At 39.4% G+C, this 57,671-nt stretch carries 51 protein-coding genes and 2 pseudogenes (1 of these 53 only partly in view); 11 read left to right on the top strand and 42 right to left on the bottom strand.

The window, feature by feature from the left end; all coding sequences use genetic code 11:
- The 27 genes from pseI to K1I43_RS08515 form a co-directional block, all read right to left on the bottom strand.
- Positions 1-1,012, bottom strand: partial view of a pseudaminic acid synthase gene (gene pseI, locus K1I43_RS08645; protein WP_035066158.1) — the 5' portion only. Its footprint begins 38 nt before the window's first position; 1,012 of the gene's 1,050 nt are visible here — the first part of the coding sequence; its start codon is at positions 1,010-1,012; the stop codon falls past the left edge of the window.
- 16 nt (positions 1,013-1,028) lie between these two features.
- Positions 1,029-1,979 carry an ATP-grasp domain-containing protein gene (locus K1I43_RS08640; RefSeq protein ID WP_049720904.1) on the bottom strand — a complete coding sequence of 317 codons (951 nt, stop codon included), beginning with the start codon at positions 1,977-1,979 and terminating at the stop codon, positions 1,029-1,031.
- Positions 1,980-1,998: 19 nt separating this feature from the next.
- Positions 1,999-2,712, bottom strand: a complete 714-nt coding sequence (locus tag K1I43_RS08635; protein ID WP_035066155.1) for a metallophosphoesterase family protein — start codon at positions 2,710-2,712, stop codon at positions 1,999-2,001.
- Positions 2,709-3,416, bottom strand: coding sequence for an SDR family NAD(P)-dependent oxidoreductase (locus tag K1I43_RS08630; protein WP_081957731.1), 708 nt, complete (start codon positions 3,414-3,416; stop codon positions 2,709-2,711). The genes K1I43_RS08635 and K1I43_RS08630 overlap by 4 nt, the downstream gene beginning before the upstream one ends.
- 123 nt (positions 3,417-3,539) lie before the next feature.
- A complete protein-coding gene (gene pseG / locus K1I43_RS08625; RefSeq protein WP_049720906.1) occupies positions 3,540-4,628 on the bottom strand; it encodes a UDP-2,4-diacetamido-2,4,6-trideoxy-beta-L-altropyranose hydrolase in 1,089 nt (362 codons plus the stop codon).
- A 39-nt stretch (positions 4,629-4,667) separates the two neighbouring features.
- The gene (locus tag K1I43_RS08620; protein ID WP_035066151.1) at positions 4,668-5,405 is read right to left on the bottom strand and encodes a cytidylyltransferase domain-containing protein; all 738 of its coding nucleotides are present in this window, start codon (positions 5,403-5,405) and stop codon (positions 4,668-4,670) included.
- Between the two features lie 12 nt (positions 5,406-5,417).
- Positions 5,418-6,602 carry a UDP-4-amino-4,6-dideoxy-N-acetyl-beta-L-altrosamine transaminase gene (gene pseC / locus K1I43_RS08615; RefSeq protein WP_035066148.1) on the bottom strand — a complete coding sequence of 395 codons (1,185 nt, stop codon included), beginning with the start codon at positions 6,600-6,602 and terminating at the stop codon, positions 5,418-5,420.
- A 34-nt stretch (positions 6,603-6,636) separates the two neighbouring features.
- A complete protein-coding gene (gene pseB, locus K1I43_RS08610) occupies positions 6,637-7,602 on the bottom strand; it encodes a UDP-N-acetylglucosamine 4,6-dehydratase (inverting) (protein WP_019417503.1) in 966 nt (321 codons plus the stop codon).
- Between the two features lie 27 nt (positions 7,603-7,629).
- Positions 7,630-8,001: a hypothetical protein gene (locus tag K1I43_RS08605; RefSeq protein ID WP_238148393.1), complete on the bottom strand. Its 372-nt coding sequence runs from the start codon at positions 7,999-8,001 to the stop codon at positions 7,630-7,632.
- Positions 7,998-9,749 (bottom strand): motility associated factor glycosyltransferase family protein, encoded by a 1,752-nt coding sequence (locus K1I43_RS08600; RefSeq protein ID WP_049720907.1) that lies wholly within the window; start codon positions 9,747-9,749, stop codon positions 7,998-8,000. The genes K1I43_RS08605 and K1I43_RS08600 overlap by 4 nt, the downstream gene beginning before the upstream one ends.
- 141 nt (positions 9,750-9,890) lie before the next feature.
- Positions 9,891-10,703, bottom strand: a complete 813-nt coding sequence (locus tag K1I43_RS08595; RefSeq protein WP_035066145.1) for a flagellin N-terminal helical domain-containing protein — start codon at positions 10,701-10,703, stop codon at positions 9,891-9,893.
- A gap of 130 nt (positions 10,704-10,833) precedes the next feature.
- Positions 10,834-11,052 (bottom strand): carbon storage regulator CsrA, encoded by a 219-nt coding sequence (csrA, locus tag K1I43_RS08590; protein ID WP_019417507.1) that lies wholly within the window; start codon positions 11,050-11,052, stop codon positions 10,834-10,836.
- Positions 11,052-11,495 carry a flagellar assembly protein FliW gene (gene fliW, locus K1I43_RS08585; RefSeq protein ID WP_019417508.1) on the bottom strand — a complete coding sequence of 148 codons (444 nt, stop codon included), beginning with the start codon at positions 11,493-11,495 and terminating at the stop codon, positions 11,052-11,054. Before fliW ends, csrA begins: the two co-directional genes overlap by 1 nt.
- A gap of 59 nt (positions 11,496-11,554) precedes the next feature.
- Positions 11,555-12,109 carry a DUF6470 family protein gene (locus K1I43_RS08580; protein ID WP_035066142.1) on the bottom strand — a complete coding sequence of 185 codons (555 nt, stop codon included), beginning with the start codon at positions 12,107-12,109 and terminating at the stop codon, positions 11,555-11,557.
- 9 nt (positions 12,110-12,118) lie between these two features.
- On the bottom strand, positions 12,119-13,018 hold the full coding sequence (gene flgL / locus K1I43_RS08575; RefSeq protein WP_035066139.1) for a flagellar hook-associated protein FlgL: 900 nt from the start codon (positions 13,016-13,018) through the stop codon (positions 12,119-12,121).
- Between the two features lie 15 nt (positions 13,019-13,033).
- Positions 13,034-14,578: a flagellar hook-associated protein FlgK gene (gene flgK / locus K1I43_RS08570; protein WP_136260172.1), complete on the bottom strand. Its 1,545-nt coding sequence runs from the start codon at positions 14,576-14,578 to the stop codon at positions 13,034-13,036.
- Positions 14,579-14,601: 23 nt separating this feature from the next.
- Positions 14,602-15,081, bottom strand: a complete 480-nt coding sequence (locus K1I43_RS08565; protein ID WP_019417512.1) for a flagellar protein FlgN — start codon at positions 15,079-15,081, stop codon at positions 14,602-14,604.
- A gap of 23 nt (positions 15,082-15,104) precedes the next feature.
- A complete protein-coding gene (gene flgM, locus K1I43_RS08560; protein WP_019417513.1) occupies positions 15,105-15,374 on the bottom strand; it encodes a flagellar biosynthesis anti-sigma factor FlgM in 270 nt (89 codons plus the stop codon).
- Between the two features lie 90 nt (positions 15,375-15,464).
- Positions 15,465-15,872 carry a TIGR03826 family flagellar region protein gene (locus tag K1I43_RS08555; RefSeq protein WP_019417514.1) on the bottom strand — a complete coding sequence of 136 codons (408 nt, stop codon included), beginning with the start codon at positions 15,870-15,872 and terminating at the stop codon, positions 15,465-15,467.
- Positions 15,873-15,894: 22 nt separating this feature from the next.
- A complete protein-coding gene (locus K1I43_RS08550) occupies positions 15,895-16,332 on the bottom strand; it encodes a YaaR family protein (protein WP_019417515.1) in 438 nt (145 codons plus the stop codon).
- Positions 16,333-16,343: 11 nt separating this feature from the next.
- Positions 16,344-16,568, bottom strand: coding sequence for a flagellar biosynthesis protein FlhB (locus K1I43_RS08545; RefSeq protein WP_128713021.1), 225 nt, complete (start codon positions 16,566-16,568; stop codon positions 16,344-16,346).
- Positions 16,565-18,289, bottom strand: a complete 1,725-nt coding sequence (locus tag K1I43_RS08540) for a hypothetical protein (RefSeq protein ID WP_220382645.1) — start codon at positions 18,287-18,289, stop codon at positions 16,565-16,567. Before K1I43_RS08540 ends, K1I43_RS08545 begins: the two co-directional genes overlap by 4 nt.
- A 54-nt stretch (positions 18,290-18,343) precedes the next feature.
- Positions 18,344-19,012, bottom strand: a complete 669-nt coding sequence (locus K1I43_RS08535) for a ComF family protein (RefSeq protein ID WP_019417518.1) — start codon at positions 19,010-19,012, stop codon at positions 18,344-18,346.
- Positions 19,009-20,349, bottom strand: a complete 1,341-nt coding sequence (locus K1I43_RS08530; protein ID WP_019417519.1) for an ATP-dependent helicase ComFA — start codon at positions 20,347-20,349, stop codon at positions 19,009-19,011. Before K1I43_RS08530 ends, K1I43_RS08535 begins: the two co-directional genes overlap by 4 nt.
- Before the next feature lie 66 nt (positions 20,350-20,415).
- Entirely contained in the window at positions 20,416-21,258 is an 843-nt protein-coding gene (locus K1I43_RS08525; RefSeq protein ID WP_019417520.1) for a DegV family protein, read from the bottom strand.
- Positions 21,259-21,356: 98 nt separating this feature from the next.
- A complete protein-coding gene (locus K1I43_RS08520; RefSeq protein WP_019417521.1) occupies positions 21,357-22,037 on the bottom strand; it encodes a response regulator in 681 nt (226 codons plus the stop codon).
- Positions 22,034-23,197, bottom strand: a complete 1,164-nt coding sequence (locus K1I43_RS08515; RefSeq protein ID WP_026011638.1) for a sensor histidine kinase — start codon at positions 23,195-23,197, stop codon at positions 22,034-22,036. The genes K1I43_RS08520 and K1I43_RS08515 overlap by 4 nt, the downstream gene beginning before the upstream one ends.
- 193 nt (positions 23,198-23,390) lie before the next feature.
- On the opposite strand from K1I43_RS08515, the gene K1I43_RS08510 reads away from it, so the two are divergent.
- Positions 23,391-24,029, top strand: a complete 639-nt coding sequence (locus K1I43_RS08510; protein WP_019417523.1) for a YigZ family protein — start codon at positions 23,391-23,393, stop codon at positions 24,027-24,029.
- 94 nt (positions 24,030-24,123) lie between these two features.
- Positions 24,124-25,143, top strand: coding sequence for an LCP family protein (locus tag K1I43_RS08505; protein WP_019417524.1), 1,020 nt, complete (start codon positions 24,124-24,126; stop codon positions 25,141-25,143).
- Between the two features lie 40 nt (positions 25,144-25,183).
- Here the strand turns inward: K1I43_RS08505 and K1I43_RS08500 are convergent, their stop codons facing one another.
- On the bottom strand, positions 25,184-26,236 hold the full coding sequence (locus tag K1I43_RS08500) for a glycosyltransferase family 4 protein (RefSeq protein ID WP_019417525.1): 1,053 nt from the start codon (positions 26,234-26,236) through the stop codon (positions 25,184-25,186).
- A gap of 224 nt (positions 26,237-26,460) precedes the next feature.
- On the opposite strand from K1I43_RS08500, the gene K1I43_RS08495 reads away from it, so the two are divergent.
- A complete protein-coding gene (locus tag K1I43_RS08495; RefSeq protein WP_019417526.1) occupies positions 26,461-26,679 on the top strand; it encodes a hypothetical protein in 219 nt (72 codons plus the stop codon).
- Entirely contained in the window at positions 26,679-28,025 is a 1,347-nt protein-coding gene (locus K1I43_RS08490) for a SpoIID/LytB domain-containing protein (protein WP_019417527.1), read from the top strand. Before K1I43_RS08495 ends, K1I43_RS08490 begins: the two co-directional genes overlap by 1 nt.
- 18 nt (positions 28,026-28,043) lie before the next feature.
- Here K1I43_RS08490 and K1I43_RS08485 read toward each other — a convergent pair whose 3' ends face one another.
- From K1I43_RS08485 to K1I43_RS08475, 3 genes are all read right to left on the bottom strand, one after another.
- A complete protein-coding gene (locus K1I43_RS08485) occupies positions 28,044-28,793 on the bottom strand; it encodes an S-layer homology domain-containing protein (RefSeq protein WP_019417528.1) in 750 nt (249 codons plus the stop codon).
- A 10-nt stretch (positions 28,794-28,803) separates the two neighbouring features.
- A complete protein-coding gene (locus K1I43_RS08480; protein ID WP_019417529.1) occupies positions 28,804-30,246 on the bottom strand; it encodes an N-acetylmuramoyl-L-alanine amidase in 1,443 nt (480 codons plus the stop codon).
- Between the two features lie 261 nt (positions 30,247-30,507).
- On the bottom strand, positions 30,508-32,733 hold the full coding sequence (locus K1I43_RS08475) for a S8 family peptidase (protein WP_019417530.1): 2,226 nt from the start codon (positions 32,731-32,733) through the stop codon (positions 30,508-30,510).
- Positions 32,734-32,918: 185 nt separating this feature from the next.
- On the opposite strand from K1I43_RS08475, the gene K1I43_RS08470 reads away from it, so the two are divergent.
- Both K1I43_RS08470 and K1I43_RS08465 read left to right on the top strand, forming a co-directional pair.
- Complete coding sequence (locus tag K1I43_RS08470) at positions 32,919-34,841, top strand: 5'-nucleotidase C-terminal domain-containing protein (protein ID WP_012576097.1); 1,923 nt, start codon at positions 32,919-32,921, stop codon at positions 34,839-34,841.
- A gap of 87 nt (positions 34,842-34,928) precedes the next feature.
- Entirely contained in the window at positions 34,929-36,767 is a 1,839-nt protein-coding gene (locus tag K1I43_RS08465) for a stalk domain-containing protein (RefSeq protein WP_012576098.1), read from the top strand.
- 32 nt (positions 36,768-36,799) lie between these two features.
- Here K1I43_RS08465 and K1I43_RS08460 read toward each other — a convergent pair whose 3' ends face one another.
- The 8 genes from K1I43_RS08460 to K1I43_RS08425 all read right to left on the bottom strand — a co-directional run bounded on the left by K1I43_RS08460 (position 36,800) and on the right by K1I43_RS08425 (position 50,714).
- On the bottom strand, positions 36,800-42,772 hold the full coding sequence (locus K1I43_RS08460) for a pullulanase X25 domain-containing protein (RefSeq protein WP_220382644.1): 5,973 nt from the start codon (positions 42,770-42,772) through the stop codon (positions 36,800-36,802).
- A 314-nt stretch (positions 42,773-43,086) separates the two neighbouring features.
- Complete coding sequence (locus tag K1I43_RS08455; RefSeq protein ID WP_019417533.1) at positions 43,087-44,361, bottom strand: TolC family protein; 1,275 nt, start codon at positions 44,359-44,361, stop codon at positions 43,087-43,089.
- A gap of 10 nt (positions 44,362-44,371) precedes the next feature.
- On the bottom strand, positions 44,372-45,094 hold the full coding sequence (locus tag K1I43_RS08450) for a CPBP family intramembrane glutamic endopeptidase (RefSeq protein WP_012576101.1): 723 nt from the start codon (positions 45,092-45,094) through the stop codon (positions 44,372-44,374).
- A 10-nt stretch (positions 45,095-45,104) separates the two neighbouring features.
- Entirely contained in the window at positions 45,105-46,763 is a 1,659-nt protein-coding gene (locus tag K1I43_RS08445) for a beta-barrel domain-containing protein (RefSeq protein WP_019417534.1), read from the bottom strand.
- Positions 46,764-46,775: 12 nt separating this feature from the next.
- The gene (locus K1I43_RS08440) at positions 46,776-48,971 is read right to left on the bottom strand and encodes a peptidase domain-containing ABC transporter (RefSeq protein WP_019417535.1); all 2,196 of its coding nucleotides are present in this window, start codon (positions 48,969-48,971) and stop codon (positions 46,776-46,778) included.
- Between the two features lie 478 nt (positions 48,972-49,449).
- Positions 49,450-49,701 (bottom strand): class IIb bacteriocin, lactobin A/cerein 7B family, encoded by a 252-nt coding sequence (locus K1I43_RS08435; protein ID WP_035066086.1) that lies wholly within the window; start codon positions 49,699-49,701, stop codon positions 49,450-49,452.
- A gap of 68 nt (positions 49,702-49,769) precedes the next feature.
- Positions 49,770-50,003, bottom strand: a complete 234-nt coding sequence (locus tag K1I43_RS08430) for a Blp family class II bacteriocin (RefSeq protein ID WP_128713019.1) — start codon at positions 50,001-50,003, stop codon at positions 49,770-49,772.
- Between the two features lie 501 nt (positions 50,004-50,504).
- Complete coding sequence (locus tag K1I43_RS08425) at positions 50,505-50,714, bottom strand: Blp family class II bacteriocin (protein ID WP_012576108.1); 210 nt, start codon at positions 50,712-50,714, stop codon at positions 50,505-50,507.
- Positions 50,715-50,942: 228 nt separating this feature from the next.
- On the opposite strand from K1I43_RS08425, the gene K1I43_RS08420 reads away from it, so the two are divergent.
- The 5 genes from K1I43_RS08420 to K1I43_RS08400 all read left to right on the top strand — a co-directional run bounded on the left by K1I43_RS08420 (position 50,943) and on the right by K1I43_RS08400 (position 55,821).
- Complete coding sequence (locus tag K1I43_RS08420) at positions 50,943-51,920, top strand: alpha/beta hydrolase family protein (RefSeq protein ID WP_019417539.1); 978 nt, start codon at positions 50,943-50,945, stop codon at positions 51,918-51,920.
- Positions 51,917-53,254: a sensor histidine kinase gene (locus K1I43_RS08415; protein ID WP_012576110.1), complete on the top strand. Its 1,338-nt coding sequence runs from the start codon at positions 51,917-51,919 to the stop codon at positions 53,252-53,254. Before K1I43_RS08420 ends, K1I43_RS08415 begins: the two co-directional genes overlap by 4 nt.
- Before the next feature lie 13 nt (positions 53,255-53,267).
- Positions 53,268-53,909 carry a response regulator transcription factor gene (locus K1I43_RS08410; RefSeq protein WP_012576111.1) on the top strand — a complete coding sequence of 214 codons (642 nt, stop codon included), beginning with the start codon at positions 53,268-53,270 and terminating at the stop codon, positions 53,907-53,909.
- 852 nt (positions 53,910-54,761) lie between these two features.
- Positions 54,762-55,196 (top strand): hypothetical protein, encoded by a 435-nt coding sequence (locus K1I43_RS08405; RefSeq protein WP_012576112.1) that lies wholly within the window; start codon positions 54,762-54,764, stop codon positions 55,194-55,196.
- Between the two features lie 244 nt (positions 55,197-55,440).
- Positions 55,441-55,821 (top strand): PBECR3 domain-containing polyvalent protein, encoded by a 381-nt coding sequence (locus K1I43_RS08400; protein ID WP_012576113.1) that lies wholly within the window; start codon positions 55,441-55,443, stop codon positions 55,819-55,821.
- Positions 55,822-56,199: 378 nt separating this feature from the next.
- Here K1I43_RS08400 and K1I43_RS15685 read toward each other — a convergent pair whose 3' ends face one another.
- The 3 genes and pseudogenes from K1I43_RS15685 to K1I43_RS15675 all read right to left on the bottom strand — a co-directional run.
- Entirely contained in the window at positions 56,200-56,493 is a 294-nt protein-coding gene (locus tag K1I43_RS15685; protein WP_238148445.1) for a UPF0236 family transposase-like protein, read from the bottom strand.
- A gap of 18 nt (positions 56,494-56,511) precedes the next feature.
- A pseudogene (locus tag K1I43_RS15865) lies at positions 56,512-56,556 on the bottom strand (hypothetical protein); the annotation flags it as partial.
- A 97-nt stretch (positions 56,557-56,653) separates the two neighbouring features.
- Positions 56,654-56,860: pseudogene (locus K1I43_RS15675) on the bottom strand (UPF0236 family transposase-like protein); the annotation flags it as partial.
- Between the last annotated feature and the right edge of the window lie 811 nt (positions 56,861-57,671).

Here is a 57,671-nt window from a genome sequence, read left to right as displayed (position 1 = left end):
TTACATCCTTCTTAGCCGTTTTTCCGATGACTAAATCATAATATTTTGGGGGTAATCCATATCCGGGACGAATAATTTTAATGTTCTCTCTCGTAAACAATTCTCCTTCTTTTATGTCTTGCGCCACATAAATCGATCTTCTAAATTTCAATGATGCTTTCTCCTTCTCCATTGGACCATACTTTACTTCCCCTAATGCCTGCCATGCTCTTTCCGTCTCTACTACAAGAGCTTTCATTTCGTCAGGTTCCATTGAAAACGCAGAATCTACCCCACCATCTGCTCTTGATAATGTGAAATGCTTTTCAATGACCGTCGCTCCTAACGCAACACTGGCAACTGCAACCCCTACTCCCATCGTGTGATCGGATAAACCGACTTGACAGTCAAATAATTCCCTCATATGCGGAATGGTTAATATATTTGTATTTTCAGGAGAGGCTGGATAGGTGCTTGTACATTTCAAAAGAACTAGATCCTTACAACCTGCTTCTCTCGCTGCTCGAACAGTTTCATCCAATTCAGCTACGGTTGCCATTCCCGTTGAAATAATCATTGGTTTACCTGTTGAAGCAACTTTCTTAATAAGTGGAATATCATTATTTTCAAAAGATGCAATCTTATACATTGGTACATCTAATTCTTCTAAAAAGTCTACTGCTGTTTCATCGAAAGGGGTGCTAAAAGGAATCATTCCTAATTCTCGGGCACGATCAAAAATAGGTTTGTGCCATTCCCAAGGAGTATAGGCTTGTTGGTATAGCTGATATAACGTATTCCCCTTCCATAAACTATCGCTATCTTCAATTTTAAATTCAGGATTTTCCAAATTCAATGTCATTGTATCCGCTGTATATGTTTGAATCTTTAACGCGTGTGCTCCAGCCTTAGCAGCTGCTTCAACAATCGCTAAAGCACGTTCTAAGGATTGATTATGGTTCCCAGACATTTCCGCAATAATAAACGGCTTATGGTTTGGACCTATAAATTTATCCATCACTTTAAAATCCATTCCTAAGTTCTCCCCATTAAAATATTATTTCTTTATCTGCTCTAAAAATCTTCTTTCCTACGATATTATTTGGTATACGCAAATGTTCCTCTTTTAATTCATTAAATAAATCAAGAATAGCCCATTGTACATCTTTAAAGCCTAACTTATGTCTGAATACTACTGTACTTGAAAATCTTGGATTTATCTCAAAAATAATCGGACCCTTTTTAGTCATTCTTAACTGAAAATTAACACTTCCTTGAAAATTTATATTTTTTGATAAACTAATAAGTAATTTTTCAATTGTATCGTTTTTCACAACTTCCGCGTAACCTGTTCTCCCTCCAGCTAATACTCTTTTGAAAATAATTGTTCGACTAATACCTTTTTTTGTACGAAAAACACCACACGTATATTCTTCATCGTCTGGTAAGAGTAACTCTTGGAAAATAAAATTTTTATAATTATTATTATTTTTGTAAAAAGAGAGATTATCATCTCGAACGATATTAACTGTTTTACTACCAGATCCATCTCTACTTTTAATTATACATGGAATTTCCAGTGGGTTTCCCTCAGATACCTCCACAGTCCATGGAAAAGGATATCCATTTTCCCTTAAGTAATTTGCTGTATGAAGTTTATCAAAACCTATTTCCATGATATTAAAGCTAGGCATTAATAACGGGACACCATTAATTTTTTTTATATTGTTTATATAAAAAAATCTAAGTTCAGGCTCAGATACTGGAATAATTAATTCTACATTGTGTTTTTTTACCAAATCACTTATTACTTCTATATAGTCAGCTTGGGTTACTCTAGGTACTTTAAAAAATGTATCATAAAAATATTCTGCAGGAAATTGGTCATTTATATCGGTACCATATATTCTATTAATCCAAGGAATTTCTCTTAATATAGTTGATATCCCTAAGCCAATATCTCCTGCACAACCTGTAATAAGAACGGAGTTTAAATACATTAATACTCTATTTGCCTCCTTAAAAGTTGTCTAGTCTATTCCGTGTTAGAATAGATTTAAGATAATCATTTTCATAGTCATATCGTTCAATATCTTCTATTAATTTACTTATGTTATAAGGTGTTCTATGTGATATATACACACTATTATCTGTATTAAAGATTCCCCAACAAGCTAAACCACCAATGTCTCTGCTTTGTCCTACAGAACCAACATTCACTAATAATCTGCCATTATAACTATAGGTGAATGGATAATGTGAATGACCTATAAATACACAATCGTGATTTGAAGCTAGATATTGATTCAATTTTTCTTGAGAACAGTCAGGATATACATATTCATCCGGACTTAAGGGTGAACCATGACACAATTTAAAACTAATGCCATCAATGTTTACTTCTTCCTCATCAGGCAAACCTATCAACCAATCTATTTCTTCACTGCTTAGTTTTTCTAAAGCGAGTTCATGTCCATATCCATATTTCATTCTAACTGTATTAATATCAATCTCTTTATTAAGAATCTTTTTTAACATTCTCTCATGATTTCCTTTTATAATTGTACATGGTAATTTTCTAATATATCTGACAACCATTTCTGGCTGATAATAATATCCTATTAGATCACCTAGCACAAAAAAATATTCAATCCCAATCTTACTAGCATGTTTAAGCACGGTATCTAGTGCGTGATAATTTCCATGAATATCAGATAAAATACCTATTTTCATTTTAGATACCCTTTCAAAATATCAATCGCAACCTCATCTGGGGATTTTAATTGTCCTAATTTTTTGTAAGATTGGAATGTTTCGAGTAATGGAAAGTCTTCTTTATCACTTTTCCTAATTACCTCTTGCATACCTGTGTCCATTACTCCAGGGTCAATATGAAATACTGTTATCTGTTTATATTCATCTTTCAAAACATCTAAAAAAGTCTTAATTGCTTTTTTAGATGAACAATAGAGACTCCAACCAGGAATCGACCGTTCCGCAGCTCCAGATGTAATATTAAGAATTTTCATCGGCATATTCCTCGGCTTGTTTTTTAGAATTACGTTTAATATATATACAACTGAAGCATAGTTTATATTAATATGTTTAAAAATCATTTCATCATCTTCAATTCTTCCTAGTCTTTTTATGGGTTCAACAACTCCAGCATTATTAATAAAAACGATTTCGTTAAATTTCTCAAAAAATTCTTTGTTCAATGTATTTTCGAAAGGATTAGAAGACGGAGTATGTGAAAGATCATAAATTACTAATTTTATTTTATTTGGGTGAACTTTTGAAAGTTGTATTTGGTCTTCTGTAAACCGTCTACCTATTATGACAATAAATGCTTTATCTTGTAATAATAGTTTTTTAAACAAAGAATAACCCAAGCCGCGCGAAACTCCTGTTATAAAAAATAAACGCAATAATGACACCTACCTCTAGTAGACTTTCATTTTTCCAAAGCTTTTGTATTGTTTTCGCAATCTATCTTTTTTCATGATCATTTATCTTTATTTTTTAATATAATGTAACAATATATTTGGTTATCCGAGACTTTAAAATTTGAATAATTCGTTTATTACTCTATATTTGCCTAAACCGTCTACTATTTCTAAAGCCTTCATAGAAGCATGTGATAAATTTATATCTTTATTTTGGAATTTATATAAGGCACTTACAATATCTTTTTCATTAACTTCTTCTGATTTGCCTAGATAATAATCGATACCAAGGCTACTTAAAGCTTGACATATTTCAATTTGGTTATAGGCTACCGAAATCAAAATGGCTGGTAATCCCATACAATACCTTTCCCATGTAGTAGACCCACCAGCACAAATAGCTAAATTCGATTGTTTCATTAATTTTGCCATATAGTCTATACCACAATGAAAGTTTATATTAGGAAAACGACTACAATAATCTTTTATTCTATATTTATAGGGATTAGAAGCTCCTACAACTACATCAATATTGATTTTATTATTATCCAATAGATTTAAAGCATGTAAAGTTTTTAAGGTTTCGTTTGTAGGATCACTCCCACCAAAAAACACTAAAATATTTTTGATCTCATCATTTTTTTTATTATTTAAAATCTTTCTTAAGTCGATAAACTCATTCCTTAATAATGCATATTCGGGACCTAAAAGTAGTTTACAATTTGAGGGGACTAAACATTTATAACGATCCTCTAAATTTAAATAATAATTTTGATCTAATAGAATATCACATAAATGCTTTCTATCTGCTAAATCGTCAATAACCATGATATGTTTACTGTAATTTATTAATTGATTTTCCCATTTATGATCTAGTGCATAGTGGTCAATAATTAACCAGTCAACGTAATGAAAATTTTTTTCAATAATTTCAATTGTTTGATGAGCATCTATCTCCCAACTTGTCTCAAGCCATTGAGCATGTTTAGTGTCACAATTATTTATTATTTTGTTTTGAGATGGTAAACAATAGACCCGGTATCCTCTCTGATTGATTAAATCGCACAAATGCCCCTTTAGTTTTCTTGAAATAAATATAACCTCATGCCCACGGTCTTTTAATTCCTCAGCCAATGTTAAACAGCGCATAACATGGCCAGTTCCTATTTGAAAAGAAGCATCAACTCTAAAAACAGCTTTCATAGTCACCATATCTCCATTGATATCTATTAATAAATACTTTTATTCAAATAATTTTTTCTGCTCAACATGACTGTTAATATCAAACCATGCTGGATTTCTATCAATTAGCTTTAACACATCATCCATATTGAAATATGTGTTTTCTGGATAAAGTTTACTAATGATTTTTTCTATTAATTCAAAATCTTCCTCTGTGTCCACTGTCCAACGATGCTTACTTTCGTCCTCCTCGTTTGAAACATTACAAAGTCTGAATTGATCAGGATGATGATACATATAGGCCGTTACATGCTCTCGATATACCGACCCTTTTGCTTCTTCATGAGCTCTTTTTAACACTTCATACGACACTACTTCTGTATCCATCCCTCGCGGATATGTACGCGTTAATGTGTTTGACACATAATCGTATCGATCTCTATTATCCAAATATTGTTCAACCACTTTATCAATAACCATCGGATCAATAATTGGACAATCGGATGTTAAACGAACGATTACATCTACACCAAATGTTGTTGCTGCTTCATAATAGCGCGACAACACATCCTCCTCCGAACCACGATAGTAAGGAATCGAAAGTTGCTGACAAAGTTGAACGATTGGGTCATCACTTTCTTTCGTCGTTGTCGCAATAATTATTTCATCAATCGTTTTCGCTCTTTTTACCCTTTCAATTTGATATTCAAGTAACGTTTTATCAAGTACTTTTTTTAATACTTTCCCCGGAAGTCTAGTTGAGCCCATACGCGCTTGGATAATCGCAGCAACCTTCACTTTCTCACCTTCTTATTTTTTGTAATAGGCTATCGTCCTCTTTACAGCATGAATTACATCGTTAACATCTTCTTCACTCATCGCTGGGAATAAAGGCAACGTAATCACTTCTTCATACAATTTTTCAGCATTTGGACACATTCCTTTTTTGTAACCCAGTTGTTGATAATAAGGCTGTAAATGAATAGGGATGTAGTGAACGTTGACACCAATGTTTTGTTGTTGAAGTGCTTCAAAAATTTCGCGTCTTGACGCTGTTAGTTTATCCAATTTCAATCGAATCATATATAAGTGCCAACTTGAATCTCCATCTTTATGTTGGAATGGCGTAATAATTTCATTCACATCTTTGAACACTTCATTATACATTGCAACAAATTTTCGACGAAGTGCAATAAATTGATCAATCTTCTTCAGCTGGCTCGTCCCTAGCGCTGCTTGAATATCAGTCATTCGATAATTATAACCAAGGAATTGCATTTCATAATACCAAGGACCGTGATATTCTTTCAGTTTTTCCTTATCGCGCGTAATCCCATGAGAGCGGAATTGTAGTAATTTCTCATAATACTCTTCATTATTCGTCGTAATCACACCACCTTCACCCGATGTAATATGTTTTACTGGGTGAAAGCTGAACATCGTCATATCACTAATGGAGCCGATTTTTCTACCCTTATATGTCGCTCCTAACGCATGCGCTGCATCTTCAATGACGACAAGGCTATGCTTTCTGGCGATTTCTAAAATACGGTCTAGTTCAACCGGTTGACCTGTGAAATCAACAGGGATGATAGCCTTTGTCTTATTCGTTATCTTCTCTTCGATTTTATTTGGGTCAATATTGTACGTTTTCTCATCAATATCCGCAAAAACAGGTATCCCACCTTGATAAAGCACACAATTCGCACTTGCAGCAAAGGTCATCGGTGTTGTGATCACTTCATCTCCTTGACCAATCCCCGCCGCAAAACAAGCACCATGGAGCGCTGCTGTGCCATTCGAAAAAGCAACAGCATATTTTGCCCCGACATATTGTGCAACAGCTTGTTCAAATTTTGAAATATCCGGACCGGTTGTTAAGTAATCTCCTTTTAATACTTCTACAACTGCTTCAATGTCCTCCTCATCAATCCATTGCTTTCCATAGGGCAAATATGATTGACGAATCGGTTCCCAAGATGTTGACTTCCCCACCTTATCATCTCCTCGAAAAATGAAAACAACTACTTTACATTCCATCTACCAACTCTCGTAACTCTTCCACCGTTAACCATTGCGTGTTCGTATCGCTCGTATATTTAAATCCATCTGGAAGCGTTTTTCCTCCTTCTACATACGCTTCAGACCACCATGGAAACTCCGGTTGAATAACATAATAAGTGTCAAATTCCAAAGTACGGCGAGCATCATCTTCCGTAATCATCGCTTCATGAAGCTTCTCTCCCGGACGGATACCAACAATTTCAATTTCACATTCTGGTGCAATCGCCTTGGCTAAATCAACTACTCTCATACTTGGGATTTTCGGAACAAAAATTTCTCCCCCACGCATACGTTGTAAGTTATCTAACACAAATTGCACACCTTGATCAAGGGTGATCCAGAAACGTGTCATTCTCTCATCTGTAATCGGCAACTTGCCTGTATGGCGCATTTTCTTAAAGAACGGAACGACACTCCCTCGGCTGCCAACTACATTTCCGTAGCGAACTACTGAAAACTTCGTATCCTTAAATCCAACATATGAATTCGCAGCCACAAATAACTTGTCTGATGCAAGTTTTGTTGCACCATAGAGATTGATAGGAGCCGCTGCTTTGTCCGTACTTAAAGCAATCACTTTTTTGACTCCTCGATCGATCGCTGCTTCAATGACGTTTTGCGCTCCGTAAATATTCGTCTTAATCGCTTCGAACGGATTATACTCGCATGCTCCAACATGTTTCAGTGCTGCTGCATGTACAACAATATCTACCCCATCAAACGCTCGATACAAACGATCTTTGTCACGGACATCCCCAATAAAAAAACGGAGGCGAGGATCGTTATATTCTTGCGACATCTCATATTGTTTTAACTCATCCCGACTGAATATGATAACTTTTTTTACATCATAGGCCAATATAGTTTTTACAAATTTTTTCCCAAATGATCCTGTACCGCCAGTAACAAGGACGACTTGATTTTCAAACATTTCTATCACCTTTTTCTATATCTTACTTTAATTCCCCTCAACGTCGTTACATTGAACAAATTGTCCTTCGATCATATTGTCGATAAATGGCGCAATTTCGTATTCAAACAAATCCGCAACTAATACATAATCTTGTATTTCCAATCCCTCGTTAATCTCATATAAATATTCATTCAGCCCCTCCATTGATACGCTAAATGCAAAACCATTCTTTTGCATTAAATGTACAACTTGAAGAAGCCATGACGCCCCTTCTACAAATTGAGCAAGTAGCTGTAGCGCCTCTCCAACGTTATCTTTCCTTAGTTTTTCGGCAATCGTTACACAACCATCTTTTACACGAAATAAATATGAAAAAAAAGTTTCTTGGGTCTCTTGAATAAGCTGATTCATCATCATTCCCCTTTCATATTTGCTATTTTTTCTTTTATTCTTTTTCGCAACTCACTTAAATAAAACACCGTTTCGCTAGCTGCCTTTTCCACTCCTCCATATAAGGCTTTCGAGCGGTGATATACTCGATGGAACATTTCTTTTTTTGTTTCATTTTCACTCGGCAAAAATTCACATAAAATATGATATACAATAGGCATTAATAAATATTGCATAATCCCTGTTTTTAGTTGTTCATCTAGCTTTCGATCATATTTATTTAATTTTTTCAATATATGTTCATCAAAATACTGGTTTGAACGATTTTTACCTAGCAAACGAATCGCCTTTTTACAAATATCAGCAACCTCTTGATACTTTTCTATTTCCCTCTCTATTCTCTCTAAAAACACTTCCCATTCTTCCTGACTTCTTTTTTGAGGCTGTACAAATTGGTCAACGAATACGGTTCGCCCGTCATCAAAACGAATATATTTTTCAATAAATTGTTTAAACGGGATTTGCTTATATCCTTCTAAACGTACGCCACCTTCTGTACAGTTAAATAAACGGTTGCTATCGTCAACAAAAGAAGCAAACTGTTCAAACGATGTTTTCATCGAGTAAAATCCATAATCCGTCAAAACCTCATCACCGAAATACCCTTCGGTATAAAACATTCCACGTTGCTTTTTATCTTCTTCGCTTATTTCACGATAAAAACGGTTATGTTGAGCATGCGTTTGATTGTTTGTGTAAGCTAAATCTTGTCCGATTAAACAAATTGGTCCCGAAGTCAGGCGATGTGCGATAAATAAAGCAAAATTCGCCACAGAACCACCAGACAGCACAGATGGAACATGCTTATTCAACAGTTGTGTCGTTAAGCTCGCCATGTCATAGTCCATATTGTTTGGAATAAAAAACGCTCGTTTTCCTTTATGCTCATCAATAATTTGATGGTGAACTAATAAAGAGTAAATAACAAATATATCGTCCATATCGATCGATTCGAAATGCAAATAGTTATTTATTCCTCCATCTATTGTAACAACAATGTGTGGTTTTATATGATGAGCAAGCAGCGTATTAATTGTAGAACCTGCACAAATAATTAGCGCCTTTTCTCTTACTTGCTCTAATAAAGGCAGCTGTTTTGTTAAAGAAGGTCCGCCAGCAACGATAATCGCTGGCGCATCAAACTGTTTTTCTAAAACTTGCAGCCCTTCGTCTTCAAATGCATGCACTAAATTAAACAAATAATTTTTTTGCCAATCATGCGCAAAAAAATTGAAAGTATTCCTATTTATTTTCTCCATAAAAACAACATCTTTTGCTTTTTTAAAACATTGCTTGCAAAGTTCCGAGTATATTTTATCGTAATTTGGCGAAATGATAAATTGAGCACCTTGCGGAAATCTTTTTATAAACACTTGTAAAATCGCTTCAAATTCGTCGACATGTTCAATCACGGCCACTTTTATACGCTCATTATTTACATGGGTGCTCTGAATATCTTTTTCAAGCGCTCGATTCGGCTCGACGACAAGAAGAAATTCATCGCTCGTTATCTTTTTTGCAAATTGTTGCACAATATATCCATTTCCGTATCCAAACAAAATGTGAAGATGATGTTTTTTATAATGTTTTTCAACGTACACCTCTGCTTCTTTTATTGGATCGTACTTGCTATGTAATAAATAGCCTGCCATTTTAAAAACAGGCAACCCTTCTCGTTTCGAATAAATCGTTTCGATATTAACTTGTTCAACCATAACTTTTCTCCTCTCATCTTTATGGAAGAGTAAATTAGCTCTCCTTTTATATCGGCACATTTTCACTCATTTGTTATATATTTTAGAGCAAAAAATAAAAAGAGACCTTAGAACCGCGCCTAAGATCTCTTTTTATGTTAATTAGCGAAGCAATTGCAATACGCCTTGTGGTTGTTGGTTCGCTTGCGCTAACATCGCTTGTGCTGCTTGCATTAAAATATTGTTTTTCGTAAACTCCATCATTTCCTTCGCCATGTCAACATCACGGATACGTGACTCAGCAGCAGTTAAGTTTTCTTGTGTTGCACCTAGGTTGTTAATTGTATGCTCTAAACGGTTTTGTACCGCACCGAGTTTCGCACGTTCGCTAGAAACTGTTTCAATTGCACTATTAATTGTTGAAATAGCGTCATCAGCAGCAGTTTGAGAAGAAATGCTTAATCCGCTCACACCTAAGCCGCTTGCAGTCATGGCATTAATTGTTAATGTGATCGCTTGACCAGAATTCGCACCGATATGGAAAGTTTTACCATTAAACGTACCATCTAACAGTTTTTGTGTGTTAAATTCTGTATTGTTTGCAATACGGTTAAGTTCAGAGATTAATTGATTCACTTCTGCTTGTAGAGCATCACGATCTTCTTGTGTGTTTGTGTCATTTGCTGATTGCACAGCAAGTTCGCGCATGCGTTGAAGGATTGCGTGAGTTTCCGTTAATGCACCTTCTGCTGTTTGAATTAATGAGATAGAGTCTTGTGCGTTTTTAGTAGCCATTTCAAGACCGCGAATTTGACCGCGCATTTTTTCAGAGATAGCAAGACCTGCAGCATCGTCGCCTGCACGGTTGATGCGGAAACCAGAAGAAAGCTTCTCAAGGTTTTTCGCTGTTTGCGTGTTGTTGAATGCTAATTGACGGTGCGTATTTAACGCTGAAATGTTGTGTTGAATTCTCATGTTCATTTCCTCCTTGAATTATATTTTTCTACATCCATGTAGTTGGGTGCGCAAGAAACAAAGTATATCTCCTGCTCCCAATCTTTATATCGGAGTGAATATAAAAATGTTTAGTCATTTTTTTATTTTTTTATTGTTTTTTTAGCTGATCGAATAAATGCTGTGAAACGTGCAGTGCTTGCTTATTTTCTTCTTGAATGAGCCGATACACTTCTTTGCGGTGCACATCGATATGCTTCGGAGCAACGACCCCTAACTTTACTTGATCTCCTTCAATGGCTAACACTTTAATCTCAATAGTATCCCCAATCATAATAGATTCATTTTTTTTCCGGGTAAGAACGAGCATTATCGTTCCCTCCCCTCGTTCACTTCACGCAAAGAAAAACGAATCGGATAATCGGTATTGTGCAGAATCAATTGCTTTCCTATTTTATCTCGTACATTAATAACAACAGGTGCCTTTAAATTTAACGTTGATTCGACAAACGGCTCTTTCAGCGTCATAATAACATACACTAAACAATCTTCTGGAGACGTTAATTTTAATGTTTCCGCCTCATCTTCCGATAAGTCAAAAGCATATTCAGGATAAAAAGCAAACGGGTATGCAACGACAAACCCGACATGCTGATGATGAATAGACTGCAAAATGGCGAATGATGTCGATTCTTCAAGAGGCAAAATTACAAAATGCTTTTCTTCCTCGAATCCGGGAATTCCGTTTGGAAAGTATATAACTTGATCTTCACAAACTTCGACTTCGCCCAAAAATTTTGACACCATTTTCATCTTACCGAGCTCCTTCCTTATTTCACAGAAAAAGCGGCACATCAAGCACCGCTTCACATTTAATACTTCACATCAATCTGTATAGATGGATATTGAATCATATGACCAGAAACTTTCCCTTGTTTATACTCATGAATAGGCGGATTAACTTTCGCTTGGATAATCGGCTTATTCTTTTCCACTTCGATCTCCACGCGCGCTGGTTCATAGTGAACATCTACACTATCTACAGATGGAATAAATGTAATTCCAAGCTGGCGATATGGGCGCATGCCTTTTCCTGTTGCGATTTCTGCGATCGGATTACCGCCATGCTCGATTCGCATCAACCGTTCTCCTTCTTCCGCTTGTCTAGCAATCCCCTCAAGCAAAGCTTGGCGTCCTTCTTTAGCAAACCGGCTCGTCGACTCAAGCGGACCAATTAGCCCCATATCTCTCCATGCCCTTGATTGATCAATGGTGAGACGAGCAGGTTGTTTATAAATATGGAGCGAAGCCGGCGGCTGTTCGATATATAATTCTGCTTTAGGCTGCTCAATATGCTGTGTTGGTTTTTGTATGTTCAAACCGAGCATCGCTTTTACAGTACGAATTTGTATTTGCGGCATATTCATTTTACTCACCTAACGCAAAAAATCAATTAATGTCGGCTGAATGATTCGCGCTCCTACACTTAGTGCAGCACGATGGACACTTTCCTGTGAAATAAGCTCTGTAATTGCTTTTTCGTAATCAATATCCTCGTTATTCGACATCACTTTTGTCGTAATAACTTCTTGTGTCGCTAAGCGATTTTCCATCATTTCCACTCGATTTTGTTTCGCCCCAAGTTCCGAACGAGCTGCCAACAAGGCATTTTGTTGATTCTCAACTTGTGTTAAATAACTACCAATTGTATTCCCTGTACTCCCTGGGTTATTCAAAGCTGTCTTCAAGTTTTGTAGCATGCCAACGATGCCAGTCGAGGCATCTCCAAATAAAGCCGCACCATCAATATTCACTTCTAATTCAATTCCATCAAACACTTCAATTTTCACTTTGTTATTGTTTGTGCCAGCTGAAAACGAAGGGTCATCTGGATAGCCAACAAATAGTGGATTTCTTGTGTCAGTTCCGTGAAAAATATATTTTCCACCTACTTTCGTATTAGCAATATCAACAATATGTTTTTGTAGTTGGTCAATTTCATCTGCAATTTTTTTGCGGTCATCAGGTGTTGCTGTATCTGTTGATGCTTGGACGACGAGCTCTTGAACACGTTGCAGTGCCATTCCCACTTTATCCAGTGCATCATCAGCACTGTCAATCCAGTTATGCACTTCACCAATATTCCGCTGATATTGCTTTACACGTTGCAAACTCTCACGATACGCAATTCCTTTCATCGCCACAACAGGATCATCAGAAGGGCGAGTAATCTTTTTTCCTGTCGTTAATTGCTCCTGAATCGTTCCAAGCCTTTGATAACTTGTCGATAAATGTCGTAACATATTATGAGCAAGCATTGATTGTGTTACTCTCATCTCATCCACCTACCTTTATATTCCGACACGTCCCATACCGTTAATAATTTTATCAAGCATTTCATCAACGACTGTAATCATGCGCGCAGCTGCACTGTACGCATGCTGAAATTTAACTAAATTTGTCATCTCCTCATCAAGAGAAACGGAGCTGACAGACTGGCGATTTTCATTGACAGACTTAGCTAACGTGTCGGCATTCACTTTCATTCTTTGAGCTTGTTGACCATCTACACCAATTTGCCCAATGAACCCTTCATAGAACGTTTGAATCGTTCCACCTTGAATAGGAACAGAAACAGGACTTCCTGAAATGGTGACCGTTCCACTCGTAATAAGCAAATCTTTTATTTTAGATAGATTTAGGGCATTTTCACCATTCCCAGGTTCGTTTAATGCAGTAGAAGCCGCAATTTTAGATAAATCGTTAATGCTCACTTGGATTGCACCCGCCGCTCCACTTACTGAACCCACACTAAAGAAGTCCAATCCTGTTGAGTTATCAAGTCCATATCCCGCGCGATGTTGGGCATTAAACATTTCCGCAAACGAGTATGCCATTTGATCTAATTTATTCAACATATCCGGATAATATCCAACAACGCTAGTAGGCGTACTTCCATACCCGTATGCTTCAATTAATGCTTTTATTTTTCCGTTCGCAAAGTCGTTTGGGGCAATCGTCGTACCGTCTGATAAAACAACGTTACGAACATATCCATTCGGATTCGTCGGGTCGCCAGAAATGCTCGGATCGATCGATAACGTTTTATATCCTGTACTTGATACAACTTCAATGGCTGCGCCAGTTGAATCAACGATTGAAATTTTGTAAATCCCCTCAGCAATCGGCAAAGCATTGCCACCCGTTGGTTGCTTGTCTACTTTTACTTGCACATACTTCGACAATTCGTCCACAAGCGCATCACGCCGATCATACAAGTCGTTCGGCAAATATCCATTCGGTTCAATCGCTTTGATTTGGTCGTTTAATTCACTAATTTGTCTTAAAATGGAGTTTACATCCAATAACCCCGTTTTAATTTGTTGACCTAAATCTTCACGAATTTGCGTCAGCGAACTATGCAAATAGTTAAAAGATTCTGCCACAGCAATGCCACGTTGTCTAACCGCTGCACGCGCACCCTCATTTTCTGGACTAACACTCAAATCTTGGAGAGACTCCCAAAATTGTGTCATCGCCTTCGCCAAGCCAAACTCAGTCGGCTCATTCATCACATCTTCCATTCGGCTAATAGCATCCAAACGCGTACTCCAGTAACCTGACTTCGTGCTTTCATTGCGATATTGGTAATCTAAAAAACTATCTCTTATTCGCTGAATCGATCCTGCTTCCACCCCTGTTCCCATCTGCCCCGGAATATTCGGGCGATTCATTGAAGCTGCTGGATATGGCTCTGTTTGGTTAAAATTCACACGTTGTCTCGAAAAATCCGGCGTATTAGCGTTCGCGATATTATGCCCTGTTACGTATATAGCTGATTGTTGTGTAAACATGCCCCGTTTAGCGACTTCTAATCCATGAAATGTAGACCTCAATGATATCTCCTCCAGCTTTTTATTTACACTTTCGAATCAAAAATAGACTGTCGCTCCTCATAAGAAGTTGGCTCATTGTTAGCACGATATTGTATATCTTTTCTTTGCGGATGCAACGCATCAAGCATGACGCAAACAAACTGTAACGATTGCTCAATAAGTTGTTGATTCAGCTCATTTATCCGTTTAAGTTCTTCAATATGCTGTAATAATTGCTTTCGCAACTCATGGAGAATCTTCTGTTCTTGCTCATCTGCATAACGCAAACATGATTCTACTGTTTGCTCTCCATCAATCCCTGTGATTTGCGTAACTATTCGCGCACGCTTTTTTTCTAACTGATTAAGCATCGCTACGTGTACTTGTTCTTCTCTTACAATGTCATCTAAAGCAGCGAAGTCCCCTTTTTTTAGCGCTTCCGTCTTTCTGTTTGCACTACTTTTTAATTGTTGATGCGTTTCGATATAATCACGCAACACACCAACAAGTTGCTGAATAGACAAATGAATCGCCCCTTTATGCCCATCTACTGCTTTCCTTGTTTATAAAACGCATATATACTTTTTGCTACTTCATAATTGTCAATTTGATACGTCCCGTTTTGCACACGTTCTTTTATGTCAGCAAGTTTTTTTTGCCGTTCTTTCTCCCATAAAGCTAACTGTTGCAGTTCTTTTGCCTCAACAGAAATATCGACTTGATCATTTTCTTTTAAACGCTTATGTTTTGAGACATCGCTTTCTATTCTGGAGCGATACGCATAAACATTTGACAGACGAACATGATCGATTCTCATCCTACTCCCTCCTTTTTTTCATGTATTACAAAACGAACGTTTCTTTATATTTATTATCGTCAAAAGAAAAAAAACATTTACAACAACACATTACTTTTCATCTTTTTTTATATAATATGTTGGGTTATTATTTTGTTTGTCTTTTCTTTTTTCTTCTTCATAGATCATATGAAGTTGTTTATTGACGTCTTTATTGCACGATTCACATAATTTTCCTTCACGAATAATTGTTCCACATCGAGCGCAAGGATATCCTAAATGAGGAAATTGACGTAATTGTAACCTCCCTGTTTTGATAAATTTGAACAACAATGCCTCTTCAACACCAGTAGCTTCTACGACTTGGGTAATTGTTGCCATCCGATTTTCTCTTTTACGTAAAAAATTATATACAACCTCAAAAGCTTCTTCCTCTTCCTTATAGCATTTCTCGCATATATCGCGAAATTTTGTTTTAAGAAACAGACCTCCACATACCGGACAATTGTCAAGATTCATAATTACCTCCCCCTTCTTTACTCTATACATATATGTTAATGATTAACCCTCGAATCGCATCAATTGTACCTAATAAATCTAATGTCGTTTTTTGTTCATTTAACAAATCTTCTGTTAATCGGATCAGTTGCTTGTCAATTTCTTTTACAATTTTATATACGCGAGATCGTCCATTCCACCCAAATCCATACTGCTCTGATAATTGAAACCCATTTTTTACCGTCTCATCGATGCATTGTTTTACAAGCTTTTTATATTTCCTTAAATCTTCTATTGTCCGCGATTCAACAAGTTTTTTTCCTTGTTCTTCAATTTCCCTGATTCTCTTTTCGAATTGTTCACCAACTAACCGATGATGCTGTTGACCTATTATTTCTGAAAATGATATTGAAGAAGATACAACTTGTTTTGTTTGCGATACATCAACAGAACCTATACTTTCCACTCTTTTGATTTCCATGTCGTCCGCTCCTATGATCGTTCAATTGCACGAATCAATTTTAACACTTCTCCAATTGCTGCGTATAGCTGTACAGGCATTCGATATTCTGGATCCATTAAGTTTTTAGCCAACTCCTCATCTTTTTGCACATACGGATAGTTCGTTAGTATATCCATTGTACTTACATTCACCGAAAAAGAGCCAGACTTTTGTTCGTAACTCGATATGGCCGTAAAATAATGATTTCCGTTCATATTCTCCACTCACGTTTCCTTTCTACATTCTTTGTATATTTAAGTTCAGGATCAGCGACTTCTTCTTTCGGTTCTTCTAGCTTGGCAATAACAATATCTCTTACTCGATACCCAATAGTTTCTAAATTTTCTTTTGTTGTGTTTATAAAGCTACGCAACGATTGATCAACTGCATCATCTTCTGTACGAATGGTTAATGTCACTTGTCTTTGTAGCGCTTGAAAAGAAACAGATACTTTTCCGTACCGTTCTGTATTCAACAAAAAGTATAAATAGCAATTTTCCCAATCTACTTTCCCATTTGCATTTCTCGAATGCAAATAAATTTGTACCGTTTTTATTTCCTCACCTTGTAAAAACGGTAATTGATAAAACATTGTTTGGGTATGACTTTCTTCTTGAAACTTGCTTAACAGCTGTTGCCCAGTAATATTCATCAACGCCTGTTCGGCTGTTTTAAACAAAGGATGCCCTTCATTTTTGGTCATTTTTATTAACCACGTTTTCAAGTTTTCTGCCGGCACTAAATCTTTCTCTACCAACAAAGAGCGAACAAGATCCTTTTCATGATAAAAACCAAGTTGGCGAAACTGTTCCAACACGTAGCGAGCAGACACTTCATCGTCCTTTGGCGGATGGGATAACATATGTTTCAATTGTTGAAATATTTGTTTTTCCATCGTCCAATGGCGGTTTAATTTTTCATTTGATGAAATGCGCACTATTTTTTGTTGAGAAGGTTGGAATTGAATTTGTTGAAGCATGTTCTTACTTTCCTGCACACATTTCAACGCTTGATCCATGCGTCCGTTTATTATCTCTGTTTTCGCTTCGGCAAGTTTGGCACTAATTTGAAGAAGTTTTTTCTCCATCTCCATATCAGCTAAATTTATTAAGTCTCCTTGTGAAATGACACGATCAAGCGCACGAACGGCTGCCTCGATAAAGTGTTTTCCTCGCTCTCTTGTTTGTAAATTTTGCTCCTTTTTAATAATCTCTATTGCTTTTTCTATTTTTGTATTTATATTTCTTTTTTCCTCTTTGAAATTACGCTCAGCCTCTGTCATTTTTTCTGTTACTGTTTTTACGATTACTTCTTTCATCTGTGAAGGTACAGATGGCATCCACTCTTCCTTAATTGAAAACGAAGAAATTTCTCCATATGTTAACTGCTCACTTTGTATAGTGTCATCTTGTACAACGAGAGGATCTATCACTTTCATCAATTTATTCAATTGTTCATCAAAACTAGATTCCTTCAACGCTTCATGAATGCATTGCAATTGAAAAGTGTTGATCGGTATCTTTTTACTAACCATCGTTTCAATCGTTTTTATTTTTTCTTTGACTGTCCCTTCTGCCATTTCAAAAAAACGCTGTAAGTTTAATTTTTCTTCGAGAGATAAACTTTTCCCTTGCTTGGAAAACATTTTTTCAATATCTTGTAAAAAATGTGAATTGATGTGCCCTTCTCGTTTCTCACATACTACGTTCCATATTCCGTCAGATTCACTTACGAATCGGACAAAACATGTTGATTCCTTCGGCACTTCTCCCTCGAATTGAACGTGTACATCTTGTCCTTGTATCGTCACAATGGCTTCACCATTTCCTAAATGCTTTTTTACCTTCCCAACATATACGCCTTCAGAACATAGCGGAGAAAAAGAATATAGAGATTGTACACGATTCATCGCCATCTCCCCACGAAGTTCCATCACCACTCACACTCCACTCACTCTTTTCTTTTATTATCGGCATACAAAAAGACAATGTTAACTACGAATTAATGTAAACGAACAAATATCTTGCGCACCTGCGTCATAAAGAAGTTTTGCCGCTTCGTGCACCGTCGCCCCTGTCGTGTAAATATCATCTACGATTACAATGCGCTTTCCTGCGACACTTCCTTCAGCGACAAAAAACTTCCGTCCGACAAAGCGTTCACGTCTCGTTTTTTTCGATTGTTTTTCGCCGTCGATCCGTCGCAAAGGGGAAATGATTGGAAATGGTAAAAGCGAAGCAATCGCTTCCGCTTGATTAAATCCGCGTTCAACTAATCGAGAAGGGCTAAGAGGAATAGGGACGAGAAGCACATCAGAAGAAAAATGTTTCGAGAAAACTGCGCGAATATCATGACGAAACGCTTCGACAAGCGCATAATCACCGCGAAATTTAAAACGGTTCATCACTTCTTTCATCCAATCATTATACATATACACCGAGACGTTTTGTTTTAAAGCACTTTTTCGTTTCTCCCACGCGATACAATCTTCACATACCGCTTGATCACTGAAACGGCTGCATCGTTCACAACAACTTCCTTCCAGACGAATAAAACGTGCACGGCAACGCGGGCAACAAACATCCGCTTGACGAATCGTCAAAAGGATGGAAAACGACATGTGTGGCATCCATTCATCATGACAAATGACACATTTCATTCGTCGATCAATCCTCTCTTTCGCGCTTCTTCGTTCATACGTACAATATGGCGCTTTGCTTTAAGCATTGCTTTCGTTTTTCCAAAATGAAAAAAGCGAATATCACCTGTCGGATATTGGGCACTCCGCCCGACCCGTCCAGCAATTTGCACGAGCGCACTTTCGGTAAAAATCGGTTGTTCTGCGCCTAACACAGCGACATCAACGTTGGGCACAGTCACCCCGCGCTCTAAAATGGTCGTTGTCACGAGAATAGGAATTTGCCCGCGCCGAAAAGCGAGCACTTTTTCTTTTCGTTTCGGATCTTCGGCATGCACCCCTTCAATGTGCGGATGAAATTGTTGCAAGTACGGAACAACTTGTTGTAACAAGTCGATGTGGGGAACGAATACAAAAGCTTGCTTCTTTTGTTCTAAACGGGCATACATCCATTGAACGACACATAAAGGTAAACGGTGGTGACGCCACTTTTTTTGCCAATTGCCGCACCATTCAAATGTAGGGACAGGGAGTGGGTGACGATGATAGCGCGCAGGAATGGTTACCGCTTTTCGCTTTCCACTTTTTACTTCATATTGCCATTGTTCGTTAGGTGTTGCGGTTAAGTAAATGAGTGAAGACGTCGGTTTTCGAGCACGTTCAACGGCATACGAAAGCATCGGATCAACGCTATACGGAAATGCATCCACTTCATCAACAATCATGACATCGAACGCCCGATAATACCGAAGTAGTTGATGCGTCGTTGCCACCGTCAATGAAGCAAGTTTACCACGGTCTTTGCTACCGCCATATAATGCCGCCATATCGACCGATGGAAATACGCTCGCCAAGCGCGGAGCTAGCTCTAATACGACATCTGTGCGCGGAGCGGCGATGCAAACGCGCTTTCCGCGCGACAGCGCCAGATTGATTCCCGCAAATAACACTTCCGTTTTTCCTGCACCACATACGGCCCAAACGAGCAAAGAGTCGTTTCGATCAATCGCCTGACACACTTCGTCGGAAGCAAGTTGTTGGGCTGGGGATAGTTTACCGCTCCATTTCAGCGGTGAAGAAAAAGAGGTGGAGGGAATTGGGCCCGTCCATATGACGAGCGGATTGCATTCGCTACATCGTCCCATCATGACACATTTTCGACAATACGTACATATGCGTCCGCACCGAGCGCACGGAAAAGAGGCAAAAAGTTGTTGATCCTCATTGTCGCATCGCACACAGCGATAACCTTTTTTCGTTTTGACGATACTGTCAACGATTTGAACATGTTTCGCATCATGAGAAAAAGAAAGTTCAGACTTTAGCAGCTGCTTGCCTGCGAGATGCAACGAAATCACCTCACTAAAAAAGAAGTGGACGAGTCGCCCACTTCTTCTATTCGCGCTAATCAAAAGAATTCCTGTTTATTTTTTGTACCAACCGAATCCCATTGCTCCTTCACCTAAATGTGTGCCAATGACCGGTCCGAAATAACTAAGGAAAAATTCAACGTGCGGGTATTGTTGTTCGAGCTTTTCTTTCCATGCGCGCGCTTCTTCTTCACGATTCGCATGAATGATGACCGCACGCATCGGAACGCCCAGCATCGCATCTTCAGCAAATAGCTCTTCTATTCGGCTTAACGCTTTTTTACGTGTACGAATTTTTTCAAACGGCACGATCACTTTATCAACAAAATGTAAAATCGGTTTCACTTGTAAAAGGCTGCCGATAAACGCTTGTGCGCCACTTAGCCGCCCACCGCGCTGCAAATGGGATAAATCATCAACCATAAAATAAGCGCGCACCGATCGCTTCATTTCATCTAGCCGCGCAATAATCGCCTCTGGATGCATACCTGCTTGTGCCATTTCTGCTGCCTCTATCGCATAAAAACCTTGCACCATGCAGCTAATTTCCGAATCGTATGCATACACGCGAATGCCTTCAACCATCTGCCCTGCGGAAACGGCTCCTTGGTACGTTCCACTAATGCCGCTTGATAAATGAATCGAAATGACCGCATCGTATTGTTTTGCAAGCTGCTCAAACGTTTCAACAAATAGACCAATCGGCGGCTGTGACGTTGTCGGCAGTTGTTCGCTCGTTTTTACTTTATCAAAAAAATCTTCTACACCTATATCGATTTCTTCTCGATACGTTTCCGTTCCAAAGACAACACTTAAAGGAATGATATGTATATTCAACTGTTCGCGAATATGCTTCGGGATATATGCTGTACTATCTGTTAAAATCGCCGTTTTCATTGCCTTTACCTTCCTTGTCCAAAATTTTTCCTACTTGCATTGTACTACATTATAAATATCCTTGCATTGAAAAAGGTTGTCGAATTCACTCGACAACCTTATTTCACTTCCACCCAGCCGTTTTTAATCGCAACAACAACCGCTTGCGTGCGATCATTAACATTTAATTTTTGCAAAATGTTGCTTACATGGTTTTTGACCGTTTTTTCGCTAATAAATAGCGCATCAGCAATACCTTTATTACTTTTTCCATCGACCAACAACTGCAACACTTCACATTCGCGGCGCGTCAATAAATGGTACGGTCGGCGTATCGCTTGTTTTTGCTTCTCTTGTCCTGTTCCCTCTCCAGCGACGAGACGACGATATTCTTTCACAAGATTATGCGTCACTTTCGGATGCAAGTACGAGCCGCCTTCCGACACAACACGAACTGCTTCAACTAAAGCGTCAGCATCCATTTCTTTTAACAAATATCCCATCGCCCCTGTTTGCAAGGCGTGCATGACGTAACTTTCATCATCGTGAATCGACAAAATGATCACTTTTGTATCCGGATACGCCTCGATGAGTTGGCGCGTCGCCTCCACGCCATTGACATGCGGCATATTAATGTCCATGATGACGACATCTGGTTTATATTGATCAACAAGCGCCAGCGCTTCGTCTCCATCGCATCCTTCCGCAACAACTTCAAAATCTTGTTCAAAATCTAAAATGCGTTTAATTCCTTCTCGAAATAGTTTATGGTCATCAATTAAAACGATGCGCGTTTTCACTGTTGTTCCCCCTTCTCTTGCATCTTATGGAGCGGTATATGCATTGTAACGATCGTTCCGCGTCCAAGTTGTGAGTAAAGATGTAGCTTCCCTTCCAACCATTCGATACGCTCACGCATACCGATTAATCCGAATGCTTTATCTTTTTTTTCATTCGGATTAAATCCTTTGCCATCATCTTTCACGACGATCAGCAAACTATCTTTTTTTAGCTCTATTTTCACTTGAATCTCCTTCGCCTCCGCATGCTTTAACGCATTTTGCACAGCTTCTTGCACGAGGCGGAAAATAGCGACTTCAAAACGATCGGACAAGCGACGCACTTCTCCTATGTATGTAAACGTGATGGTTTTTTTATAATATTCTTCGATCGTTTGTAAATATTTTTTTAACGTTGGAATTAAACCGAGATCATCAAGCGCCATCGGACGCAAATCGTAAATGATGCGGCGCACTTCGTATAAAGCAGAGCGCACCATTTTTTTTAAATCGCGCACTTCACGAATCGCTTCCTCCGCTCCGCGTTCACGATAAATGCGTTCAATTAAGTCGGAACGCATAATGACGTTCGCGAGCATTTGTGCTGGGCCATCGTGTATTTCTCGCGACAACCGCTTCCGCTCTTCCTCTTGCGCTTCAATAATGCGCAATCCAAATTCTTGCTTTTTGTTTGCCCCCTCAATGAACTCACTTAACTCTCGAAAGTCTCCATTTAAATAACCGAGCACAACGGTCACTTGTCCAATTAAATGATCGGCTCGTTCAATCGTTTCTTTCACAGAAGCTAACCGTCTTTCTAATTCATCTCGGCGCCGACGTAATTGTTTTTCCTTTTCTCTTGTCATTGCAAGTTCCATTTGTAGCGAATGCGCTTTCTCATATGTTTGACGGATTTCCTCTTCAGAGTATAACGAAAAGCTTTTACTTACTTCTGATAGACGTTGACGTGCTAGCCTTTCCTTTATCTCCAATTGATCCGCCTGCTGAATAACTCGACTCACCTCTCCCTTGATTTCATAAAGTTCAGCGAGTAATCGATCACGTTCCTTATACGACTGTTCGCTAATATGAAAAATTTCCTTTTTGCTTTGACCTACCGTTTCAATCATTTTTTTTACAATTCGGTCGAGCTCTTTTGCATTTATTTTTTTATTGGACATACACACCACCTGAGAAAAAATGAACAAAAGTCAAAAAAACAACTTTTCTGACTTTTATTTAAATGCTCTTCTTGCTTTGAACATCAGACAGATCGTTTTATAATTTTCATTATAGCATGTTTCATCTATTTCCATCAGCATTTTTCGACAAAAAACGCACAACATTCCAATAAGTATTCGAGGTGATTACACGTTGTTAGAGGCATACTATACGGTAAAAGGATATGGAGAGGCAGAAATCGTCATTGAAAAATCGCGCTTCATTTGTTACGTCGAACGAGCAACAACAGAAGAAGAAGCGATTCGCTTTATCCAACAAATCAAGAAAAAACATTGGGATGCAACACATAACTGTTCCGCATATATGATCGGCGAACACGATCACATTCAAAAAGCAAACGATGATGGCGAACCGAGCGGCACGGCAGGCGTTCCAATGCTCGAAGTGTTGAAAAAGAAAAAGTTAAAAAACACCGTCGTCGTTGTCACACGATATTTTGGGGGCATTAAACTCGGCGCTGGTGGGCTTGTGCGCGCTTACGGAAAAGCAGTGACAGAAGGACTAAAAGCCGCAGGCATTGTCGAACGTAAACTGATGCGGATCATGCATACAACGTTTGACTATACATGGCTTGGGAAAGTCGAAAATGAACTGCGCGCCTCTACTTATACGATAAAAAACATTCATTATGCAGAACACGTAACGATTGACACATATGTCGAAGAAAAACAAAAAGAAGATTTCCGCGCATGGATGACAGAACTGACTAATGGGAAAAGCACCATTACAGATGGCGAGCATGTATACGTCGAGTTTGATGTCGCGCAGTAAAAAAATTTTCGTTTACGACTGCATAAAAATTTTGTAAAATGATGATTGTTTACATGTCGATATTTGTTGAACTTTTGAAAAAAGGGGAACGACGATGCAAAATAGACGAGCATATATGAAAAAAAGGAAAAAACGAAAAAAAGTATGGACATTTGTTCTACTCCCATTGCTTTTTCTTATCATCGGGGGAGGGGCATACGCCACGTTTCTTTTCAATAAAGCGCAGTCCGTCATTCAGCAGTCGTTTGAACAAATTGACGGACGCGAAAAATCAGAAAAGCGAATAAAAGAAGTTGATCCGAATTCAGATAACATTTCTGTTTTATTTATCGGCGTAGACGACAGCAACATTCGCCAAAAGAAAGGAATGGGAGCGGTACGTTCCGATGCGCTTGTCCTTGCGACATTTAACGTGAAAGATAAAACGGTAAAATTGCTTAGCATCCCACGCGACTCTTACGTGTACATTCCAATCGAGAAAAAATACGATAAAATTACACACGCTCATGCATACGGTGGAGTAAAAGCAACGGTCGAAACGGTTGAAGAATTGCTCGATATTCCAGTCGATTATTACGTCAAGATGAACTTTGAGGCGTTTGTTGATGTCGTTGACGAACTCGGTGGCATTGAGTTTGATGTCCCTTACGAACTTCGCGAAATGGATTCACATGATCGGAAAAACGCGATTCATTTAAAACCAGGCTTACAAACATTAAACGGCGAAGAAGCGCTGGCGCTTGCAAGAACACGTAAATATGACAACGACATCGAGCGCGGCAAACGCCAACAAGAACTGATGAAAGCAATCTTCAAAAAAGCGATGAGCGTAAAGTCGCTCACGAAATTTGACGATGTGATGGAAGCGGTCGGGAAAAACATGACGACGAACTTAACGTTTGAGGAAATGAAAGGCTTCTTTGCTTATGCAACAAAGGGAACAGGTGCAAACATCGAAACGCTTCATCTCAAAGGAGAAGACGCACGCATTAGCGGTGTATATTATTACCGACTTGATGAAGCAACAGTAGATGAAATTAAACAAACGTTAAAAACACATCTTGACGTATCGTCTTATCAAGCACAAACCGAACAATTCGCTCAAGAACAATGAAAGAGGGTGTCTCGCGAGACACCCTCTTTCATTTCATGAATTATGAAATTTTTTTCATGCCGCGAACCATCTTCAGTAGCGGACGATAATCTTTCCCGACAAGCCCAACTTTCTCGACAACAAGCTCAACAACAAGCAACACAAACGCAATGACGACTAATGCGCCAAACATCGTCGCTTTCGATAATACAACTGCGGCAAGGCCAAACATCGCTGCCATACCATAAATAATTAACACTGTTTGACGATGGCTGTATCCAAGACGCAATAAGCAATGATGCAAATGCGATTTATCTGGTGCGGATAACGGTTGCTTATTAACGATGCGTCTGACGATCGCAAATAACGTATCTGAAATAGGTACCCCTAAAATCAAAATCGGGATAATTAACGAAAACACCGTAACGTTTTTAAAGCCGAGAAGCGATAACACAGAGATCATATAGCCTAAAAATAATGCCCCTGTATCGCCCATAAAAATTTTCGCTGGATGGAAATTATATAAAAGAAAACCGAGCGTACTTCCGAGCAATAATAAACTCATCGCAAAGACGAACACGTACGTATTGCCCATCGTCGCTGCCATTCCAGCAATCGTGACAAGCGCAATGGACGATACGCCAGCAGCTAAACCGTCCAAACCGTCAATTAAGTTAATGGCATTGGTAATCCCGATAATCCAAAGCATCGTAATCGGGATGCTTAATAATCCAAATTGTAAATGGCCACCAAATGGCAAGTTAATAAAATCAACGCGAATGCCGCCGTACACGACGACAATGGCGGCAATAATTTGACCGAGCAGCTTCCACTTTGGCGGCAACTCATATATATCATCAAGCACACCCGTTAACACGATGATTGTCGCACCAATGACAATCGCCGTCGCATATGGGCTAGCTGGTTTCAATACAAAATAGCCGACGATAAAACTAATAAAAATCGCTAATCCACCTAAACGAGGCATAATTTTTTGGTGCACTTTCCGCTGATTTGGCTTGTCCGTTGCCCCAACTCGAAACGCCAACCATTTCACGACAGGCGTAATGAGCACAGCTAAAACAAAACAAAGAAATAAGGTGAAATAAACCATAGGAAACCTCCCTATTCGTTAGCATTCCCGATTTTTCAATCAATTATTGTTTAAAAAGTAACACTTTCTACCATCTCTTTTCACAAACCTATCAGACATTATACCATAAATTTTAAAATCGACAAATGGAAAATAGAAAACTAGAATGTTGTTACATTTTCGTCCTTTTTGTTGAAATGATTTGTTATAATGTGAGATAAATAGAAATGAGGGAGGAGAAAACGGTGAAAAAAAGAACGATTGTCATGATGGTGCTTGCAGCGATGTTAACTGTTTCTGCATCAAAAGCACTGGCAAATAGCGAACCTGTTTTAGCAAGTGTAGAATGGGTGCTGGCAAAAATAAACCCGCTAAATGAGCGCGTCACGAAACTTGAACAGCGCGTTCAACAGCTCGAGCAAGAAGTGGAGAAATTGAAACAACAAATAGAGGCGGCGAAATAATGATGAAAAGCATTCGATGGATCGTAGTCGCTTTTAGCATGTTTCTTTTTATCCCAACATCCGTTGATGCAGCAACATATCCGACACCGGTAAAGGTAAAACTATTGCCGACCGCAACGTTCCTGGCGACAGTAAATGGAAACTATCAACTCATTGATTTGAAAACGAAACAAGTGATCCCATTTACAAATCCGATTGCCTTTTCGCAAATGAACGGATCGGTCGTCGCAACGATCAATGGTGTTTCTTACACATCGACAAGCGGTTTTTTATTAGATGAAGTGACAAGAAACGATCAACATGACGTCACGATCGGCAGCATTCAACAAGCAAACGGCACATCAGCACCTGTAAAATACCGAGGTTCGTTTGAAATTACACCAGGACAAACGGCACCAAACTTATTTAATACGTTAGACATGGAAGACTATTTAAAAGGTGTTGTCCCTGGAGAAATGCCATCATCTTGGCATAAAGAAGCGTTAAAAGCACAAGCTGTCGCTGCACGCAGCTACGCATACGCTCAATTGAAAAAATCATCATTTTTGCAAATGACGGTGGCGAGCCAAGTGTACGGTGGAAAATCAAAAGAACAAGCAACATCTACCGCAGCAGTCAACGAAACAGCAGGTGTGTATGCAACATATCAAAATGAGCCGATTGCTGCCTATTTTCATTCAAGTTCTGGCGGGAATACAGAAAATAGCGAAAATGTGTGGAGTGGCGCTGTTCCTTACATTCGCTCTGTTTCCGATCCGTATGATCGTCATGCGAGCAATCCACATTACGGATGGAACGGAAAAGTCGCAACAAATGTCGTATCATCCAAATTTAAACTAACAAACGAACAAGTCGTGTCGCTTCGTGTCACGCAAAAAACAAGTGCAGGAAGCGTGCAACAAATGGAAGCGACTATGTACAATCCTGCCACAGGGCAAAAACGTACTGTGCAAGCGCGACCTTCGTTTGTGTCATCACCTGATGCATTTCGTTCATTTTTTGGCGTTTCATTAAAAAGTATTGCTTTCGATGTCAAAGGAAATGCCAATGTAAAAGTAAAACTTGCGGACGGTTCAGAACAAACGGTCGATCATATTGTTGGCTACACACTTCAAACAAATAGCGGACAAACGATCATTTCAAACGGAAATGCTTCGATTCGTACAGAAAATGAAACAATTTACTATCCAACCGCGCCAACTGAATTTACATTCACAGGAAATGGATGGGGGCATCGACTGGGCATGAGCCAATGGGGTGCGCGTTCAATGGCGGAAAAAGGGTTTACGTACGATCAAATTTTAAAGTACTACTATAAAGGAATCGAAGTAAAAAAAATCAAATAGGCTGTGCACATGCACAGCCTATTTATTTTGCAGCGCTCGATCCATAAATGTAGCAAAGTGAGCGCGGGTCGTCGGTTGTTCTGGATAAAAATAGCCATTACTTCCTTCCGCAATCCCATGTTGAGAGATAATGCGAATTTCTAGCGCCCCTTCTGTTCCGTTTGTTACATCTTTATATCCTGCATATGGCGCTGACGTTGCCTGCAAGCGAAAAGCGCGCTGAATAATCATTGCCATATGTTTTCGCTTCATGGACTCTTGGGGGGCAAAACGATTGTTTGGGTACCCTCCGACAAAACCAGCCTCATATGCTGTCATAATTTCGCGGGCAAACGGATGAGAATTTGGGACATCCGCAAAAATCGATGGCTTGTTTGATAACGGAAGTTGAAATGCTCTAACAAGCATTGCTGCTGCTTGCGCACGCGTAATCGCCTGATTCGGAGCGAATAAACCATCCCCCACGCCACCAACAATGTTTTGACGATATAAACGAGCGACCGAAACATACGCCCAATGACCGAGCGGAACATCTTTAAACACTTGCGGCGATTCTGCAGCTGTTTTCATTTTCGTGAGCTGTTGCTCCAATTGTTTCATCTTTTCGTCGATTTGATTTAAACGGCTATTCGTATCCGCTATTTGTTGCTCTGTCCACGGCGCTGTTGCAATTTCTTGCTCTTCACTTGCCCCCGCGTGTTCCTGCTCGCACGCTGTTAAGACCAACACGAAAACAAAAACGATAGGGAAAATCCACTTGCGCACCATGCCACCTCCTCTATTGTGATGTATAGTATTTCACAATCCCTTGATAAATCGCTTCAGCATATAGATTTTGATATTCGGCTGACGTTAATTTCGCACGATCTTCTGCGTTAGAAATAAATCCAAGTTCGACGAGCACGCTTGTCACACTATTGTTGCGTAAAACGTAAAGTCCGCTATTTTTCACGCCGCGATCGACCATATTCGCCATGCGGACAATCTCCTCTTGAATGTATTGTGCTAACTTTTTACTTTCCTCTCCGTTCGGATTCGTCGATGAATCGTAGTACACTTCTGCTCCTTTCGCACTTGTATTTGTCGCCGAATTTGTATGAATGCTGACAAACATTTCTGCGTAGTTGTTTTTCGCGATATTTACACGATCTTGCAACGTCGGATACACATCTGTCTCTCGCGTCATAATAACGGTTGCGCCTGCTTTTTCAAGTTTTTCTTTTACAAATTTCGCCACTTCAAGCACAATCGTTTTTTCGTTCGCTCCTCCGCTCATGGCGCCAGGATCTTTCCCACCGTGTCCTGCATCAACGACAATAATGCGCCCTTTCACAGGAGAACCTGCGATATTTCGCAATTTTAAATACGTTTTATGCACGTAAGCAAACTGACCGTTATAAGCAATTTTTGCCCAATAGCCATTAAGATCGTACACATCCACAACTTGTCCTTTTTGCAATGTTCCAACAAGCACCCCTGTCGCTGCTGGTGTTTGTCGAACATTAAGCGTAGCAGTCGTTACCGTTCCTTGAATGTTCGTTTTTCCTTGTTCGATTAAGTCCGGCAACGGCAAACGGAACTGATCGTTAATCGTCCGAGCTAACAACGTCGCAAATTCAGCACGGGAAATGGCGTCTTTCGGAAAAAATTGTCCGTCCCGTCCGTTCGCTATACCGTGATAATATAGACGATTAATGTGCGCAAGGGCCCAGTGACCTGTCGTATCTTTAAATACGGAAGCAGCCTCAACCGCAGCACCTTTGCTCGGAAGGGAAAAAGCGTTCACAAGAACGATGCTCATTTCCGCGCGGGAAAGACTGTCATTTGGACGAAAATTCGCCGTACCGTCTCCTCCCATAATGCCAAGCTGTACCGCACGCGCAATCCAGCCACGCGCCCAATGATTGGCCGGGATATCTTGAAATGACAACGTTCCGTCTTTCCACTCTGTCTGTCCGAGAGCGCTGACGATCATTTTCGCCGCTTCTGCCCGCGTCACCGATTGCGCCGGACGAAACACCGACGTTTGTCCAACTTGATAACCGTTAATAATTTGCGCATGTGCTAAAAAATCAATTTCATTTTTTGCCCAATGACCATCTCCAACATCGACAAATCGTCCTTCTTGCTTTAATTCTGTATTTGCCCAACTATGCATAGGAACAGAAAAAAAAGCAAGAAAAACGATCAAAAGACAATATACGTGACGTTTCCCCAGCATATTCTTCTCCCTTTCGACATTTTTCTATCATCAAGCATAACAAACAATTCTAACCTTTTCCATACCCGACAACGCATATTTTTCTTTTCGACACGTCTCTATCTTTTTTCGACAAAAAACGACACAGAACGACAATTTTATACAACAAAGTTATTATTTTTTCAGTGATTTTTTTTAAAAAAACGGCTATACTTACTTATGCGATAAGGTTTTGGTTGCTAAGTCAGCCTCCCCACCGATTTGGAAACGGTGGGGCTTTTTTTATACCGTTTTTGTCGAATGTTGTCGAATAAGTGTCGAAACGCGTACAAGCATCGCGCACATTTGCGCTCTCGTCACAGGTTCATTCGGATGAAAATATGACGTTTTCGCAACGATCCCTCGTTCCGCTAACAACTGCACCGCTTTCCACATATCTTGTTGTGTTACATCTTGAAATGGGTAAACAGAACGAATCGGCTCGTTCTCTAGTTGAAGCGCACGCATGAGAAGTAAAGCAAACTGTCCGCGCGTCAGTTGCTCATGTAACAACGCTTTTCCTCCCGTTCCTTTCACAATTCCTTTTTCCGCTGCCGTTGCTACTAACAACGCATTCGTAGCTGTCAATGGCACATCGACAAAAGGAGCGGACAACAAAGATGGCACTTCCCAACCGAACAGGCGAGCAAGCATCACAATGCTTTCTCCGCGCGTTAAAGGGGTATTTGGACGAAACGTCCCGTCTTCATACCCGCGTATCATTCCAAGTTGTTGTGCCTGTAAAATATCGCTATACGCCCAATATGTTTTCTTTACATCGGAAAACGGCGTTGGTCGAATAGGAACAGCACGAACATCGGAAGCGATCACTCGTTGTTGTTCATCTGTGATGACAACCGCCACGTCTCCTTGTTGTTTCGCTAGATCAAACAAACGAAACGGCATCATCTCCTGATGAATAACGAATGAGTGAACAAGTTTTCCATTGATAAAAAGGTGACCATTTTTCCCTACAAAACGCGAAGACAAACCTAACATATACGTACGATTTTTTTCAATGGGCTGTCCCGGTTGTAAGTTCAGCCAGTCGATGTTTGACGGAGCCGATAACGCAATCGCTTGTTGCCATTGAATAATTCCATCCCCTGTGTACATATCATATCCGCGCCAATATACATCTTTCGCCGTCTTCCATATACGGTTGCGAAGTTGAAACGCATCTTCTTCTGGATACATTGCGCGCAATACAGCCAATAGCGCGGAGACGTGCGGAGCAGCCATCGACGTGCCGCGCATCTCCCGATAACCTGATGGATATGTGCTTATTAAAAAATCCCCAGGGGCGCTTACTTCTACGTCCCAACCATAATTCGAAATAGAAAGCGGCATTTGTTGTCGATCAACCGCTGCGACCGTAATGACTCCAGGGTAGCTGGCCGGATAAATATTTGTCGTTGGCATATGGCTATTGCCAGCCGCTGCCACAACATGCACACCACGTTTGACAGCTTCTTCGATGACCGCTTTTAACACTTCCGTTTCTCCTTGACCGGCTAAGCTTAAATTAATAATCGAAGCGCCTTGCTCAAGCGCATATTTGACCCCTTTCGCAATTTCAAAATCACCGCCGACTCCGTAACGGTCTAACACTTTAATCGGCAAAATATCTACCGGCGCATCTCCAATTAGTCCTGCTATTCCTTTTCCATTATTGACGCTAGCAGCTAAAATGCCTGTCACATGCGTCCCATGCCCAAACGTATCATCCGCATAGCGCTTGTTTTCTGCATAATCAACGCTTACACTATACAGCACATGATCGTTTAAATCTTCATGTTGTACGACACCCGAATCGACAACCGCAACAAGGACATGATTGACACCTTTCAATTCCACGATGCGCGGGCGATTCGTCCAATTTGGCGCCGTAACATATAGATGAATCGTTGACGAAGGACGGGGGATGAGAACATCAAGTCGAGGAAGTTCACCTTCGTTCTCCCCTAACGTCGCCCCTTTTTCATCTTTCACCTGTATACGCCATGGTCCTTCGATATGATCCACTGTGACAGAAAGGCGAGATAATGTTTCTTCACCAAGCGCGATGACGATATGTTCACCGAAAAACGCCTCTCCGTCATACACTTCTTCTCGTCCATCAACAATCATCGTTTTTCCAATGAGCCGGTTCACCGATGTCACTGTTGGAAAATGCCAACGAACCATCCCCAAAGACCATTGCTCCGAAAACAACGGGTCATTGACAGCTGCTCGCTTCATATCATTTTTCTCCATTTTTAAAACAAACGGCAAACGGGAAATGTGTTCTCGTTCTTCTTCTGTGACCACCACTTTCGCAAACGTTCCGACCGTATCTACGACGTATGATTGAATATCGGAGAAATTGGACGGATGCTGCACTTGCACAATCCATTCCTCTTTTTCATCCGCTTGAACGACAGAAGGAAATAAAAAGCAAACAACACATAGCCATAACCACCTGCTCACACTTGCCACCTCCTATGCACTTCCATTGTATCGCGTCCACTTCGACATGAATAGACAAAAACGGCACTTGTATAAAAGTAGTGAGTTAACTAAAAAATAATAGTTTTTTAACATTTTAGTGAAAAAATTTTATAGAATTTTGTTATAATTTAATAGAGTCATAATTAAGTAGAGGAGGAAAACGTATGCACAAAATGCAAAAACGGTTCATGCTCATCTGTATGTTAGTCGTTGCTTTTGTACTTCAACCGCAAACGTCAGAAGCAAGCGAACATGTAACGCGCGGGGAGTTTATTCAACAACTGATTACAACGCTTGGGGTCGATGTGAAAAGCGAGGTAAAAGACCTTCCTTTTACAGACGTTGACCCACAACTTGCACCTTACGTCGAAGCTGCCATTCGTCTTGGCATCGCAAGCGGAAAGACAGAAACGACATTTGCACCAAATGAAAAATTAACACGTGAACAAGCGTATGTCTTTCTCATTCGTTCGTTACAGCTTCGCCATCACTACGCAACGAACGTATTTAAATTGTACAAAGATGGAGAAGCGACAAAACCTTGGGCAAAACAATCGCTTGCTGCAGCACTTCACCTCGGGTTACTTCAAGGATATAGCGACAAAACGATTCGACCACAACAATGGCTCACAGCTGAGCAAACGAAAGCCATTTTAAAGCGTTACGAAACGAACATTGAAAAAATTACGTTTATTCATACAAATGACACACATGGCCGCATTATTGCGAACGAAAAGAACGGGGAAATGGGCTTTGCAAAAATCGCAAAAATCGTCCAAGATACACGCCAAAAAAATAAACAAACGCTACTTGTTGATTTAGGAGATACGTTCCATGGCACAACATACGTCAACTTAAATAGCGGACAAGCTGTCGTCGACTTAATGAACGCAATGAAATATGACGCAATGGTTCCTGGAAATCATGATTTCAACTATGGGCAAAACCGTTTGCTTGAGTTAACGAAAGCGGTTCAATTCCCAGTCGTTAGCGGAAACATTTATAAAAACGGACAACCGTTTTTGCCTGCCTATACGATTAAACAAGTCGGCAACAAAAAAATTGCGCTTGTCGGCTTAACAGCGACAGATACAGCAGTAAAAACAAATCCTGCTGGCATTGTCGGCATTACATTCGCCGATGAAGAAGCGACGTTAAAACAACTTGTGAGCGAATTAAAAGGAAAAGTAGACCACATTGTCGTCTTATCACACTCCGGTTTACAAACAGACGAAAAACTTGCGAACAACGTATCAGGCGTCGATGTCATTCTCGGCGGTCATAGCCACGATACAATTGAAGCGCCGAAAAAATTTAAATACGCATACGTTTCGCAAGCGTTTGAATACGGAAAAGCACTCGGACAAACGAATTTATTATTCTACAAAGGTAAACTGATCGGGGTCAACGGCTTCTTATATCGCGATCATACAACAAAACAAGAAGATGCCGCTGTCCGTTCCATCGTAGACACGTACAAAAACACGACAGATTCGACACTACAACAAGTCATCGCAACTATTGACGTCAACTTAGATGGGGAACGTGCAAATGTACGTACGAAAGAAACAAACCTTGGCAATCTCATTGCAGATGCGATGCGCCAAGCGCTACAAACGGATGTTGCCCTAACAAATGGTGGCGGGATTCGCGCTTCCATTCCAAAAGGAGATGTGACGCGCAACCATATTTTAACGACATTACCGTTCGCCAATACACTTGTAAAAGTATCTATGAGTGGGGCGGATTTGAAAAAAGCGCTTGAACATGGCGTGCGACTCTATCCTGAACAAAATGGAGGCTTCCCGCACGTGTCAGGCATTCGTTTCACATTTGATGCGACAAAACCAGCTGGATCGCGCATTACATCCGTTGAAATTAACGGACAACCGCTTGATGAAGCGAAAACATACACTGTCGCAACAAATGACTTCATCGCAAAAGGCGGTGACGGCTACGACATGTTCGCCGCAAGTAAAATAGAATTTGATAGCGGTGAATTATTAAGCACCGTAGTCATGAACTACTTACAATCACAAAAACCAATTCCAACAGTAGAAGGAAGAATTACTGTCACGAATCAATAAAAGACGTCCAACCGGGCGTCTTTTTTTACTTCAAATTCCAAAATACGTGACAAAAGGAAGGACTATGGTATAATACCATGGGAAGGAGTGGTTATTTTGTTTAAAAACATCATTGGATATGCACTCGTTGCCCTCATGATCTTTTCATCTATCCCAACAGCTACCGAGGCAACAAGTATTCGACCTATGCATATCCCAATTACAACAAACGGAAAAGCGATACAAACAGATACTTCGCCGATTATGGTGGACAATCGCGTTCTTGTGCCATTTCGAGCGATTTCTCAATCGATTGGTGCCAATATTTTTTGGAATGCCAATACAAAACAAGTGACCGTTCAAAAAAATAAAAAAGTGATTGTTCTTACCGTCCAATCAACAACGGCGACAATCAACGATCAAACGGTCACACTTGATTCCCCTCCAATTATTTACCGTGGACGTACATTCGTCCCTGTTCGCTTTATCGCAGAAGCGCTTGACGCGAACGTGCAATGGACCGGAAAAGAAGTGCGCATCTCTTGGTCAACTCTCCAAACAAGTACTGGGGCAGTGTACGTGAATCAAACGAAAGTTACAAACAACGCTATGACGGATGGGGTATATACATATGTTCCGTTAAAAAAATTGTTAACAGCGATCGATGTGAATGTTGATTGGATTGAAACAGAAGACACGATGATCGTTCGCTTATCTCGCGGACAAATGACAATTTCAGCAGGAAAAAAACAATTAGTCGTTGACGATTATGAAATTGTCGCACCGCTTGCACCAATTCGACTAAACGACGAATGGTACGTATCCGCTTCATGGGTCATGACTGTTTTTGGCGCACAAATGACTCGAAACGGAAATAACGATTTATTTTTCTCGATTCCTCGAACGACGTTTCGCAGTCCGTTACTGCCAATCGCCGAAACTTCAATTACTGTCCCACAGCACGTGACAACACCAAAAATGGCTGATGACCGTCGTCTATTAATAAGCGACAACCCAGAAGTGTTAACACCTGTTTCTGTGCCAAATCAGCAAGCGACGTTAGCACTTGATCACGTGCAAGGACAACAAGGAACGATGGACCATCGCGTATTTGGGTGGCACGTCAACAACTTAGGCACTCGCGCTACTGTCGCTATTATCGTTGACAATCGTTCTTCTAACGACATCATTGTCACGAATATAAAAGGAACGTCCCGAACAAGCCCAAACAGTTGGGGACATTACGATGTCGGTTTACCACTTGCCGAAACAGTACTGCGACAAGCTCTCACAACCGCACCAACAGTGAAAGTGAAAGCAGGAACGAGCGCAGTCATTCAAGCGTTTGATGTGTCAAACAATCAACTGCTCGGATTTTTATATGACTTCACCATTCAGCAAGAAAACGGTACAGGAGACTATCGCATTCGCACAGTCGTCACAGGCTCGTCAGCGAATTTCTCAACGATTTCTCCTACGCTCGCACCGCTTGATTCTTACGCGACTCACCCGCGTGGCGTGTGGAAAGGAACATCGTTAGAAGCCACGTTACCGACATATACAATCGATAGCGAACCAGTCGCCTACAGCATATCAAATGGAAAAACAGACCATCTTCTTTCCGTTGCCAATGCATTAAGCGACCCGACCGAAACGGTGCACAATCCAGGCCATTACGGCTTAACGTACCGTCTATCGCTTCCGATTCAAAATGAAACGGGGGAAATAAAAACGGTCCGCCTTCGCTTTAGCGCTCGCGGTGGCGCATATTGTGGAGCTGTAAAAGTAAACGGTGTCGTCTATGTTATCCCACCGCTTCAGCCATTTTCACAATCCGCATCTGTCGACTATATCGTCTTTTCAACTCAAGACGTCATCTCGCTTGAATTTATGCATGCAGGCGGAGCCGCACTGCCGCTAGGGGTTGAAGTTTCGACGGTGAAGTAAACGGAGGCTTCCGCATTGGAAGCCTTCCTTCTTTACATCAATTTTCCTTTTGTTAAAAACTCCGCTAACACCTTCGCCATTTCGGCACGTGTCATATGGCTTATTGGGTCAAAGTTTCCGCTATCCCGTCCTTGCATGATGCCCGCTTGATATACGGATTCAATCTCCTGTTTTGCCCATGTTGGTAGTTGTTTTGCATCGCGGAAATCTGTCACTTTTTTCGTTTTGTCTTTTGCTGTTTCATCATAGCCAACGAATGAAAGTTTCAATGCCCGCTCGATCATGACAGCTGCTTGCGCTCGTGTAATCGGCTCATCCGGTGCAAACATATGGGCTGTCTTTCCTTGAATGATCCCGAACTTGACTGCTGACGCTAATTCACCGTTCTTGTTAAACCACTCCGTTCCCTTCACATCAGCAAAGCGACCGTCATATGTTTCGCTCGGTAACCCTAGCGCACGTACGAGCAACACCGCAAATTGCGCACGCGTCATTCGGTCATTTGGTCGATATGTTGTGTCCGTCACCCCTTTGACAAGCTGTTTTGCCGCAAGTGTTTCAATATCACCTTTCGCCCAATGTGTTTGGATGTCGCTAAACGTATGTGTGCCTTCCACAACAACATACGTCGAGTTCGTCAACGATTTGATGACTGCTTTGTTCCCAACAAACGTTGTCGGTACTGGGGTCAGTGAACCGTCATCGTTCACGCGCACCGCAATGGCACGTCTAGCGTTGACTGATTGCTTTAACACGATTTCACGTTCGACATATTGCGTAAACCGGTCAATGACGCGTTCTTTTCCATTTGCTTTCGCCACGACATGAAACTCTACTGCATCAGACAACGGTTTCACACGTAGTGACGGCGCATCGTTCACTTTCATTTCAAGCGAGATGCTTACTTGTTCTACCGTTGCACCGAGTGACTGTGCAATCGTTGCAAGAGACGCTTGCACTTCTTTGACTGGCAATTTGTACGTCGCTTGTTCACTTGCGCTCACAATCGTCGCTTCCGATTGTTTATTTGCAACTTGTGTAAATAATGTAGCTGGCACATCTACTTTTGTGGCTACACCTTTTGTTAGTGAACCAAGAGAGACGACGACTTGTTTCTTTTCATTCGACAGTTCATTCACAATCGCTGCCACTTCATTTGTTGAAATCGCTGCCACTTTTTCTACTACTTTGCCGTCTTTTTCTTTCATCTCCACTTTCGGCTGTAAAACAACCGCTCCGTTCTCACCCTTCACTGGTGTTGTGCCACTGCCTGGTGTTGTGCCACTTCCCGGTGTTGTGCCACTTCCCGGTGTTGTACCACTTCCCGGTGTTGTATCTTCTGACAATACACCTTCGCGCAGTTGTTTTGTTTCGATATTTAACACGTAGTTTTTCGTATTTTTCGCAATGGCACCGCCATCATTTTTAAAGATGTCTGACTGACTTCGTTCAGACGGTTCAATATGGATAGCGGCTTCTTTTTGATTAGCTGCTGGTGTGAACGTGTACGTAAATGACATATCGTCTTGAATCGTGACACGTTCTTTATTAATCGTTAACACGCCATCTTTAATCGCATTTCCTTTAATCGTGACGCGTTCTCCTTCTTTTTTCACATCTTCGACAACGACAGGCATGTCAATCCAACGTAAAATATAGTCTTGAATGACCATTTTGTTATTGCCTTGATTGTGCACCGTTACTTTTAAATCCGTGCCAATCGCACCGTATCCGTAATAGCTAACATCATCATCCGATTGATCGTCACGTGTATGATCAGCTAACCCTTCTTGATCCCATGAACTACCTTTTACGTATTTATAAATAATCGTTTCGCCTTCTTGTAGCTCCGTTGTAAACTCCCAATCTGGCGTTACGGCTCCACCGCGCGTCATTTCCCATGCTCCTGTGTTCCAGCCGTTGATGCTGTTTGGAATTGTAATACGCGTATCTAACGGTGTATAACTTGGTGCTTTCACTTTAAATGTCACTTGAACCATGACAATGTCCGGTGTAATTTCCACCGCATTTGATGACACGAAGTTTCCAGCGCGGTCATACAACTTCACAACATACGTGTATGTTTTTCCGTTTTCTACATCGTAATCAGTAAACGATGTACCAACCGTTGTCGTCGTATGAACGACTTGACCGTTACGCTCAATGACAAGCATATATGCATCATCATCACGGTCAACGAACGACCATAATAAATTGACTTGACCTGATTCAACTTCTGGTTGAACGAGCTGAATGTCTTTTGCTGGTGCTTGTGTATCTTCTGTATTTGCGTTAAGCATAAATGTTTTTTCGTTCGTGTACACCCAGTCTCCACCCATATTTGTCGTAAATCCATAGCGATACGTGTACGTTCCCGCTTGTAATGGCGTGAAGGATGCACGGAATACGTTTGCTTCACCATCTTGACGATCATACACAGCTTGCACGTCTTCCCACTTGTCGCTATTCGGCTTTTTCACTTGTAAAATCGCTCGAAGACCATCAGCTAGTCCATGTTTCGTTACATCAGCCATTTGCACTTTTGCTTCAACTATAATTGGCGTAGCTAAATCAAGTACTCCATCGTTCACTTCGGAAAGTAAGGCAACGTGCTCTTCTGTTAATGGATAATGTGGTACAACGCGACTTGTTTCTACTTTCACGGATTCATTTCCATTTGCATCAACAGCTGTAATCGCAAAGTAATATGCGGTACCGTTTTTCAAATTATCGATCACAACAGTTTTTTCGCTCGTTTCTTTGACAAGCTGATAACCTGCACCTTTTAATGTGGATTGATAAATACGGTACGTTTCGGCGTCGCCTTCCCACGTAAGCTCGACTTGACCGATCCCCTCTGCCGCTTGCACGTTTGTTACTTTATTCGGGAGATCAACGGTTACTTTTCCAAATAACATTCGACCGTCCATCGCTGGAACACGTAACGTCACTTTTCCATTCGCCACAGTTACATCGTATGAATCGTGCAGTTCGTCTACAAGTTTTACTCCGTTCGGAATGAGTGAGGCGACATCAAGTTCGACCGTCTGTTCACTATTGCTACGGTTCACCGCAACAAGTGCCACATCATTTTCATATTGACGAGCAAAGACGTATACATCCCCTTTAGCATATACCGTCTCAATCGTCCCTTTTGCCAATACATCTTGATGCGCTGTACGAATAGCACCTACTTTTTGGTAATGTGCAATCAATTGCTGATCTTCACTTCCCCACGGATACGTACGACGATCGTCTGGGTCTTTTGAACCTGTCACGCCCGCCTCATCACCGTAATAAATGGTTGGCGCCCCTGGGTAGCCCATTTGTAAAATGGCCGCAAGTTTTAACCGCTTTTTACCGAGCTCTTCATTGTAGTTTGGATCAAGCTCGGCACGTTCATATGAATCTGTTCCATTTCCAAGCAAGAAGACCGCGCGCGCTGTATCGTGTGAACCAATTAAGTTCATAAGCGCATAAAACGCTTCTTTCGGATAATCTTCACGAATCGCTGTTAAACGTGCATCAATATCTTCCGCTTTTCCGTTTCGCAAAAACTCTAACACAGCTCCACGGAAACGGTAGTTCATAACCGAATCGTATTGATCGCCTAAGAAGTATTTGGACGCATCATCCCAAATTTCACCAAGAATTAACGGTTGTTCTCCGTCTTGAAGCGTCGGCCCGCGATCATAGTCCCCTTCCAACAACTCTTTACGAAACTCTCGCCAAAACTCTGTATCGACTTCATTGGCAACATCTAAACGCCAGCCGGAAGCCCCTCTTTTCAACCAACTTTTTGCGACGGAATCGTCTTCATAAAAAATGTAGTTCGCAAGCTTTTCGTTGTTTAATTCGCTCGCGTATGGCACTTTATTCCCATCAATCGATTTGAATTCTGGCAAACTATCAAATCCCCACCACGATTGATATTTATATACGCCGTTCACCTTTTCGTTTTCAATATTGAACCATAGGTGAAAACCATACGGGCTAAACTCTTGCCCTTCGTCTTTGAACTTTTGCTCAACTTGAGCACGTGCTTCTTGTTCTGATAATCCTTTTTCGTTCATTAAGTCATATACAGCTGACCAATATTCGTACGCACCGACTGTTTTATATTTACCGTATCGATCAAAGTAAATGGAATCATCTGATACGTGATTAAATACACCGTCCAAAATTAAGTGCATGCCGCGCGATGCAACCGCTTGCACAAATGACTGAAATTCTTCCGGTGTACCAAACATCGGATCGAGTTGTTTGTAGTCGTTCGCATCGTACTTATGATTCGATGGAGCGTGTGCAATTGGATTTAAATATATTGTATTCACCCCAAGAGATTGTAAATAATCAAGCTTTTGTTCAATTCCTGCAATATCTCCTCCGAAAAAGTCGTTCGACCAAATGCCGTCCCCATCATATCCAGCCGTTCCTTTCATGCGCGGATTGTCAGGAAGCTGAGACCATTCACGATGTTCAGCTGGTTCATTTCCTCGCGCATTCGATTTGGCATCGTCATTGTTTGGATTGCCATTAAAGAAACGGTCAGGGAAAATTTGATATACGACCGCATGTTTCATCCAATCTGGCGTTTGATAGTTTGGATCATATACAGTCAACTGAAACAATTCGGCATTTTTATCAACCGCCCGTCCCCATTGACCTTCTTGTGTATCCTCACCATATTCTGCTTTCGCTGAACCGTCCATCGCAATAAACTTATATCCATACAATCCTTTATCTTCTGGCGTAAACGTTGCTTCCCAATACTCATTATCATCGATGACACCGACTTTGTTCATTGTATATAACTTCGCTGTTCCTGTCGTTGTATTTTTCACATATACGTTCGCTTTTGTTAAATCGCCTTTTTTCGCTGCTAGTCGAAGCGTCACGCTTTCCCCTGCTTTTACTGCACCGAACGGTTGACGATATAGCGAATCCCATGTGTTATGCGTTAAACGATCTTTTTGAACCGCTCCATCTGAGCCAGTTGGGCTATAGTCTGTATATAACGATTTTTCTTTATCGTTAAAGAAAAACGTAATAGTCGCATCTTCCAATACGTTCAATTTCGCATTGTCTTGCGGATAGTTTTCGGCCCAGCTATTTCCTAATGTCACTTTAAATTCATACATCCCTTTCGGCACACGTGCCGTGAACGTATAAATAGAATCAAAGTTATCATCGACAAGAAAGGCTGTTGATGTTTCTGGTGTCCATCCGTTTACTTCCGTTTCATAACCGATCGCTGGCAAAATCGTTCCGACTAACCGCGGTTGCTTCTCTTTTGGGATTGGCGTATACCATGTAGAATCAGCAATCGCGTGCGTGCGGTCGTGATAGTAAAACGTCACTTCCGTTTCTTTTTCTAACGTCAGTGAAATATTGGCGCCCCCACGTCCACCAGCACCGTAATTTTCATCCCAGCTGCCGTTCATTGCGATTTTGTACTCATACGTACCGGCTGGAAGTGTTCCTGTAAACGTGTACAATCCATCGCCTTCATGCGTCATTACTGTAGCCGTCGCTTTTGGATCCCATTCGCCTGTATGTCCTAACTCATCTTGCAAGTTGCCAACAAGCGTGACAATACGTTGTTGTTGAACAGGCGAGCCGACAGTCACGACACTATTTTTCCCGCCATACCCATCATCTTCTTGATTTTTATTTAATGGATCCGGCTTCCAAGCCCCATCCACAACAAACTTGTACATATACGTTCCGTTTGGAAGCGTTTTTGTTACTGACCATATATGGTCACTTTCTTTTGTTAATTCAATCTTTTTGTCTCCGCTTGTTTGCCAGTCGTTAAACGATCCGGCTAAAAGCACAGACTGCTCTTCCCCTGTGCCGACATAACGGAACGTCACTTCATTCCCGTTTACAACAGGGCTTTGCACGTTTTCATTAGCGCGAACGATTGCACTAAATGAAAACAATTGCACAAGAAGCAAAAAGATTGAGAAATAAGCAAAATGCTTTTCCCATCTTCTCCCCACGATCTTTTCCTCCTCTTCTTAAATTACTTATAAAGCGAAACCGTTTGCACAAAGGGGTATAGTAAGGGGGTAACAAACGGTCTCACTTACCAATTATCGTACATAAAAATTTCGAAAATTTCAACAAAACTTTTTGGATTTTTTGTTTATTTATAATACTCTTCTTCCTCTCGTTCATCATGATCGTAAATCTGCTTCACATCCACACTATTCCACATCAACATCCCATTAGGAGGAGGTGATTAACCTCCGTCCTCTCACATCACTGTACGTACGGTTCCGTATACGGCAGTTGACACCCTCTTTTGTTCCACTCATGGCAAAGGAATATATCCATTGTAAAACTGCTTTTCTTCTATCTGTAGCAAATAATACAACATTAATTCTAACATGTAGTCCCTCTTCGCTTTGTCAACATTCAAAATCAATCCTTTATAGTCATGTTCGGAGATCAAACCGATTTTCCATTGTTTTTCGTAATAGTCTTGCTCTGACAACGTTTGTTGATACACATCATATGCATCTTCGTATTTTGCATATGAACGATCAAATTCATTGTATCGTTTAGCTAAAAATTTTTCTAGATTTTTCGCTGTCGCATTCAATTCAGCCTCTGCCATTTTTACATACTGCTCCATTTGTTGCTTCTCGATTTGGTTGGTTGCCTGTTCTTTTTTATCATTGGCTAATTTAAGACTTTCTTGCTTCTTTAAATAGGTGAAGGAACGCTGAAGAAGATTCTTCATATCTTTTGGCGCCTCAATCTTACGAAAAAAAGAATTAGGGATAGGTTGAAACATAACTTGCTGTGTCATCGGAATATTTAAGTCCACTTTTAGTTGGAACTCTAACATCACTCTTTCTTTCTGAACAGCTTCTAGCTCCTGCTTCCTATTTTTCCATTCCCGTTGTTTTTTTCTCAACTCGTCTTTACTCGCCTCTCCTATCTTGACCATTGCTTCTACTCGCTTTACGTCTTCAGCTAAAAATTGAATCTCTTTTTGTAAATAAGCGATTTGTTCATCGTATGACAAAATGGAAATATAATTTTTCGCAAGTTGATATCGAACAAACTCCTTGGCTTCTTGTTCATCAATTTTCGTTACGTTTTGGCTACTTTCTAATTCTTTTATTAGCGATGCTAACTGCTTTTTCTTTTCCTGTATATCTTTTTGTAAAGCCTTTAACTGTTCTTGAGAAGCTTGGTAGTTTTGCTGAATGATTATATTAAGCGATTGGTTAATAGCAATTTGAATAGCAATTTGTTGATCAATCACTTGTTTTTCTTCTTCAGATGCTTGCTCATAGTTTGGATATAGCGTCAAAAAGTACTCTCTCGTCGTTGGTAACAATTTTAACGGCTCTAATGTCGGTTCCTTTAGCTCATTTAGACTTTCACGAACAGCTTCTTTTTGTGCATTTAACATCGCCCACTTATACGTATAAACGAGAACATCGTTTGATTGCTTTACACCTTCGTCTAAAACATCATTCAATGCCAATTGTCTTGGGCTTACTTCACTTGCCTTTACATGCATAGGGAAAAGAACAAATATAAATATGAAAAAACATAGCTTTACCTTTGACATACCTTCTCCCCTAACTAAGCAATATCGTAATAAAAACAAAGGCGTTCCAAATGACATGATAAAAAATTGAAGTGTATAATGACTGCGTTAATCGATAAAGTACGACAGTAATTATCCCTATGACCGCACCATTTACAGGATAACTGAAGTGTGCTAGCCCAAATAAAATAGACGATACAATAAGCCCTACATAAAAATGATACTTTTTCTCCAAAAAACGATGGAGAACACCGCGGAACAAAAGTTCTTCTTTAATTGGCGATACAAGGATAACGGCTAACCCTATCAGAACGAAATCGAGGGTACTTTGTGCTCCTTGCAGCCCCATTACTTTCCCTTGTGCTTCCGGGTTTTCAAATCCAATCACACGGAATGAAAGAAATTGCATCACAAATGTCACAAAAATCGCCAGTATGATATACAAATACGTTTTTCCTTTATAAATTGCCTTTTTGTCAAAACTTCCTTTAAGAAAGACACGAACTTTTTTAAATAAAAAGAGGACAGCAACAAACATAAGCGCATCAAAAAGGAGCCCCATATACCCTTCAAATATATTCATAATTCCTTCATTATTTGTTACACCACCAATAATGCCAAAAATAAAGCCGACCGCAAAGGACATTCCAAAAAACGAAAGAAAAAATAAAATCATTGTTTTCCATGACAACACATCTTCTCTTCCTTCTATAACTGATGTTTGTTCTTGCTCCTTTTGCAGTAATTCACTCATGTTTCCACTCCTATTCTTTTAAATTTATCTTTTCTAAAAGATAATGCAAAATTTTTTTCGAATCTGTAACAACAATTGCTTCTGCTTGCATTCCAACTTTAATCTTTGCTTTTTTTCCTTTATAACTTTGCAAACTTTCATTTGGAACTGTTGCTTCCACGATATAGTAGCTTATCCCGTCCTCTGGATTAACCGTTGAATCTGTGCTTATTCGTACAATTCTTCCCTCGATCTCCCCATATTCTCGATATGGAAGAGCAGCAAAATGATAGTTTGCTTTATCACCGACTTTCATTTTGCTTATATCTTTATTCAGTACATAAATGATCATTTTATATTGGGACTGTTGATCTGGAATGACCGTTAAAATCGGATCATTGGGGTGAATAATATCTCCCTCATTCACGTCCTTTATAATATTAACAACTCCATTAATCGGTGCAATAATGCGATAGTTTCGAAGTTGAACTTCAATGTCTTTTTTCTTTCCTTCAAGATCTTTCACTAGCTTTTCCTGTTGCTTTATCGCTTCATTAATCTCTACTAGTTTATCTGTCTTAAATTTTGCTAATGAGATTTCCTCCAGCTCCTGCTGCAAAGAAATTTCTTGATATAGCGATTTCGTTTTCTGCTGCAAGTCGTTTTTTAATAATTGAATACCTTGTAACTGTGGTTCGATTGTATTCGCATTTTTCAACTTTTGTAATTGAATAGTGAGTTCATTCAACTTCTGCTTATTCCTCTCTATCTCTAACCGAACCGATTGTAATTTTCCGTTTATATAATTTTCCAAATCCAATTTAGCCATTTCATACTCTATTCTACTCTGCTCAATTTTACTTTTTGGAATGTATTGTTCGCCTAAAAAAACGAAGCGATTATACTCATCTTTCTTTTGCTGTAACGCTTTTTGTAGTTTGAAAACCGTTTGGTGAAAGTCTATGTATTGATTCGCATAAACTGATGTAGCACTCGCTACATAATTTTTATTTTCTAAATAGCTTTTTTCAAGACGTTGTAAATTTTGAATAACATCACGCAACCGTTCTGTTTCTTCGTATAACGATTGGATAGTGATTTTCTGCTCTCTCTGCGTCGCAAAAAGTACTTGTTCTTTTTCCTTTGCCTCATTTTGTGAGCGATGCAACTCTTGTGTCTCTTTCATTAATCCTAATCGAATTTGCCTCAGTTCACCGCTCAGTTTCTCATAATCTACAACATACTTCATGTACGCTTCGTAATAGTCATTGTTATTTTTTTTAAATAAATTCCTATGTTGCTCGACGCTTTTTTTAAACGTACGTAGCTGCTCCAATTCTTCTTTCGCTTGTTCAAATTGTTGCTCAACCACTTGTTTTTGAACATCAAGTTCGCTTGCATCTAGTTCAATTAATACATCTCCCACCTGTACTTTCTTTCCTTGTACATAGTTGACACGCTTTACCTTTGAAGATACAGACGTCTGAATTGTACTAACGTTTTCGTTTGGTCGAACAACAGCTTTCGCTTTCGCAACAACATCCATCTCTCCGAAGTAAGCCCACAATATAAGTGAAATGACAAACAAACATAACAAAGAAATGAAAATAGGAACAAACGGATGCGGTTTAGCTTCTAATAGCTCCCTACTATCCGTTAACTCACTTATCTCTCGTATATAAACGTTCATTTTTCACACCCTTTACATGAGTACCGATTGACTGGATTCATATGGGATTTGATTTTTCCATAGCTCATAATACTTTCCTTTCATACTCATCAATTCATCGTGTGTTCCGACTTCAATAATATGACCGTGCTCCATGACACAAATTTTGTCACATCTCATAATCGTGCTTAAACGATGGGCGATAATGATAGTCGTTATCTCACTGCAATATTCATAAATCGTTTCAGATATCGCTTTTTCTGTTGTCGAATCAAGATTGCTCGTCGCTTCGTCCATTATTAAAATATCAGGCTTTTTTAAAATCGCTCTTGCGATCGCTAGACGCTGTTTTTGTCCGCCAGATAAATTAGACGCGTTTTCCTCAAGCATCGTTTGATAACGTAACGGCAGTTGATTAATAAATTCATGGGCATGACACGCTTTCGCTGCAGCAATAATTTCCTCTAATGACACTTCTCCCTCCATCCCTAAACATAAATTTTCTTGAATCGTTCCACTAAAGAAAAAGTTTTCTTGCGGAATATACGCAATTTTTCGTCTTAATCTTTCTAAGTCCATATCCTTAATATTGATATCATTAATTAAAATATCTCCTTTTTCATAGTCATAAAACCGCATGAGCAGTTTCACAAGCGTTGTTTTTCCCGATCCGCTTTCACCGACGAGTGCGATCTTCTCCCCTTGACGAATGTGAAGATTGATATTTTTCAATACAACTTCTCTCGTTCCGTAACGAAATTGTAAATCTCTCATAACAATGTCGCCTTTTAAACTTTCCACTTTTATTTTTTTCTCTTCATTGTTTGATTTCTCGATTTCTAAATCTAAAATTTCCCCTAATCGATCTGCCGCAACAACGGCTGATTGAATCATTGGCTGTAAATTAATTAAATTTTGAATTGGCTCAAGGAAATACGCTAATAAAGCGTTATAGGCAATCAATTGTCCAACCGTCATATTTCCTTTTAGTACCTCATTTGCCCCAACCCAAAGAATGATGATTCCTCCAACAAGTTGCAAATATGTTTTTAATGATGATTGAAAATTGTTCATCATCCCGTGCGAAAATACAGTCTTTAGAAACGAAATAAACTTTTGCTCTGTTTTAAACTTCGCTTCTTCTTCCGCATTATACGCCTTTACCGTCTCAATTCCGTTCATTGACTCTACAATATAAGATGTTAATTCCGCATTTTTCTCCATTTCTTTTCTATTGACATTTTCAAACGGTTTACGGAACGCCCATACAATCAACGCATATAACGGAACTAACAAGGCCGTCACACCGAACAGAAACGAATTTTGTGCATACAAAATTGCACCACCGATGATGACCATAAGCGTGTCAATCATAATTGTCAACGTGGCACCCGAAATGGCATCTCGAACTTTGGAGGCATCTATTAACCTTGAAATAATTTCCCCTACTTTTCTCGTATTGAAAAAACTCATCGGGAGCGACAAAACGTGGTGATAATATCCTAAAACAAGCCCAAGATCTAACTTTTGGCTTAAATAAATTAAAAGATATGTACGAAATGCGTTCAACAATACTTTAAACGTATATAAAACAATCATGCCTATAGATAAAATATGTAACGTTTTTTGGAGATTTTCTGATAAAATATCATCAATTAAAAACTGAAAGTAAAAAGAACCGACAACTCCGAGTATCGTGAATAAAACACTCGCTAAAAAAATTTGCAGAAGAATGCCTTTTTGCGGCTTAAGCATGCCAATGAAACGCTCAAATAATCCTTTCGTTTCGTCTCTTTTTTCAAATGTCGGGGCTGGTACGAGCAATACAAGAATCCTCGTCCATATTTGAAAAAACTCCTCAGGCGACATTTTCTTTAACCCTTCGGCCGGATCGGCAATAACAATTTCTTTGTTTGTAATTTTATGAATGACAACGTAATGCAGTAGACTTTGATTCACAATAACATGAGCAATCGCTGGCAATGGAAAAGGTTGAAAAAGGCTTTCTTGATTCCCGCGAACCCCTTTGGCTGTAAACCCAAGCTGCTCTGCAGCTTTAATTAAACCGTATAAATTCGTTCCTTGTTTATCTGTGCCAGCAACTTCCCTTATTTTCGATATCGGCACTTTTAAACCGTACTGTTTGCATACCGTAGCCAAACAAGCCGGACCGCAGTCTTTTATATCGTGTTGTTTGATGCAGTAGTATTTGTTGAAAAAAGAAAGCATAGTAACTACACCTCAAAAAGTTAAAAAATGAAAGAAGAACATTTATAAAATCACATACCATCCCTCTTTATTATCTTTACTGTTTCAAATGCTAAAAATCCAAAAACTATCAATCCTATTACGATCATAAATGTATTTTGCACTTCATTCGATTCATCAACGATTCCTTCTGGAAGCAGTCCATCAATACACAGCAACGAGAACAGAAACAACTCAAAAATAAAAAAAGGGATATAAATCTTTTTTTTACTCACGTAATAAAAATAAGCGATTAAACAAAACATAAAATAATTCGCAAACGCCAATGGATCCCAGATCCTTAGAACAATAACGAAAGCACCTAACAGGATATTAATAAAAATGATGATCATAACAAAAATGTGCGTATTCCCTTTCAACGATAACTCCCTTTCTTCCTCTACTCATGGTGCTTAACTAACACCATGAATAGAGGAAACTAAGAATTTATTGAGGCTGTTTATCCATCATATCCAAGATATCCACCAACAACTGCACCGACAACTGCACCTGCCACAACTCCCCATGGACCACCCAGTCTTCCAAATCGGACCCCTTGTTGCGCTCCTCTGACTGCTGATGCTACTATTGGAGATAGCGTTCCGGCGCCAATAACTGCATTAGTCCATGAACCGCGTCCACCATCTATTTCTTTTAATTCCTCTTCAGAAAGAAAGGAAATAGAACCGTTTTTTTCTAACATTAACTCCATAGTAAAAACAACCCCTTCCATATTTTTTTGATCTTAATTTTCAAAAGCATTGTTGTGCTATTCCCTGATCATTTTCTCCTATTAGAAGAGTCAAGAAGAACACCGATTGCATATGCGACTGCCCCATAATGTGCACCTACAAATCCTCCTGCGGCTGCGCCAAGCGGACCTCCAAACGATCCACCAATTACAGCTCCAGTGGTTCCAAATCCAGATACTACTCCTACCAAATTAACAACATGTGATTTCCATGACCCACCATCAATACCTTGCAACTCAACATGATTCAATTCTTGGAACATTCTCATCCATCCTTCTAATTTGTTTTTTTCTTCATATACATAAAAAAAGAAATAGAAAATGCCAAAAAAGAAACTATCAATAGCACTATTTTTTTATCTGAAAAACCTTCTTTGTTAGAGAATAAAGGTATTCCATGAACTATCATCTGTATAAAAAATACGATTACAAGCAATAAATAAGTTTTTTTACTCACCTCTGTCACTCTTCTCTAATTTTTTTATATTCTCAATTTTAAGTAGCGAATAACAGTAAAATCACCATATTAATTGGTATACTTGCAATTGTAAAGATCCCGATATACTCTTTGGGATTTCTCCCCCTTTTTTTAGTCAAAAAAAACTCTAATCCTAGGTTACTAAACGTGATTAGTATAACGAGCCACATAAAGAGTATTTTATTCCCGTTATATAGTGAATTTACAAAAAGAGGGGAGAGAAGTATAAGAAACGTCAGTTGCTGAAAACTTCCCCTTGAAAAAAGGCTTATTCCTTCTTTTTTAATCATTTCAAACAACCCGCCGCAGCCGAAGCGCCCAACCATGCTCCCCCTACGAAAGTACCAAGCACCCAACCTACTGGTCCACTTACACCAGCAAAGGTCATAAGCCCTGTAAACGCCGCTGTATGAGCAAATGCAGCAACAGAAACTTTTCCGCAAGCACTAATTCCTCCATCAATTGATACTAGCTCATCAGCTTTCAACTCTTTCATGACTCACCCCTCCATAATTTCTAGATTTATGTATACGACACCATTTTATCCCCATCACCCCAAACTGTAAAGTACTAATTTTTTTAGTACCTTTCCCCTTAAAGGAAAATAAAAGTTATTAAAGGTAAATTTTTAAAAAATATATTGAACTTTCTTGTAAGTCATGCTACCATGAAATCGTCATTTTTTACCTTTCTGTCAAAGGGAAGTGAGAGTATTCGTAAGTGGATGGCACATTCATTAGATCGAATGGGTTTGTATTTATTACATCGTCAAAAAAGTCAGCAGTCGCAATTTACGCGTTATGATCGATCACTTCTTGAACAGGCAAACTGGGATATCGTGTATCCGACACCTGACGTACCAGAAGTTCACTTTGAGCATATGCATAAACAAATGAATTATGAAATTCAACGTTTTTCATTTCAAAGTCCAATGAAATTCGGGAATGAAATAAATGATCGAGTTCAAGGAAATGTTTATTTCCACTCTTCTCAATCTCCTATTCACGTTATTGTTGTCCATGGTTGGAGAATGGATCAATGGGAGAAAATCAACCGATTGTTTCTAAAACCTTTCAACAAATCGGGATTTCATATGTGGCAGATGATGCTTCCTTTCCATTTTGATAGAGCGTATTCCTCATATAGCGGGGAATATATGATTAGTGCAAATATAGAACGCTCTATTTTTTCGGTTAGGCAAGCTGTCATGGAAATTCGCTCACTTATTCGCTGGATTAAACAAAACAAAGGTGGAAGCGTCATCTTAGTCGGAGTAAGTTTAGGGGGGCTAATGACGAACCTAGTCGCTACCGTCGAGGAATATGCTGATGCGGTTATTTCTATTATGTATGCCAATAGTTTATCCTATGCTGTTTGGCATACACCGATTGGGAAATACATTAAGCAAGACTTGCAAAACAATGGAGTTACTTATGATATGCTGAAAGAATATTGGGAAATTCTCGAACCAATTTCCCAAAAACCGAAGATCGATCGAAATCGTATTTTATTCATTGCCGGACGATATGACCAATACGTCCATTTTGAAGATGCCTTAGCGTTACAACAAGCATGGAACATCTCAAACTTTATTTCTTATCGTTGCGGACACGCTGGCATTATTTTTCACCGAAAAAAAATTGCCAATGATGTGTTGTCCTTTATTCACCGTACACTTTCACTATCTCCAAGGAGTGTATGATTTTGCTTCTATTATTCGTACTGTTATGGATTGGTGGAGCGATTGTTTTACTTATAGACCATAAAAATTCAGCCTCAAAATGGGCAAGCGTTATTGCTTTTGTCGGTGGTTTCGGTGGATTATCTGTTGTCATCGAAGAAAATATGATGCCGTACTCCGCTTCCTCTACCGTCGTAAAGCTCATCGTAGATTTACTATCATTCATTTGCCATTATGTAACACCTTATGTGTTTCTTATGTTTTCGATTACATATTCTGGACTTTTTTCGTTGATTTATCAAAAGCGATTAACATACATTCTTTTAACACCAATTTTATTTATGGCAATAAAATACCCGATATATCCAATTTCTGTCCCTTACCACATCGCATTATGGTGGGTAGCACCTTATATTGTATTTGGAATATGTCTTCTTTTGTTGTCTTATATAAAGGAAACACACCCTATATTAAAAAGAAATCGTTTCTTTACAAATCTTATTTTTATTCCTCCAATCTCATTTGCATTAATAACAAATTATATTTTACGTGCTTTCGGCGATCACGATAGTTGGCGCTATAACACGGATATGATTATTATTTCTTTTAGCTTTTTTATTGTTTCCTTATTCAAATATGGGATATTGCATATTCGTTTGAACATTCATCGTCTATATTGGAAGCAATCGATGCAATCTATATTTATTGGAACAGCAATGCTTAACCATAAATTAAAAAATGACATAAGTAAACTTCAATTGTTTTGTCGTCGGATGGAACAATACGCCAACGAGCAACATGATAATGAATTGCTTTCAAACATTCAAAATATACAGGAGGTTGTTCAACATTTACAAGCTACACTATCCAAATTCCAATCAAAAATCACCTTTCGTTCGTCCGAGAAGAAACGTGAAAACATGGAAGAAGTTATGGAGGAGAGTATTTCATCAATTCGTCACATGCTTAATCAAATTCAAATCGAAACGAATTATGACTCGACTATTATCCTTTATTGTGATAAGCAACAATTTAAAGAAGTATTTGTGAATATGATATTAAATGCAATCGAAGCGATGCCAAACGGGGGAACCATTAAAGTCCATTTTCAAGAAAGCTTTCGCTATCATATCATACAAATTTCTGATACAGGAACAGGGATAGACAAACAAACGTTGCCACATATTTTTGAACCGTTTTTTACCACGAAGCGAGCGAAAAGTAAAAATTATGGAATCGGTCTAACGTATTGTTGCTATGTCGTTCAACAGCATGGCGGATTTATCGAAGTAGAGAGTGAAAAATGCGGAACAACATTTTCACTGAAATTTCCAAAGTACTCTTTTCTAAAGTAAACGGGGGACAAAGATGCGTAGTACTATTCGTGTATTACTTATCGAAGATGATAAAGACTGGATTCAAATCATTTCTGAAGAATTAAATTGCTATCAAGATATTAAAATAATCGGTATTGCACATTGCAGTGAAGAAGCATTGAAAGCGATAAATAAAAAAGACGTGGATGTTGTGCTAATGGATATATTTTTACAAGATAATTGTGACGGCATCGAATTAACTGCTCAACTATTGGAAATGAAAAAGGAAATAAAAATCATTATGCTTACTTCTTCAGATGAAGATACAATCATTTTCCACGCTTACACGGCAGGAGCGATCGACTATGTCGTAAAATCAGAGTTTCATGAAATTATAGATGCTATTCGAGCCGCATACGAAAATCGCTCTCCTATTCGTCCAACGATTGCACATAAAATAAGAAAAGAATTTTGCAAGTTAAGAAAAAAGGAACAAATGACATGTTCCTTGACGAAAACTGAAATTTCCATTTTAAAACTAATCGATCAAGGATATACTCAAAAAGAAATCGCTAATCATTTAGTGATATCTATACAAACAGTAAAAAACCACGTAAGTCGAATTTTAAAAAAGCTAAGTGCGAAAAACAGCAAACATGCTGTATGTAAAGCGAGGGAAATGGGATTTCTTTAGATCATCTGTGTAAACAAACAAATAGCATCACACCATGACCAAATGCACGACTGGTTTGTGTATAACAAAACATTACTTTTCCCTTTCCACCACACAGCTGATTTGATGGATCACTACCACGTCTATCGTTTATTGCGCCAATACCGAGAGAAATTGACGGGAGACAAGCGTCAAATCGTAAGGGAATGTGAAAGCAATGACTTAAGGTTCTTAAGGTTGTCTACTAATCGCTCCAACATGCTCGTTGTGTGTTCAAAAGAAAAGACGAACAACAACGGTTGGAGGCTCGGTCGTGTCCTTATTCGATTGCGCGCTATCACAAAATCGCTCGTCAAGCGAACAAAAGAAATCGTTTCCTCACAAATCTTATTTTTTATTCCTCCAACCTTATTTTACTCTATAACAAATTGGCCTAAAAATGCTCTTAGTTTTGAGCAGATTCCCTCTCGATGAAACCTATTCGACAAACTTTAAAAGCTTAGGGTATTTTCTATGTATTTTGGTCACTTTTCAACATCACTTTACTAATTACGTATATAGAAAACATTCCTCATATCTCCATCCCCATAACGAAAAATACGTTTATTCGTTGATTATTTCTTCATTTCCTTTCGTACATGGTAATTTAGGAGAAGCATAGTCCCGAAATGCTCGTACATTACTGTTTTAAAGTGTATGCACGGTCACTAATTATCATATTTAAATTCCCCTTATTTTAATCATTATTATTATTCTTTGTGTAATATATAAATATTTTTTTCGTTCTTTTGTTCATATTGACTTCTTGTTTTGATTATAATAAAATAAATAAAGGAGGGGTTTCTTCAAAATAAATAAAGGAGGGGTTTCTTCATGAAGTTCGCTTCCAAATCTGAAGAAATTAAATTTTATGTGCTTGAGTTTCTAGCTGATGGTCAAGAACATTCAAGAGAGGAGATTAAAGAATATGTGATGAAACGAGCTAGTCATGGGGATTTCACAGAAGGAACATTTGCCGGAAGTTTATATGACTTGACTCAAAGAAAAAAAATTGAATCCGTTAGAAGAGGGGTTTACCGTATAAACGATATAAGAGATCAAGATGCTCATCATAAAGATTATGATACACAAAAAGGAACTCTGCACGACAAATGCGTTGCAATCTTGAATAATACCATTAAAGAACTGCGTCAAACAGCCAATGAGATTGACATCTTGGATGTTAGCCAAGAAGATTTACGCCTAATCGCACAAATTAAAGAGGTCATCTCAAGTTTACAGCGACATATTCAATCATTTGAGAAATAATAAAGTGGTTTTAAAAAACAGTCAAAATTCCATTAAAAAAGTTTTCTGGATGGGGGAACGAAAACATGATTCACTTATTTGACACCATTCACACATGAGAAGAGAAATAAATATGCTTTACGGAAAATATCTTTCTACCATCGCGAACAGCGAGTTTGGCGATTGCATAGAAACCTCCAAAGCAAATAAGTGATTCATCCCCCATACATAACTTTTTTTCTTTCTAGAATAGGAGGGAATTGTCATGAAGCCGCAAAAAGTTGGCGTAATAAATGAACAAGTCATCCGAAAGCTATGTTTAAGCATGCCAGAAAACATGCCCATCGTGCTTAGTAAAACGAACATCGAACACATGAAAAATAAACATCCGAACCACTTTGAAAAGTATTTTAAATATTTATCAAATATTTTATCTGATCCTGACTATATAGCCAAACATCCTCAAAACAGATCAATTCAATATATCAAAGTATTCGATTTTGAAAATAAAAAGGACTATGTTTTAGTAGCGGTCAGAGCTAGCAAGAATGGCGTTTTCTATGTTCGATCTCTTTTTATCATGTCCGATGAAAAGGTAAAAAAGTACGTAAAAAAAGGGGCATTAATCGAATACAAAAAAGGATAAGAAGCCATAGCACGTGACAAGCTATGGCTCCACCATATCGGCAAAGCTTTAGGCGGGGTGGCACTCCCGCATCTCCAACAAGGGCGATGGCTGCCTGTTCCATCCTCTGAAAGCTTTGACTGAATTTAATTATACACAAATTTACTTGCTTTTATTATACATAAACTCCTTTTATTTTTCAACTGTGATATTACTGTAGGATTGAGTCAAGAGTTTGTGGGAGATTTTTTCTATCTCAAATGAATGGATATATATGATTTTATCAACCTGATTTTTGTAATAATTCCCTAACCCTCTCCTCCTGCTTTTTTGCTTTTTTAAATCCCTTTCAACGCTTCATATATAGGCGTTCCACATGATTGCTGGAGATGAAAAATATTACCTAATGCCAACTCCACTGTTCCTGCATTCTTGACTACCTTTTTCACGAGTGTAGATCGCTCTGTCTCTCTCTTCCTCGACGACCACCTCTCCTCTCCACGTCTGAATCGTTAACCCGTCTTTCACAGCTACCATCACATGTAAAAACGTTCGAATCCCTTCTTCATACCAACTCCGTCCAGCTTTTACGCGCTTCGCAAACACGTGCATCGTTCCCTCTGCACTTCCCATCGGGCGATGGGTCTCCACCGTTGCTTGTAAAACAAGTTGGCGAATCATTTCATGGCTCATCACCGCATAGCCTACTATCTTTTTTAGCGCTTCGGCCGCTTGGAAATACGAAGGATCCGTCACAGCTAATTCGATGGCGGTTTCCTCCAATAATGGACGGACTTACTCCTTTTGCCCCATCGAACCCGAGGAACGCATCTAATAAGCACGTATACACGCCTTCTTCTCGATCCAAATAGGAATTGCGTCGAACCTCCACCTCCCCAAATAACGTCTGCATCTGTACCGTTCGTTTATCTTTTAAGTAATAACGCTTTTCATCTCGTTGCTTGGCTAGCTCTTCATCTAGCCATTCCAATACCTGTTGAAGCATGTCTCCATATTTTTTTGTAACATCGAAAACAATTCTGCTCCTAACTCTTTTCATGTTTGTCCACTTGTGATAAACTGTTGCACAGGACTCTCTGACCTCCTTGGTGATTTGGTTGCACTATCACAATACAGGAAGAGAGTCCTTTTTTCATCTTTTTTGCTCATCCCCCTTCTTTTATCCCCTTGAACCATATAAACGAGGACTTCACTTCCTCCCACAAACATTTTGCTCATACGGGCGACAGGCACAACTTGTCAAACTAGCTATATCATTTGTATAATATAAGCAGATACTTCATAAAATAAAAAAAGCTGAGTGCGGTGAACACTCAGCAGGCAACTACATGCCGCAAGAAGAGCGGCTGACCTTTAGATGTGTAATAGCTAAAGAGAAATAACCGTTTCACACCTTTGGTCGAGGGGGGACGGTTATTTCTTTTTGTTTATATAGACGCCGACGGTAACAGTCAATGTTAGCATTCCGATGAACACTAAGCTGAATTGCGCAAAATAAGAATCTGAAATGTATGGGGAAGTAGGACTAAAACGAAAAGTTAGAAATCATCCTGAAATGGACAAGGATTTCATCATACGAGAACTAGAGATGGAGAATGAAATTTTAAAAAAGTATCTGCAAATCTTGAAAAGGGAGGGAAGACAGCGAAGTTCAAAGTAGTAGACGAGCTCAAAACAAAATATCCAGTCGTTAAAATATGTAAAAAACTACAGATTTCAAAATCGGGTTACTATAAATACTTGAAAACAAAGAGTAAGAAGAAAAAAGAATCTAAGAAAGACCAACCATTAAAAGGGTTCATCACCAAAAGTTGTACTTGATTTTTTTTCTGAACATACCGTATTTACGT

The organism is Anoxybacillus sp. ST70 (assembly GCF_019553625.1).
GTDB lineage: Bacteria > Bacillota > Bacilli > Bacillales > Anoxybacillaceae > Anoxybacillus > Anoxybacillus gonensis.
Note: the sequence above shows the minus strand (reverse complement) of the source record. Positions and strands in the feature narration are given on the sequence as shown.

Coding starts and splice junctions, on each gene's coding strand:
- K1I43_RS08640 (WP_049720904.1), bottom strand. CDS start 1,979: ATGTATTTAAACTCCGTTCTTATTACAGGTTGTGCAGGAGATATTGGC.
- K1I43_RS08635 (WP_035066155.1), bottom strand. CDS start 2,712: ATGAAAATAGGTATTTTATCTGATATTCATGGAAATTATCACGCACTA.
- pseG (WP_049720906.1), bottom strand. CDS start 4,628: ATGAAAGCTGTTTTTAGAGTTGATGCTTCTTTTCAAATAGGAACTGGC.
- pseB (WP_019417503.1), bottom strand. CDS start 7,602: ATGTTTGAAAATCAAGTCGTCCTTGTTACTGGCGGTACAGGATCATTT.
- K1I43_RS08605 (WP_238148393.1), bottom strand. CDS start 8,001: ATGATGATGAATCAGCTTATTCAAGAGACCCAAGAAACTTTTTTTTCA.
- K1I43_RS08600 (WP_049720907.1), bottom strand. CDS start 9,749: ATGGTTGAACAAGTTAATATCGAAACGATTTATTCGAAACGAGAAGGG.
- K1I43_RS08595 (WP_035066145.1), bottom strand. CDS start 10,703: ATGAGAATTCAACACAACATTTCAGCGTTAAATACGCACCGTCAATTA.
- csrA (WP_019417507.1), bottom strand. CDS start 11,052: ATGCTCGTTCTTACCCGGAAAAAAAATGAATCTATTATGATTGGGGAT.
- fliW (WP_019417508.1), bottom strand. CDS start 11,495: ATGAAAATGGTGTCAAAATTTTTGGGCGAAGTCGAAGTTTGTGAAGAT.
- K1I43_RS08580 (WP_035066142.1), bottom strand. CDS start 12,109: ATGAATATGCCGCAAATACAAATTCGTACTGTAAAAGCGATGCTCGGT.
- flgL (WP_035066139.1), bottom strand. CDS start 13,018: ATGAGAGTAACACAATCAATGCTTGCTCATAATATGTTACGACATTTA.
- flgM (WP_019417513.1), bottom strand. CDS start 15,374: ATGAGAATCGATCATGTTCGTCTGTCAAATGTTTATGCGTATCGCTCC.
- K1I43_RS08555 (WP_019417514.1), bottom strand. CDS start 15,872: ATGAATCTTGACAATTGTCCGGTATGTGGAGGTCTGTTTCTTAAAACA.
- K1I43_RS08550 (WP_019417515.1), bottom strand. CDS start 16,332: ATGGAAATCAAAAGAGTGGAAAGTATAGGTTCTGTTGATGTATCGCAA.
- K1I43_RS08545 (WP_128713021.1), bottom strand. CDS start 16,568: ATGAACGGAAATCATTATTTTACGGCCATATCGAGTTACGAACAAAAG.
- K1I43_RS08535 (WP_019417518.1), bottom strand. CDS start 19,012: ATGAAATGTGTCATTTGTCATGATGAATGGATGCCACACATGTCGTTT.
- K1I43_RS08525 (WP_019417520.1), bottom strand. CDS start 21,258: ATGAAAACGGCGATTTTAACAGATAGTACAGCATATATCCCGAAGCAT.
- K1I43_RS08515 (WP_026011638.1), bottom strand. CDS start 23,197: ATGTCCAATAAAAAAATAAATGCAAAAGAGCTCGACCGAATTGTAAAA.
- K1I43_RS08505 (WP_019417524.1), top strand. CDS start 24,124: ATGCAAAATAGACGAGCATATATGAAAAAAAGGAAAAAACGAAAAAAA.
- K1I43_RS08500 (WP_019417525.1), bottom strand. CDS start 26,236: ATGGTTTATTTCACCTTATTTCTTTGTTTTGTTTTAGCTGTGCTCATT.
- K1I43_RS08490 (WP_019417527.1), top strand. CDS start 26,679: ATGATGAAAAGCATTCGATGGATCGTAGTCGCTTTTAGCATGTTTCTT.
- K1I43_RS08485 (WP_019417528.1), bottom strand. CDS start 28,793: ATGGTGCGCAAGTGGATTTTCCCTATCGTTTTTGTTTTCGTGTTGGTC.
- K1I43_RS08480 (WP_019417529.1), bottom strand. CDS start 30,246: ATGCTGGGGAAACGTCACGTATATTGTCTTTTGATCGTTTTTCTTGCT.
- K1I43_RS08470 (WP_012576097.1), top strand. CDS start 32,919: ATGCACAAAATGCAAAAACGGTTCATGCTCATCTGTATGTTAGTCGTT.
- K1I43_RS08455 (WP_019417533.1), bottom strand. CDS start 44,361: ATGTCAAAGGTAAAGCTATGTTTTTTCATATTTATATTTGTTCTTTTC.
- K1I43_RS08450 (WP_012576101.1), bottom strand. CDS start 45,094: ATGAGTGAATTACTGCAAAAGGAGCAAGAACAAACATCAGTTATAGAA.
- K1I43_RS08445 (WP_019417534.1), bottom strand. CDS start 46,763: ATGAACGTTTATATACGAGAGATAAGTGAGTTAACGGATAGTAGGGAG.
- K1I43_RS08440 (WP_019417535.1), bottom strand. CDS start 48,971: ATGCTTTCTTTTTTCAACAAATACTACTGCATCAAACAACACGATATA.
- K1I43_RS08435 (WP_035066086.1), bottom strand. CDS start 49,701: ATGGAGTTAATGTTAGAAAAAAACGGTTCTATTTCCTTTCTTTCTGAA.
- K1I43_RS08430 (WP_128713019.1), bottom strand. CDS start 50,003: ATGTTCCAAGAATTGAATCATGTTGAGTTGCAAGGTATTGATGGTGGG.
- K1I43_RS08425 (WP_012576108.1), bottom strand. CDS start 50,714: ATGAAAGAGTTGAAAGCTGATGAGCTAGTATCAATTGATGGAGGAATT.
- K1I43_RS08420 (WP_019417539.1), top strand. CDS start 50,943: ATGGCACATTCATTAGATCGAATGGGTTTGTATTTATTACATCGTCAA.
- K1I43_RS08415 (WP_012576110.1), top strand. CDS start 51,917: ATGATTTTGCTTCTATTATTCGTACTGTTATGGATTGGTGGAGCGATT.
- K1I43_RS08410 (WP_012576111.1), top strand. CDS start 53,268: ATGCGTAGTACTATTCGTGTATTACTTATCGAAGATGATAAAGACTGG.
- K1I43_RS08405 (WP_012576112.1), top strand. CDS start 54,762: ATGAAGTTCGCTTCCAAATCTGAAGAAATTAAATTTTATGTGCTTGAG.
- K1I43_RS08400 (WP_012576113.1), top strand. CDS start 55,441: ATGAAGCCGCAAAAAGTTGGCGTAATAAATGAACAAGTCATCCGAAAG.
- K1I43_RS15685 (WP_238148445.1), bottom strand. CDS start 56,493: ATGAGCCATGAAATGATTCGCCAACTTGTTTTACAAGCAACGGTGGAG.